Raw genomic sequence first — 57,671 nt, 5'->3', positions numbered from 1 at the left:
TCCGAGCAGGGTTACGCGGGCATGCGGATCGAGGCGGTGAAGGACGGCAGGGTCGTCGCCTCCACCAAGGCGGCGGGCGACGGCTCGTTCACGCTGCCCGCAGCCGCGGACGGAGCACAACTGCGCCTCCCCGCGAGCAACTTCAGAGAGCCCTACAACGGCGTCGACTGGCTCGGCCCGGCGCTCGTCACCCCGGCGGTCATCGGGGCGTACGTGTGGATGTGGGCCGGTTTCGCGATGGTGCTGATCGCGGCGGGGCTCGCGGGCGTGCCCCGGGAGCTGCTGGAGGCGGCGCGCGTGGACGGCGCGAACGAGTGGCAGGTGTTCCGCCGGGTCACCGTGCCGCTGCTGGCGCCCGTGCTGGCGGTGGTCACCGTCACGCTGATGATCAACGTGCTGAAGATCTTCGACCTGGTCTTCATCATCCCGCCCGGCTCCTCGCAGGACGACGCCGACGTCCTGGCCCTGGAGCTGTACCGCAAGGGCTTCTCGGAGGACCAGCCGGGCGTCGCGAGCGCGATCGCGGTGTTCCTGCTGCTGCTCGTCATCCCGGTGATGCTGTTCAACATCCGTCGGCTCAGGCGGGAGGTACGGCGATGACCACGCAGGTCGGACGGCTGGCCAAGGCGGCTCCGGTCACCGTCGTCAAGCCCAGGCGGTCCCTCGGGGCGCGGATCGCGGAGGGCGTCGGCGGGGGACTGCTGCGCGTCTTCCTCATCCTCGTCGGGCTGTTCTGGCTGGTGCCGACGATCGGTCTGCTGCTCGCCTCGCTGCGCAAGCCGGAGGACATGAACGCCTCCGGCTGGTGGACCGTCTTCAGCAAGCCCTCGCAGCTGACGTTCGACAGCTACCAGAAGCTGCTGGAGAACAGCGACATCACCAACTCCCTGCTGAACACGGTCCTGATCACCGTCCCGGCGACGATCCTGGTCGTCGTCATCGGATCCCTCGCGGGCTACGCCTTCGCCTGGATGGAGTTCCCGGGCCGCGACTGGTGGTTCCTGGGCGTGGTCGGCCTGCTGGTCGTGCCCGTACAGGTGGCGCTGATCCCGATCGCCGAACTGTTCGGGAAGATCGGCCTGTTCGGCACGGTGCTCGGCGTGATCCTCTTCCACACCGGCTTCGGTCTGCCCTTCGCGGTGTTCCTGCTGCGGAACTTCTTCGCGGAGATCCCCCGGGAGCTGCTGGAGGCGGCCCGTCTGGACGGCGCGGGCGAGCTGCGGCTGTTCGCCCGGGTCGTGATGCCGCTCGGCGGCCCGGCGATCGCGAGTCTCGGCATCTTCCAGTTCCTGTGGGTGTGGAACGACATGCTGGTCGCGCTGGTGTTCACCAAGTCGGGCACGCAGCCGATCACGGTCGCGCTGCAGACCCAGGTCCGCCAGTTCGGCAACAACATCGACGTTCTGGCACCCGGCGCGTTCATCTCGATGGTGATCCCGCTGGCGGTGTTCTTCGCCTTCCAGCGGCAGTTCGTGTCCGGTGTCATGGCGGGTGCCGTGAAGTAGGGCGATCCGTACGGCGGTTCGTGGGGTGGGCCGGCAGCACGGTCCACCCTTCGCGGTACACCGGGGGTTTCCCGCGGCGGTCCCCCACATGCCGCACGGCGCGTAACCAAACCACTCCATCGGACGTTTTCGGGCAGGTTGTCCGCGCCGATCCCCATGGATGCCCTTTGCCTAGGTTCAGTGTCATCGTCCCCGCGTACAAGGTTCAGGCGTACCTGGAGGAATGCCTCACATCCGTGCTGGAGCAGTCGTTCACCGACGTCGAGGTGATCGCCGTCGACGACAGCTCACCCGACGCCTGCGGGGCGATCATCGACGAGTTCGCCGCCCGTGACACCCGCGTCCGTCCCCTGCACCTGCCCCGCAACGTGGGCCCCGGGCCCGCCCGCAACGCGGGTGTGAAGGAGGCGAGGGGCGACTACCTGCTCTTCCTGGACGGCGACGACACCCTGACCCCGCACGCCCTGAGGGACATCGCCGACCGGCTGAAGGAGACGTCCGACCCGGACGTCCTGGTCTTCGACCACGCCCGCACGTACTGGACCGGGAAGACCGTCCGCAGCCAGCTCGCCGGCCTGCTCACCGAACAGGGCCCGGCGCCCTTCCGCCTGGACGACCGTCCCGGCGTGCTGTCGCTGCCGACGGTGGCGTGGAACAAGGCGTACCGCCGGGAGTTCGTCGAGCGGGAGGGCTTCACCTTCCCGCCCGGCTCCTACGAGGACACGCCGTGGACGTTCCCGGTGCTGCTGGCCGCCGAGACGATCGCCACCCTCGACCGGACCTGCGTCCACTGGCGCCGGCGCCGCCGGGGCGGCACCCTCGGCACCACCAGCCGCCGGCACTTCGACGTCTTCGACCAGTACGACCGGGTCTTCGCGCACCTCGACGCGCACCCGGAGCTCGCCCGCTGGCGGCCGGTGCTGTTCCACCGCATGGCCGACCACCTGGCCGCGATCCTCGCCCGGCGCGGCCGGCTGCCGGGCGCCTGCCGCGCCGAGTTCCTGCGCCTGGCCCGCGCCCACTACCGCCGCCACCGCGTCCCGGGCTCCCCGTTCCGGCTGCGCCACCTGCTGATCCGCTTCGGCAGCCACCGCACCCACCGCCTGCTGTCCCTGGCCTCCCGCCTCGCGCGCGTGGCCCGGCGCACGGCCGCCAGGTCGGGCCGCCGCCTGGCCGCCGCCGCCCTCCAGGCGCACTACCGCATCCAGCTCCGCCTGCCCCTGCGCGCCGACCGGGCCGTCTTCACCCGGGACGCGGGCGGCCGCTACGGCTGCAACCCGGCCGCCCTGGAGTCCGCGTTCCGCAACCTGGTCCCGCAGATCCGCACCGCCTGGATCGCCCGCCCCGAGCACCACCACACCGTCCCGGTGGCCACCCGCAGGCTGCGGCCCGGCTCGGCCGCGTACTGGACGGCACTGGCCCGCTCCAAGTACCTGGTCCACAACGCCGACTTCGACCCCCGCATGGTCAAGCGTCCGGGCCAGATCCTCATCCAGACCCGGCAGGGCACCCCGCTCAAGCGCATGGGCCTGGACCTCCAGGACCGTCCGGCCGCCGCCCGCGACACGGACTTCGCCCGGATGCTGCGCACCGCCGACACCTGGGACTACGTCGTCTCCGGCAACCGCCACTCCACCCTCGTCTGGGAGCGCGTGTTCCCGTCCGGCTTCACCACGCTGGAGTACGGGCAGCCCCGCAACGACGTCTTCGCCCGGGCCACCTCCGCGGACGTGGCCCGGCTGCGGCAGACGTTCGGCATCCCCGAGGGCTCGGTGGCGATCCTGTACGCGCCGACGTACCGCGACTACCGCCGCGGTTACCGCCCCGCTCTCGACCCCGAGCGCCTGCTGCGCCGGCTGGGGCCGCGGTTCGTGCTGCTGACCCGCGCGCACCCCGCCTGCGGCGCGCCGCCGGCGCGGACGGTGGAGGGGCGGGTCATCGACGTCACCGGTCACCCGAGCGTGGAGTCGGTGTGCCTGGCCTCGGACGCCCTGGTCACCGACTTCTCCTCGCTGATGTTCGACTACGCCAATCTGGACCGGCCGATCATCGTGTACGCGGACGACTGGGAGGCGTACGAGGCGGCGCGCGGCACCTACTTCGACGTCCGCGCCTTCCCTCCGGGCCCCGTCGCCCACGACGAGGACGACCTGATCGACATCTTCTCGACGGGCCACTGGTGCGGCTCACGCTCGGAGCAGCGGCGGGCCGCGTTCCGCAAGCGGTTCTGCCCGTACGACGACGGACGCGCCGCCGAGCGGATCGTGCGCCGGGTGGTGCTCGGCGAGAACGCCTGGCAGCCGGCGGTCGTACCGCTGTCGCACCGCCGCCCGGTCCCGTCCGCCGCCGCGGGGCTGCCGGCCCCGCCGCTCACCTCGGTCCGGGTGCCCGGCCCCGGTCTGCCGGTCGCCGAACGCCTCTGATTCCCCTGTCCCCGGAGTCCCCATGCCGCGCCGGCGCGTCCCCAGCCTCCCCCAAGTTCTCGGCTTCTCCCCCACTCTCGACCTCGCTCGAGCGGGGGGACCCCCACGCACAGGCGGGACCCCCACCACCTGGCGCCCCGCCGGACGGCCCGGGCGCTGACGCTCCCGCACACCGACGCACCGGCCCCGCCGCGGAAAACCGGAGCCCGAGAGAAAGAGCAGAATGCCCCGCTTCAGCATCATCGTCCCCGCCTCCGGTGTCGCCGGCCGTCTGTCCCAGGCGCTGGACTCGGTCCTCGCCCAGTCCTTCGGCGACTTCGAGCTGATCCCGGTCTGCGACGCGCCCGACTCACCCGCGGGGGTGGTCGCCGCCGCGTACGCCGAGCGTCACAGCAGGGTGGCCCCGCTCACCTCGCCGCCCTCCGGCGGCCCGGGCGTGGCCCGCACGGCCGGGACGGGGGCGGCCACGGGGACGTATCTGCTGTTCCTGGACGGCGACGACGTCCTGGTGCCCGGCGCGCTGGCGGCGATCGACGCGCGTCTGAGGACGACCGGCGACGTGGACGTCCTCTACTTCGCCCACGAGCGGGCGCACTGGTGGGACCCCGAGACCTCCGCACCGCCGCTCGGCCGGGCGCCGGACGGGGCGTTCGCCCCTGGGCGGGCGCCGGAGCTGACCGGGGTGGCCGTGCCCGTGTGGAGCGCCGCGTACCGGCGGGCCTTCGTCACCGGGCACCGGCTCGCCTTTCCCGCCGGCCACTTCACCGACATCGGCTGGGGCGGACTGGTCACCCTGGCCGCCGAGCGCCTGGCGGTGCTGCGCACGGTGTGCGTACGGCATCTGGTGCGCCGGCAGGGCAGCCGGCCGCACACCCCCGGCGAGCACCAGTTCGATCTGCTGGACCAGGTGGAGCGGGTGCTCGTGCGGGCCGCCGAACTCCGTCTGCCCCCCGACCGGGCGCGACCGCTGTTCGAGCAGCTGTTCTCCGCGGTACTGCGGACGGCCGCGCATCCGGAGCTGCTGCCCGCGCACCGCCGCCGGGCGTTCTTCAGGCGGGCGGGCCGTCTCCACCGACGCCACCGCCCGGCCGGGTTCCGGCCGCCGGCGGGGAGCCTCGGCGTACAGCACCGGCTGCTCGCGTCCGGCGCCTACGGCACGTTCCGGGCGCTGCGGGCCGCCAATCAGAGCGTGGCGAAGGCCACCGGGAAGGCACCCCTGCCGCAGCTGCCGCGCACCCGCGCCCGCTACACACTCCAGCTGCGCCGCCCGCTCGATGAGAACCTCGCCGTGTACTGCGCCTACTGGGGCCGCGGCTACGCCTGCAACCCGGCCGCGATCCACGCCGAGGCCCGCCGACTCGCCCCGCACATCCGCTCGGTGTTCCTGGTCGAGCCGGACGCGGTGGGCAGCGTGCCGAGGGACGTCGAGTACGCGGTGATCGGCAGCCGCGCCTACTGGGACGTGCTGGCCCGCGCCAAGTACCTGATCAACAACGCGAACTTCGCCGACGGCGTGGTCAAGCGCCCGGGCAGCGTGCACCTGCAGACCCAGCACGGCACCCCGCTGAAGAAGATGGGCGTCGACCAGTCGCCGTATCCGGTGGTCGCGGCGTCCACCGGCAGCTTCGCCAAGCTGCTCGCGCGCATGGACCGCTGGGACTACAACCTCTCCTCCAACCGGCACTCCACCGAGATGTGGGAGCGGGCCTTCCCGGGCGCGTACGAGACGCTGGAGTACGGCTATCCGCGCAACGACGTCTACTACACGGCGACCGCCGACGACGTCGCCCGCGTCCGCCGCGAACTCGGCGTCCCGGAGGGGAAGACGGCCGTCCTCTACGCGCCGACGCACCGCGACCACAGCACCGGCTTCGACGCGGCGCTCGACCTGGAGGCGTTCTGCGACGAGGTCGGCGACGACTTCGTGGTGCTGCTGCGCGCCCACTACTTCTACGACCGGGGCGCTGCCCGGGCCGCGGGCCGCGTCATCGACGTCACCCGGCACCGCTCCTCGGAGGACGTCTGCCTTGCCGCCGACGCGCTGATCACCGATTACTCGTCGATCATGTTCGACTACGCCAACCTGGACCGCCCGATCGTCGTGTACGCCGACGACTGGGACGTCTACCGGGAGATCAGGGGCGTCTACTTCGACCTGATGGAAGCGCCGCCGGGCCGGGTGGTGCGCACCCCGGAGGAGCTCGCGGCCGTCTTCCGCGACGGCTCGTTCGCGGACGAGGAGGCCAGGGCCGTGCGGGCCGCCTTCCGGCAGCGTTTCTGCCAGTTCGACGACGGGCGCGCCGCCGAACGCGTCGTGCGCCGGGTGCTGCTGGGCGAGCCGCCGGCGTCGATCCCGCCCGTGATCCCGCTCGCCGAGCGCATCCCGGCCCCGGCCCCTGCCCTGGTGAGGAGCTGACCGCCGTGCCCCGCCTCAGCATCATCGTGCCCGTCTTCAAGGTGCAGGGCTTCCTGCGCGAGTGCCTGGACTCGGTACTCGCGCAGTCGTACACCGACTTCGAGGTGATCGCCGTCGACGACCGCTCCCCCGACGGCTGCGGGGCGATCCTCGACGAGTACGCCGCCCGCGATCCGCGCGTGCGGGTGCTGCACCTGCCGGAGAACGTCGGCCTCGGCCGGGCCCGCAACGCCGGACTGCCGTACGCCTGCGGGGACTTCCTGCTCTTCCTCGACAGCGACGACACGCTCACCCAGGGCGCGCTGCGCGCGATCGCGGACCGGCTGGAGGAGACCCGGGACCCGGACGTGCTGGTCTTCGACTACGCCCGCACCTACTGGTGGGGCGGCACCCGCCGCAACGTGCTGGCCCGGATCCTCGCCGAGAGCGGCGAGGGCACCTTCACCGCGGCCGAACGGCCCGAGATCCTGGAACTGCTGATGGTGGTGTGGAACAAGGCGTACCGCCGGGACTACGTCACCGAGCACGGCTTCGCCTTCCCGCCGGGCTACTACGAGGACACTCCCTGGACGTTCCCCGCCCTGCTGAGCGCGCGGCGGATCGCGACCCTCGACCGGATCTGCGTCAGCTACCGGCAGCGCCGCCAGGGCAACATCCTGTCCACCACCAGCCGCAAGCACTTCGACGTCCACGACCAGTACGAGCGGGTCTTCGCATACGTCGACGCCCATCCGGAGCTGGCCTCCTGGCGGCCGTACCTGCACCGCAAGATGGGCGAGCACTGTCTGGACATCCTCACCAAACCGGACCGGCTGCCCGCCTGCGACAAGGGCGAGTTCTTCCGCCGTACCGCCGGCCTCTTCCGCACCCACGGCGCGGGGGAACCGGTCCCGGCCGAGCTGCGCGTGCTGGAGGGGAGTTACGCCGGCTACCTGCTCCGGCAGCGGGCCGCCGCCGTGGGCGACGCGCTCGGCCGGCGCCGCCGGCAGGCCCGCACGGTGGCGGCCCGGCGGGTCAAGCGCGGCTGGTCCTGGGCGTACGAGCGGCGGCCGCTGGATCCGGACCTGGCCGTCTACTCGGCCTTCTCGCACCGCGGCGTCCTCGGCGACCCGGCCGCGATCCACCGCGCGGCACGCGACCTCGCCCCGCACATCCGCGGCGTGTGGGTGGTGCGCCCGGACCAGGCGGAGCACCTGCCGCCGGACATCGAGTACGTCCTGCCGGGCTCCCTCGGGTATCTGCGGGTCACCGCGCGGGCCACGTACTTCGTCAACAACGTCAACTGGCCCGGCACCCTGGCCAAACGCCCGGGAAGCGTCCACATCCACACCCACCGGGGCACCCCGCTGAAGTACATGGGAGCCGACCTGCGGGACAAGCCGGGTGCCCGGCTGGGGCTCGACGTGCCGCAGATGCTGCGGCGCGCCGACCGCTGGGACTACAGCCTGGTCGCCAACCGCCACTCCGAACTGGTGTGGGACCGCGCCTACCCCTGCGGTTTCACCTCGGTGCGCAGCGGCAGCCCCCGCAACGACGTCCTCGTAAACGCCAAGCCCGGCGACGGGGCCGGGTTCCGGTTCCGGCACGGCATCCCCGAGGACCACACGGTGGTGCTGTACGCGCCGACCCGCCGCGACTACGTCCGCGGCGGTCACATCGACCGCTTCGACCTGGCCCGGTTCGCCGAGGACCTGGGCGGGGGCCACACCCTCGTCGTACGGCTGCACCCCTCGCTGGCGGACGGTCCGGCGCGCGGGACGGGCCTGACCGAGCTGCACCGGCTGGGCGTACTGGTCGACGCCACCGACGAGCCGCACGTCGAGGAGGTGATGCTCGCCTCGGACGCCCTGGTCACCGACTACTCGGCCCTGATGTTCGACTACGCCAACCTGGACCGTCCGATCGTCGTGCACGCCGACGACTGGGGGGCGTTCCGGGCGAGCCGGGGCGCCTACTTCGACCTCACGGAGGACGCTCCGGGGCATGTCTCGCGCTCGTACCGGGAGCTGGCGTGGCTGTTCGCCTCCGGGTGCTGGCGGGACGAGGACTCGACGCGGCTGCGGGCGGGGTTCCGGGCGCGGTTCTGCGCGTACGACGACGGGCGCGCGGCCGAGCGTGTGGTGCGCACGCTGATGCTGGGCGAGCCGGACGTCCAGGCGTCGGTGCCGGCACCGGCGGCGGGCGACCGCGAGGCGCTGACGACGTCGCCGTGAACGCCCGCGGCCTCGTACGCCGGGGAGAGTGCGTACGAGGCCGTGGGCCGGGCCGGGGTTACTCGATGACGAGCTCGACGGGGATGTTGCCGCGGGTGGCGTTGGAGTAGGGGCACACCTGGTGGGCCTGCTCGACCAGCTTGCGGCCGGTCTCCTGGTCCACGGTGTCCGGCAGCTCGACGCGCAGGGTGACCGCGAGCGCGAAGCCCTCGCCCTGCTTGCCGATGCCGACCTCGGCGGTCACGGCGGCGTCGCTGACGTCCACCTTGGCCGCCCGGCCGACGAGGCCGAGCGCGCTGCCGAAGCAGGCCGCGTAACCGGCGGCGAACAGCTGCTCCGGGTTGGTGCCCTCGCCGTTGCCGCCCAGCTCCACCGGCGGGGCCAGCTTGAGGTCGATCTTGCCGTCGGAGGAGACGGCGCGGCCCTCACGGCCGTGGGTGGCGGTGGCGACAGCGGTGTAGAGCGCGTCCATGGAAAACCATCCCTCTCGAAGTCACACGGCGGCCGGTCCTTCGCTGACCCGGGGCCGCCTTACACAGACAAGTAGAGCACACAATTCAGTTGCGCACAACTAAATGGCGGACAGGAGCTACCCTGTCTGCATGACGACCACCCGGACCCCCCGTACGGAGGCGACCTCCGCGGCCGAGGAGTACCTGCGCCTCGACCGCCAGATCTGCTTCTCGCTGCACGCCGCGTCGCGCGCCTTCAACGGCGTCTACCGCGTCGTCCTGAAGGACCTGGGGCTCACGTACCCGCAGTACCTGGTGATGCTGGTGCTGTGGGAGCACGGGGAGCTGCCGGTGAAGAAGCTCGGCGAGCATCTGCGACTGGACTCCGGGACGCTCTCCCCACTGCTGAAGCGGCTGGAGGCGGCGGGCCTGGTGCGGCGGGAGCGCAGCACGCGCGACGAGCGGTCCGTGCACATCCACCTCACGGACGAGGGCACGGCGCTCAGGGAACGCGCGCTGCTGGTGCCGCGCCGGATCGCCGCGGCGACGGGCTTCGACCTGACGGAGATCACCGAACTGCGCGACCGCCTCGACCAGCTGACCCGCACCCTGGACGCGGCGGCACTGGACGAGACCCCTGGCTGCGCCTAGGGGATCTCCTTTCGGCCTGGTCCGAACGAAGGACCGTAGTGCCCCGGCGGCACCTGGCGCCGTACGTAGAGTCGAAGTGTGAGGTGGGGCCGCACGTACTCCTCGCGGGTGACGAAGTCGCGCGTCACGACCGCGAGTTTGGCGCGGTCCGTGGCGTTCCAGGGGGTCCAGGAGGAATCCAGCGCGTACCGCTCGGTGACCACCCAGACGTACCTGACCCCCTCGAGCCGCCGCCGCAACTCCTCGGGACCGACCTCCCGTCCGTACAGCGTCCCGCTCTCGGCGGCCGGCACGCCCAGCGCCACGTCCCGCACTCCCCGGAACCCGGCCGGATAGGCGAGCGCCGACCGCCGCTCCAGCGAGGGCAGGAACAGCACGGGATCCCCGGACCGCACCCGCCGCGCCACGGCCGCGGACACGGCCCCGAGATCATCGGGCCGGTGCGCGGCCCGCCGATCGGCCCGGAGCAGGGGCAACTGCGCGAGGAACACACAACAGACGGCCACGATCCCGAGCAGGGACACACCACTGCCGTACAGCCGGCGGTCGATGTGCGCCCACCCACCGAGCCGCAGCCGCCGCACCAGCCCGGCCGCCCGCACCAGCCCGGCCGCCCGCTCCGCCCCGGCCGCCGCCAGCAACGGCACCCCGGCCAGCGAGTACAGCACATACCGGTCGTAGTACAACGGCCGGAACTGCGACACCGCCATCAGCACCGCCGGCGGAATCACCAGCAGCGGCCCCGCGACCCCCGCCAGGGAAACCCCCCGCGGCGACGGCGCCAGAGCCCCCAGCACCGCCAGCCCCAGGCACGGCACGAGCACCCGGCGCGACGGCCCGAAGAACTGCTCCACCAGCCCCCGTACGCTCCGCGCGTCCGGCACCGTCAGCCACGCCACCTGCTCCGCCTGCCCCCGGGACACCAGCACCAGCGGCACCAGCACCACCACGGCGGCCCCGGCCGCACTCCCCCACCGAAGCCACACCCGCCCCGGTACCCGCGCCAACGCCAGCGTGCAGGCGTGCGCCAGGAGCATCAGCGCCGCGAACTCGTGCAGTACACACGTGACGGCGACGACCACCCCGTACGGCCACCATCTCCCGTCCTCCACGGCCCGCACGAGCAGCAGGGTCGCCCCCGCCGCCCCGGCCGCGACCAGCGCGTAGGAACGCCCTTCCTGCGCGTAGTGCCCGACCATCGGCGTCACCGCGTAGAGCAGCCCCGCCCACAACCCCACGCGCGGCCGCCCGAGCCGCACTCCCAGCGAGGCGACCAGGCCCGCCGCCGCGGCCGCCCCGCACACCGAGGGCAGCCGCAGCAGCACCTCGCCGGGGTGGAGGTTCAGGACCGGGTGCATCAGCAGGTAGTACAGGCCGTGCACCGCGTCCACACTCCGCAACAGATGCCAGATCTGCGGGAGCGAGCGGCGCGCCACCTGGAACGTGGCCGCCTCGTCACGCCACATGCCGTCACGGTCCAGCCCCCACAGCCCGAGTGTGAACATGACCACGACGGGCACCAGGACGGCGATGCGCTCCTCGCGCCTCATCGGTGACCGACTCATGCCCGCATTCAACATGCGCGGGTTTCGTACGATTAAATAACTTTTGCCCTGAGTTGACGCTGTATCCACCACACGCGCCACGCAGACGGCCTACCATCCGGGCTTGATGAGTGCCTCGAAGACTGCCCTGGAACGCCCGGCGACCAGACCGGCACCCTTTTTCCCGCCGCCCTTCTGGAAGAGGGTGCGCCGGACGCATCGGTTGCTTCTGCTCGCCGTCGGCTGGCTCGCCACCCGTGCCCTGATGCTCTGGCTGCTCGCCCACGACCAGTACCCGCTGCTCGGCAGGGGCGGGGTCGCGAAGGAGGTCTGGAAGCTCTACTTCCACTGGTACGGCATCCTCCGGCACGGCGCCTTCCCCTCCGGCGACCACCTGTGGCAGTACCCACCGGGCGCAGGCGCGGTGCTCCTGTCGCCCGCGCTGCTGCCGGGGCTGACGTACTTTCAGGCGTTCGTGGCCGTCACGTTGTTCACCGACGCCTTGATCACGCTCGTCCTCGCGTACGCGGGCACCCGCCGGGGCCGCTCACTGCGCGGCGCGGCGCTGTGGATCGCCGGTCTGCCGCTGCTGCTGCACATCCCGCTCGTCCGGTACGACATCCAGGTCACCGCCTTCGCCGTCGTCTCGCTGCTCACGGTGGGGCGCTCCGCGCGCCTGGGCGGCGCGTTCGCGGCCCTCGGCGCCCTGGTGAAGGTGTGGCCGGCGCTGGCGCTCCTCGGCACGCCTCGAGGCCGCGGCACCCGCCAGGCGTGGACGACGGCGGCCGTCACCGTGGTGACGCTGCTCGCCGTGGTCGCGGTCCTGTTCCGCAACCCGTTCGACTTCCTGCGCCAGCAGGGCGGCCGGGGCGTGCAGATCGAGTCGCTGGGCGGCACGGTGCTGATGCTGGCGCGCCGGGCCGGCTGGTCGGGCACCACCCGCTACCAGTACGGCGCCGTGGAGTTCGTCGGCCCGCATGTGCGCGCGGTCGCCGACTGCTCGCTCGCGCTGACCGCGGTCGCCTTCGCGCTGCTGCTGCTGTGGCGGCTGCGCGCCCGTCGCTGGACGCCGGCGACCCCGTACGACGCGGCACTGACGGCCGTGCTGCTGTTCACGGTGACGAGCCGGGTGATCAGCCCCCAGTACATGATCTGGCTGGTCGGGCTCGCCGCCGTCTGCCTGACCACACGGCACACCACCCAACGCCCCGTGGCCTGGCTCATCCTGGCGGCGACCGCGATCAGCGCCGTGGTGTACCCCGCCTTCTACGGGGAAGTGATCAGCTCCACCTGGAAGGGCTGTCTGCTCATGCTGGCCCGCAACGGACTGCTGACCACCGCGGCGGTCATGTCGTTCGTCCGCCTGTGGCGCTCCGGGCGCGCGGTGCCGCAGCGAGAGAATGCGGACGCCCCCGCGGGGAAGGATCGGGTTCCCGCCCTCTCCCCCACAGGAGGTTGAGGGCCACTTAACAGATCATTACCGGCTGCCCGTATTCTCGGCTCGTGGAAGCGATGGGTCACCCTCACGATGCACAGGTCAGCGTCGTCGTCATCGGATACGACGACGCCGCCCATGTGACAGGCGCGGTCCGCTCGGCCCTCGCGCAGGGCGGGGTCGTCCGCGAAGTGATCGCGGTCGACGACTGCTCGTCGGACGGCAGCGCCGAGCTGCTGCACGCCCTGGCGGCCGAGGAGCCGCGCGTCAGGGTGATCAGCCGGACCACCAACAGCGGCGGCTGCGGCACCCCGCGCAACGACGGGATCGAGGCGGCGACCGCCCCGTACGTCATGTTCCTGGACAGCGACGACGTGCTGCCGCCGGGTGCGGTGGACGCGCTGCTCATGGCGGCCGTCGCGCACGGCACCCAGCTCGCCGCCGGCCTGTGTGTGCGCCGCGAGCTGCCCTCGGGCCGCGAGGTGGCCTGGCAGCCGGAGCTGTACGAGCGGGCCGCGGTGGTCTCCCACCCCGCCCGGCGCCCCGGCCTGGCCCACGACACGCTGTGCGTCAACAAGCTGTACCGCACCGACTTCCTGCGCGAGCACGGCATCCGCTTCCCCGACGGCCGCTTCCACTACGAGGACTTCGTCTTCAGCGCGCGCGTGCTGGCGGCCGGCCCGAGCATCGCCGTGATCCCCGACACCGTGTACATCTGGCACGTGCGCCGCTCCGCCCAGCGCCTGTCCATCTCCCTCGCCCGCGCCGACATCGAGAACTGGAAGGCGCGCATGGAGGCGACCCGGCAGTCGCACGAGATCCTGCTGGGCGCCGGCGAGAAACAGCTGGCGCGGGCGGCCCGCACCACCTTCCTGGACCGGGGCTTGCGCATGTACACGCGAGAGCTGCCGTTGCGCGACGAGGAGTACCGCAAGGAGTGGTGGCGGCTCACGCGCGCGTACCTCGAGGAGTTCGAGGCGGCCGACTTCGCTCAGGCTTCCGTGCCGGGGCGGGTCGTCGCGCAGGTGGTGCTCGCCTCCGAACAGCCGCGCGACCTGTCCCGGCTCAAGGAACTCGCGGCCCGTCCGGCGCGGCTGACCCCGCGGTACGCGAGGACGGCGGACGGCACGCCCGTCTGGTCGGACGACCTGCCGCAGGTCCGGCTCGAGCACCTGCTGCGATGCCCCATGGAGCACCTGCCGGTCACCGTCGACGCGGAACTGCGCCCCGGGGCGCGTGCCGGCCGGCTGCGGCTGCGCCTGCACGAGCTGTACGGGCGCGTGGAGGACGCGCGTCCGTCCCGGGTGGACGTGGAGTTCGTGCTCCGGGAGGACGAGAAGCGGGTCGGGCTGTCCACCACGGCCGAGCTCCGGAAGGACCCGGACTCCGCCGGCTGGACTGCCGAGACACCGGTGGACCTCGCGGCGCTCGGCGCCGGAACCTGGGACCTGAAGCTGACGCTCCGCTTCGATGACGGAACGAGCCGGGAGACCGCGCCGCACGCCGTCGCGGGCGCCGGTCTGCTGCGCCGCCAGGCGGTGCCGAGCCTGAGGCACGGCGTACTGCTGGTGCAGCCGTACGCGACGCACTCGGGGACGCTGGCGCTGAGGGTGGCGTCAGGAGCACGAGGTGTGACGTCGGTCGCGCGGCGCAGGCTCCGGCGCCTGCTTCACTTGAGGTGAAGGACGGCAGGAGAACCCCACCTGCTTCACTGAAGTGGCAGCAAGAACACGACAGGCCAACGAGCAAGGAGACGGCCGCATCATGACCTGGCTGATCACCGGCGGTGCCGGTTACATCGGGGCGCACGTCGTCCGTGCGATGACCGAGGCGGGCGAGAGCGCCGTGGTGTACGACGACCTGTCCACGGGCATCGCCGAGCGCGTGCCCACTCAGGTGCCGCTGGTGGAGGGCTCCACCCTGGACGGCGACCTGCTGCGCCGCACGCTGGCGGAGCACTCGGTGACGGGGGTCGTGCACCTGGCGGCGAAGAAGCAGGTGGGCGAGTCTGTGGAGCTGCCGCTGCACTACTACAGGGAGAACGTGGAAGGGCTGCGCGTCCTGCTGGAGGCGGTCACGGAGTCCCAGGTTCCGTCCTTTGTGTTCTCCTCGTCCGCCGCCGTGTACGGCATGCCGGATGTGGACCTGGTCACGGAGGAGACTCCGTGCGTCCCGATGTCGCCGTACGGCGAGACCAAGCTGGCCGGGGAGTGGCTGGTCCGGGCGACGGGAAGGGCGACCGGCCTGTCCACGGCGTCCCTGCGCTACTTCAACGTGGCGGGCGCGGCGAGCCCCGAGCTGGCGGACGTCGGCGTCTTCAACCTGATCCCGATGGTGTTCGAGAAGCTGACCGAGAACGCGGCACCGCGCATCTTCGGCGACGACTACGCCACGCCCGACGGCACCTGCATCCGCGACTACATCCATGTGGCCGACCTGGCGGAGGCCCACGTCGCGGCCGCCCGCGCGCTCCAGGCCTCCCCCGGCACGGACCTCACCCTCAACATCGGCCGCGGGGAGGGCGTGTCGGTCCGCGAGATGATCGACCGCATCAACGCGATCACCGGCTACGACATCCCGCCGACGGTCACCCCGCGCCGCCCCGGCGACCCGGCCCGCGTCGTCGCCTCGGCCGACCGTATCGCCCGGGAACTGGGCTGGACGGCGAAGCGCGACGTGGAGGACATGATCACCTCGGCGTGGGAGGGCTGGGTGCGCAGGCACCCGGAAGCGGCGCGGCGGTAGGACGCTCGGGCCTCGCAAGGCGGCGCGGCGGCAGGACGCTCAGGCCGTCGCGCTCCGCGAGAGTGCGGGGACTTCCGGGAACGTGGCGCCGGTCAGTTCCTCGGACACCGTCCACAGGCGGCGGGCCGCCTCCGGGTCACTGGCCGCGCGGGAGCGGCCGACCAGGGTAGGTGCGCCGCGCATCTCGCCCAGGCCGTCGGGGCCGACGTAGCTCGCACCGGGCAGGTCCTGGGTCGCGGCGTACAGGGTGGGCAGCGCGCCCGCCTTGTCGTCCTGGGCGAACAGGCGGTTGCCGACCTGCATCGCGATCCGGCGCAGGGCGCTCGCGTCGTGACCCTGGAGGCCGGTCGCGGCCCAGCCCGGGTGCGCGGCCAGCGCCCGCACCCGCGAGCCCGCCTCGGTCAGGCGGCGCTGCAGCTCCAGGGTGAACAGCAGGTTGGCCAGCTTGGACTGGGCGTAGGCCGCCATCGGGGAGTACGCGCCGGTCAGGTTCAGGTTCTCGAAGTGGATGCGCGCACCGGGAAACCGGTGCGCCCCCGAGGACACGGTGATCACACGATCCCTGACGTGCGGCAGCAGCAGGTTCGTCAGGGCGAAGTGGCCCAGGTGGTTGGTGCCGAGCTGGGTCTCGAAGCCGTCCTTGGTGGTGCCCTCGGGGACGTTCATGACACCGGCGTTGTTGACGAGCACGTCGATGTCGCCCTGCCACTCACCGGCGAACTCCCTTACGGACGCCAGGTCGGCCAGGTCGACACGGCGCACCTCCAGGCGGCCCTTCGCACCGCGCACGGTGGCGGCGGCCGCCTCGCCGCGCCGGGGATCGCGCACGGCGAGCACCACATGGGCGCCCGCCCGGGCGAGGGCGTCGACGGCGGCGAGGCCGATGCCGCTGTTGGCGCCGGTGACGACGACGGTGCGGCCGGTCTGGTCGGCTATGTCGCCGACGTTCCACTTGGCCTGCTTGGTCGGTCCGGTCTGCTTCTTGCTCTGTGTGCTCTGCGTCGTGGGCATGCAGCCAAAGTAGGCGCCGACAACAATGCTGTCAACGACAACAATGGTGACGCCGCCAACAAAGTAGTCGGCGACCACATCCTGGCTACACTGACCTGCATGCACACTCGACGCCGTTACCACCACGGAGACCTCCGCGCCGCGCTGCTCAGCCGCGCCGAGGAGACACTCCGGGAGAGGGGACCGGCCGCGCTGTCCCTCCGGGAACTCGCCCGCGACCTGGGTGTGAGCCACGCCGCACCGAGCCGTCACTTCAAGGACAAGCAGGCGCTGCTGGACGCGCTGGCGCTGGCCGGCTTCGACCGGCTCGCGCAGGCGATGACGGCGGCACTGGAGGAGACGGGCGAGTCGTTCGCCGAACGGCTGCGGGCGGGAGCCCGCGCGTACGTCGACTTCGCCACCGCCAACGCCGAGCTGCTCGACCTCATGTACGCGATCAAGCACACCCCCGAGGCGTCCGAGCAGCTGAACGCCGCGTCCCAGCGGTGGACCGACGCGATGGCGGCCCTGATCACCGAGGGCCAGCGCCGAGGAGAGGTGCGCGAGGGCTCTGTTGAGCGCGTGGGCGTCGGGGTCTTCTCCACCCTGCACGGCTACGCCTCACTCGCGGCGGGCGACCACCTGCCGCCGGAGGTGCGCGCCCAGGGCCTGGACGACCTGGTCGCGTACATCCTGCGGGGCTGCGCCCCGGAGCAGCGCACGCGGTAGCGGGCCCCGGGCCGCTCGATCCGGCCGCCACACGACCGACCCCCGTCCGCCCTGGCGGTGAACCGCGCAGTTCGGACGGGGGTCGGCAGGCCGGTGGTGATACCGGTCAGATGATGGTGTCGTAGATGTTCCACCCCGTGGCGATGCTGCTCCGCGAACCGTACGGCGACGTCGGGCTGCCGGTGCCCGGGTAGAGGTACGCGTTCCCGGAGGAGTCCCGGGCGACGAGGTCGGGCTTGCCGTCGCCGGTCACGTCACCGGGGCCGACCATGATGTAGCCGCCCCAGCCCGTGCCGACCTTCGTGCGCGGGCCGAAGGGCGACGTCGTGCTGCCCGTGCCGGGGTAGACGTACAGGTTCCCGGACGAGTCGCGGGCGAGCAGGTCCGGCTTGCCGTCACCCGTGAGGTCGCCGGAGTTGACCATGGTGTAGCCGCCCCAGCCGTAGCCCGCCTTGATACGAGGCCCGAAGGGCGAGGTGGTGCTGCCCGTGCCGGGATAGACGTACAGGTTCCCGGACGAGTCACGGGCGAGCAGGTCCGGCTTGCCGTCACCGGTCAGGTCTCCCATGCCGAGCATGGTGTAACCGCCCCAGCCGTAGCCCGCCTTCACCCGCGCCTTGAAGGGTGCCGACGGGTTGCCACTGCCCTGGTAGTACCAGAGGTTGCCGGAGCCGTCGCGGGCGACCATGTCACCCGTGCCGTCGGCGTGGAAGACCGACATCGGCGTCATGGCGTTGTAACCGCCCCAGCCGTAGCCGACCTTGTAGCGCGACAGGAACGGCGACGATGCCACGCCCGTGCCCTGGTACTGCCACAGGTTGCCCGACGAGTCACGGGCCAGGAGGTTCTGCCGCGTCGAGGCGGCCGGACCGGGCACCGCGGAGATCACCTTCACATCCGCCGAACTGAGGTACGCCAGACGGTGGTTGTAACGGATCGGGTAGTAGGTGGTGGTGCCGCTGATCACCGTTCGGTCGTGCGCGGCGCTGCCGTCGAACGTCGTCGAGCGGTAGTAGCCCGACGTCTCCTTCGCGTTGGCGACGTACGCCTGCCCGGACGGGATCGAGTACTTGGTGAGCGGCGTCACCGGCTGCGGGGTGAGGTCGCTCGGGTACGCGCTCGCCTCCGGGTAGGCGCGGCCGTAGACCGGAATGGAGTCGGCCCCGTCGCGGGCGGTGACCACCGTGACCGCGGAGGTGTCCGAGACGGGAACGGTGTACGCACCGTGCGGGTTGTAGAACCACGCCTTGGTGCCGCCGTACCAGATCGCCGTCCAGTCGCCCTGTTGGTCGGCCACCACGAAGTCCTGACCGGCGACCGCCTTGTCGCTCCAGTCGGATGCGGCGGTCGTCCCGGAGGAGAAGTACGGATTCGTGATCAGCGACGCGCTGTCCGACGGCGAGGTGCGCAGGTACACGAAGTCGGCGGGCTGCGCCGACTGACCGCTGACGGGCGGCTCGTACGACGAGTCGAACGGCGGCGCGATCCGCACCACTTCACCGGCGACGAGCGGCGAGCCGGCCGGGTTGCTGTTCGGCACGCCGAGCAGGGACATGTAGTGGTTCCAGTCCCAGTACGTGCCCGGGTCCCAGTGCATGCCGGAGACGTACGCGTCGAGCGGGCCCGTGATGTCGTCGTGGCCGATGATGTGCTCGCGGTCGAGCGGGATGCCGTACTTGCCCGCGAGGTACTTCACCAGCGCGGCGGACGACTCGTACTCCGACTCGGTGTACCAGCTCCCGCCCTGGAGCGCGAAGCCCTCGTGCTCGATGCCGATGGCGTGCTGGTTCATGTACCAGTTGCCCGCGTGCCAGGCGACGTCCTTGTTGGCCACCATCTGCGTGACCAGCCCGTCCGAGGAGCGGATCAGGTAGTGGGCGCTGGCACCGGCGGTCGGGTCCTGGAACTGGCTGAGTGCCGAGGCGTACTGGCCCTCGGTGTCGTGGATGACGATGTAGTTGATCGCGTCGCCGTCCGAGGGCCGGTCGGCGATGTCGTAGTTCCCGTACTGCGTCTTGTCGGTGGAACTGGTCTGCTGGTACGCGGCGGGTGCGAAGTTGCACGTCAGGCCGGTCGGGCACTCCGGGGCCGGGGTGTCGGCCGCCGTGGCCGCCGTCGCGGTGGTGTAGTTCGCGTCCGTCGCGGTGGCGAAGCCGGTGTGCGTGCTGCCGGTGGTCGAGTAGGCAGCGGTGCTCGCCCGCGGCTTCAGCCCGGGCTGCGCCTCGAGCGTCACCCGCTGGCCGTCGGCGGTCACACGGCTGATCCCCGAACGCATGTGGGCGTAGACGCGCTGCGCGAACTGTGCCGCGCCCCGGCTGTCCGGCGACTGGCTGTAACGTTCCACCGCCGCGTACCACTGCTCCGGGTCGGCCGGCAGCCCGCCGGTCGCCGCACGCTCGTACTCGGCCAGCAGCGCCGCACCTCCGCGCACGCTCTGCCTCATGTCCGTGCGCAGTGAAGTCGTCGACGTACCGATGAGCTTGGCCGCCCGGTCCAGCGTGTGCAGTGCGGGCGCGTCGGTCTGCACGGCGCCCACGTCGGCCAGCACGCGCTTCGACGGATGGAAGGGCTTCGGGTGGTCCTCGCCCCGCAGGTTCAGCTCCCGCATGCGGTCGCTCACCGACGGCTTGGGCACGTCCGTCGAGGCCACCTGCGTGAGGCCCATCACGTTGTAATTGCCGGTCATGCTCGGCCGGCCCGCGTGGGTGTCCCAGCGGCTCTGCTGGTACGCCACCGCCATCAGCACGCTCTGCGGCACGTGGAACTCCCGTGCCGCAGAGGCGAACTCGTCCTGCAGGGCGGTGGGAGCGACCGCCGTCGACGGCGAGCCACCCGGCTGGCTGGCCTGTGCCACGGCCGCGATTCCCACCGCGACCAACGCGAGCACGCCCCCGGCAGCCATTCCCACCCGCACCCTTGACCGGCGGTGTCTTCGCTGCTTGCGATTCAAAAGACCGTCACATCCTGTTCTGGCCATGCCTCGGCCTACCAGGGGGGCGGCACCCGGACGTTAGCAGGGAAGACGAGCGTGCACACACTTGGTATGCCGAACAACAGATCGCTTTTGCCGAACGCAGATCGTTTCACGGTTCGGGTGCGCGTCCGCTCGTCCTCTCCGCCGCCTCCTGGGCCGCGTTCACCGAGCGACTCGAGGGCTGTTGGGCGGACGACCACTGTCCGCGCGAGGCCCCGACGATAACAGCCGGACTCACAAGGCCCGCAGGGCCCCCGCGGTGGCCCGGGCCAGCCCCGCCAGATACCCCTTCGGCAGCTTCGCCCCCCGGACCACCACCGCGCGCCAGTACAGCGGGCCCGAGATCAGGTCCAGGGCAAGGTCCGTGTCGATCGCCGCGCCGATCTCGCCGCGGGCGACCGCCGCCGCGACGATGCCGCTCGCCACGCTGTCCTGCCCCTCGCGCAGCGCCTTCTGCATGGCCTCGGCGATGTCGGGGTTGCGGGCCGCCTCCGCCTGGAGGTCCGGGATGATCTGGCCGGCCACCGGGTGGCGCAGCGCTCGGGAGGTGACCTCGTAGAGGAGACGGAGGTCTCCTTCGAGGGACCCCGTGTCGGGGGCCGGCAGGCCCTGGACGGCGATCACCGAGACCAGGTCGAGGACCAGGTGCAGTTTCGAGCGCCAGCGGCGGTACACCGCCGTCTTGCCGACACCGGCCCGGCGCGCGATGCCCTCGATGGACATCCGGGCGTAGCCGACGGCCGCCAGCTCCTCGAAGACCGCCGCGCGAATGGCTTCCGTCACGTCCTCGCGGAGGACGGCCGCACCCGCGGGCGCCCTGCGGCGCCGTTTCACCTGGGGAGTGTCGGCGTTCGTCGTCATGCGGACCAGCATAGGGCGTGACGACGAAACGGTTGCGTTCCGACGTCGAATCGGCTTAGTCTCGCGTTGCGACGATACGGTCCCGTTCCGACGTAAAGGACAGTAGTCCGAAGTCCCAAGAGCAGTACAAGAGCCCTAGAGCCGAGCAAGACACCGGCAAGAAACGTGAGAAACACAGGGCGGCGGTACCAGAGGGGGACAGCGCGGCGGAACACTCGGTACCGGTTGCGCAACCGACCCCCCGAGCGAAAGCAGCGGATGTGAGCCAGGTCCTCCACACACCGCCTCCCACGGCCGCCGACCCGGCCGAGACCCCGGCGCAGCTCGCCGCCCGGTACGGCCTCGCGGTCAGCGGTGCCCGCCCCTCCCTGCCGGAGTACGTCCGCCAGCTGTGGGCGCGCCGGCACTTCATCACGGCCTTCGCCACCGCCAAGCTCACCGCCCAGTACAGCGAGGCGAAGCTCGGCCAGATCTGGCAGGTCGCCAACCCGCTCCTGAACGCGGCGGTGTACTACTTCATCTTCGGCATCCTCCTGGGCACCAGCAAAGGCGTGCCGGACTACATCCCGTTCCTGGTCACGGGTGTTTTCGTCTGGACGTTCACGCAGAGTTCGATCATGGCGGGCACCCGCGCGATCTGCGGCAACCTCGGCCTGGTGCGCGCACTGCACTTCCCGCGGGCCGCGCTGCCGATCTCCTTCGCGCTCCAGCAGCTCCAGCAGCTGCTGTTCTCGATGGCCGCCCTGGTCGTGATCCTCCTGTGCTTCGGGGTGCCGGTGGCCGCCTCCTGGGTCCTCGCGGTCCCGGTCCTGCTCCTGCAGTTCGTGTTCAACGCCGGCGTATCGATGATCGTGGCCCGGATGGGCGCCAAGACGCCGGACATCGCGCAGCTGATGCCGTTCCTCCTGCGCACCTGGATGTACGTCTCGGGCGTCATGTGGAGCATCGCCAAGACGCTGAAGCACAGCGGCATGCCCCACTGGGCGAAGCTGGTGCTGGAGTCGAACCCGGCGGCCGTCTACATCGACCTCGTGCGCTTCGCCCTGATCGACAGCTTCAAGGCGCACCAGCTCCCGCACCACGTGTGGGCTTACGCGACGGGCTGGGCCCTGCTCGCCGGCGTCGGTGGCTTCATCTACTTCTGGAAGGCTGAGGAGACGTACGGCCGTGGCTGATCTTGTGAACGACCGGCGGAACGACGGGCCGAACGACGAGCCGGTCCCCACCGTCATCTGCGACGGCGTCGACATCGTCTACCGCGTCAACGGCACCGGCGCGGGCCGTGGCTCCGCGACCGCCGCGCTCAACCGCATCCTGCGCCGCAAGCAGGCGGAGAAGGCGGCGGGCGTGCGCCGGGTGCACGCGGTGAAGAACGTGTCCTTCACCGCGTACAAGGGCGAAGCCATCGGCCTGATCGGAACCAACGGCTCCGGCAAGTCCACGCTGCTCAAGGCCATCGCCGGCCTGCTCCCCGTGGAGAACGGCAAGATCTACACCAACGGTCAGCCGTCCCTCCTCGGCGTCAACGCGGCCCTCATGAACGACCTGACCGGCGAGCGCAACGTCCACCTGGGCGGCCTTGCCATGGGCATGCCCCGGGAGCAGATCAAGGAGCGCTACCAGGACATCGTCGACTTCTCCGGCATCAACGAGAAGGGCGACTTCATCACACTCCCCATGCGGACGTACTCCTCCGGCATGGCCGCCCGTCTGCGCTTCTCCATCGCCGCCGCCAAGGACCACGACGTGCTGCTGATCGACGAGGCGCTCGCCACCGGCGACCGGTCCTTCCAGAAGCGGTCCGAGGAACGCATCCGCGAGCTGCGCGAGCAGGCGGGCACCGTCTTCCTGGTCAGCCACAACAACAAGTCCATCCGGGACACCTGTGACCGGGTGCTGTGGCTGGAGCGCGGCGTGCTGCGCATGGACGGTCCGACCGAGGAGGTCCTCGAGGAGTACGAGGCGTTCACGGGCGGCGCCGACAAGGCCAAGGGCGCGAGCGCGACCGGACAGGCGAGCGCCCAGAAGAAGGCACCCGCCGGAGCGAAGTAGCATTTTCCTTCACCGAGGCGCGGGACGAGAGCGGTTGTTCCCCTCTCGTACGTGTCTCTTACTATCTCGTATACGCCTTATTCATGTTGTTCATCAGCAGCAGTGCCGCCGTGGGCGACTGAAGAGCAGGGAGACCACGTGCAACCAGGGCTGAGCGTGATCGTTCACGGCCCCGAGACCCAAGGCCACCTGGGCGAGCTTCTCGACGCCCTCACGACCCAGCCTTTCGCCGAGGCCGAGGTGGTGATCGCGGCCGTCGGCGACTGGGCCCGGCAGGAGGCCGAGCGGCGCGCCGCCGACGACCCCCGAATGGTGGTGGTGCCGCTGCCCGAGGGCACGAGCGACGGCGCGGCCCGGGTCGCGGGCGCCGAGCGGGCCACCGGCCGCTGGCTGCACTTCGTGCACGCCAAGGACGGGCTGCCCGTGGGCGCCGTGCGCACGGTCGCCGACCGCACCGCGGAGCTCGGGGACTCGGCGGACGTCCTGGTCGTGGACCACCTCCGCTCGACCTGGCAGACCTCCGGGGCGCCCAGCGAGGACCACCGGTTCCTGGCCCGGGCGAGCCGCCGCGGCGTCCCGCTCGCCGACTTCCCGCAACTGCTGCGGCTCACCCCGGTGCTCGGCAATCGGGTGATACGCGCTGATTTCTGGCGAACCCAGGACATCGCGGCCATCGCGGACGACGACTTCCGTGACGACGAGGCGTACACCGCGCTCGCCGTGCTCCTGCACGCCGACCGGATCGCAGCCCTCGACCACGTCGCGTACGAGATCAGGGAACTGCGCGAGGAGAGCCTGCCGCCGGTGACCGCCGCCCAGCGGTACGCCGTGATAGAGCGGTACGAGCGGCTGCACCGCGTCCTGGCCGACCAGGGCGCGCCCGAGGGGCCGCGTGCGGTGCTGTACGACGTCATGGTCCGCGACCTGCTGCGCACCTTCGCGCGCAGCAGGATGCCGGAGCAGGTCGCGCGGGAGTTCTTCGCCCGCGCGTCCCGGGCCGCCGTGCGCTGGCGGCCGGAGCACCACCAGCGCCCCGGCGGTTTCGAGGGCATCCGCCGCTCGCTCCTGGAGGAGAACGCATACACCCGCTACCGCGCCTTCCAGGCCGCCAACCAGAAGCGGCGCGAGGTGAAGTCGGCGGTGACCACCGGCAAGCGGGAGGTGGGCGCGAAGCTGCGCGACCACCGCTACCGGCGCGCCCTGAGCGAGCCCGTCGACCCCAACCTGGCCGTCTTCTCGGCGTACTGGGACCGGGGCGTGGCCTGCAACCCGGCCGCGATCGCCGCGAAGCTCGCCGAGCTCGCCCCGCACATCCACCAGGTGTGGGTGGTCGCCCGCGCGAAGGCGGCGCTGCTTCCGCCGGGCACCGACCACATCATCGCGGGCACCCGCCGCTACTGGGACGTGATGGCACGTGCCAAGTACCTGGTGAACAACGTCAACTTCCCGAACTCGGTGGTCAAGCGCCCGGACGCGATCCACCTCCAGACCCACCACGGCACCCCGCTCAAGCGCATGGGCCTGGACCAGCTGGACTTCCCGGCCGCCTCCAAGGGGCTGGACTTCGACGCGCTGCTGGCCCGTATCGACAAGTGGGACTACAGCCTCTCGTCCAACAGCCACTCCACGCGGATGTGGGAGCGTGCGTACCCGTCGCGGTACACGAAGCTGGACTACGGCTACCCGCGCAACGACGTCTTCTACTCGGCGACGGCCGAGGACATCCGCGCGATCCGCGAGCGCCTGGGCATCGCCCCGGGCCGCCGGGCCATCCTGTACGCGCCCACCCACCGGGACTACGAGGCCGGCTGGACCCCGCGCCTCGACCTCGCCTCCCTCGCCGACCGGCTCGGCGAGGACACGGTCCTGCTGGTCCGCGGCCACTACTTCTACGGCGGAGCGGCCTCCCCGCTGACCGATCTGCGCCGCTCGGGACGGGTGATCGACGTGTCGTCGTACGACCCCGTCGAAGACCTGTGCCTGGCGGCGGACGCGCTGGTCACGGACTACTCGTCCATCATGTTCGACTACGCCAACCTCAACCGCCCGATCGTGATCTACGCCGACGACTGGGAGACGTACGCGAAGACCCGCGGCGTCTACTTCGACCTGATGGCGGAGGCGCCGGGCCAGGTGGCGCGCACCCAGGAGCAACTGGCGGCGGTGTTCGAGACGGAGGCGTGGCGGGACGAGGCCGCGCGGAAGTCGCTGACCGCCTTCCGGCGCCGGTTCTGCGAGTTCGACGACGGGCGGGCCGCGGAACGGGTGGTGCGCCGGGTGTTCCTCGGCCAGAGCGAGGAGTCGCTGCCGCCGGTGATCCCCGTGGACGAACGCACCCCGGCCCCGACCCCTGAGGAGGCGAACGCGTGACGCCGGCCGTGACCGACGAGACCCGAACCCCCGATGTGACGATCACGGTCATCGTCTTCAACGACGCGGAACGCCTTCCGCGTGCGGTGGCGTCGCTGCTGCGGCAGACGCACACCAACATCGAGGTGATCATCAGCGACGACCACTCGACGGACGACACGCCGTCGGTGGCGCGGCGGCTGGCCGCCCAGGACGAGCGGGTGCGCTATCTGCGCCTGCCGGAGAACAGCGGCGGGTGCAGCGCACCGCGCAACCGGGCGCTGGAGATCGCCCGGGGCCCGTATCTGATGTTCCTCGACAGCGACGACGAACTGCCCGAGAACGCGGTGGAGTTGCTGCTGGCGGCGCACCGCGAGCGGGAAGTCGACTTCGCGATGGGCGCTGTGGAGCGGGTCCGGGTCGACACCGGACGGCGCTCGACCTGGATGGCGCACCTCGTCGCCGAGCGGCGCACGGTGGAGGGCATCGACGCCGAGCCGGAACTGCTCTTCGAGCACCTGTCGACGAGCAAGATGTACCGGCGGGAGTTCCTCGACCGGCACCAGCTGCGCTTCCCCGAGGGGATCCACTACGAGGACCAGCTCTTCTCGGCGCAGGCGTACTGCCTGGCCCGGTCCTTCACGATCATCCCGGAGCCGGTGTACCGCTGGTACATAGCGCCGTACGTGGCGGCCGAGGCGGCGTCGATCTCCAACCAGCGGCACAAGCTGTCGAACGTCAGCGACCGCATCTACGTGCAGACGCTGATCGACGAGTTCCTGAAGGAGAGCGGGCACGAGGGGCTGCGCCGGCACAAGGACTACAAGTTCCTCAAGCACGACTTCCGGATGTACGCCGGTGACCTGCCCTACCGCGACGAGGAGTGGCTGGCCGGTTTCGCGGACATCGTGACCCCGTATCTGGAGGGGCTCGCCGACGACGCCTACGCCCGGCTGCCGCGTGTGGAACGGGTGGTGATCCAGCTCATCCGCGACCGGCGGCTGACGGAGGCGCAGGAGGCGGCGCGGGGGCTCGGCCACGGCGTGGCTCCCCGGACGACGTCCACGGACGACTCGGGGGCCGTGTACTGGGGCTCGCAGGTGCCGGCGTCGTCGTGGGCGCGCCGGGAACTGGACGTCTCGGACCTGGAGTTGGAGTACCGGCCGTTCCCGAGCGCGCTGTTCCGGCATGAGATCACGTCGGTGGAGCCGGGCCCGGGTGCGTCGGTGAACCTGTCGATCCGGACCTACGACCCGGGTCTGCGGCTCCCCGTGGGCCCGCAGCGGGCGAGCATCGTGGTCGCGCCGGGGCGGCGCCGCCTGGTGACGGCGTTCCGCCTGGACCCCGTGCGTCCCGGTGTCTTCGAGGGCCGGGTGCGCGTCGACCTCGCGGCGGCGCAGCTGCCGGTGCAGGGGTTCCAGGGCATCCGGCATCCCATGCTGCGCCTGGAGAACCAGGGCCTGTTCAACACGGGCGTGCTGCTGGCACCGCTGACGTTCCCGGCGCTGACGGCGACACAGGTGGGCACGCTCCCGCACGAGGTGACCGTGGAGCCGGAGGGCCGCGGGGCGGGACGCCTGCAGATGCGGTGGCGACCGGTGGGCGTCACGGCGAAGGTCGGTCCGGTGGTCCGGCGGGTCGCGGGTCCGCGGATGCGGCGGGCCGCACGGCTGGTGCGGAGCGCGTTGCGGTAAGGGTGCGGGGCGGCGGGGGCGAGCAGAGGTCTGCTCGCCCCCGCCGCCCTTTCCCGTCCCGTCCCCGGGGGCTGCGCCCCCAGCCCCCCGCTGTCGGCCTGACGGCCTCGTCCTCAAACCCCCCAGGCTCTTCGAGCAGTGGGGACCCCCAGACGGGCTGAATGATGCCGACCGGGGGAATATCAGCCCCTCCGGCGTTTGAGGAGCGGGGGTCCGGGGGTCGGCCCCCGGAAAAGGGGTCTGAGGCGCAGCCCCAGCGGGGTCGAAGGGGCGGAGCCCCTGGAGGTGGGACGGGTAGGGGCGGCGGGGGCGAGAAACCCCCTAGCGGACCACCTCGTACAGGACCTGCCCCCGGGGTCCGGAAGCCACCCGCCGCAAGGCGGCGTCACCCGCCGGCAGCCCCCCGTCCGAGCGGCGCTGGACAACCCACCGCACCCCGTACTTCCGCAGCACCCCCAGCCGCTCGGTCCGCGAGGACCCGGCCGCGAAGTACGTCCGTACCGCCGCGTCCCTCCGCGCCTCGTCCGGCAGGAAGAAGTCCGGATAGCCGGGCGCCACCGTGTACGCCCCGTACGCCGGGATCTGCCGCGCGGGGTTCGTCTTGGCCATCACCACGTCCCCGTACCGCACCCAGGGCGTGATCCAGTGGTACCCCACCCACGGATCCCGGTACTTCTCCGCGACCACCTCGGGCAGCGCGTTCCGCCCCGTCACGTACCCGACCGTCTGGATCTGCGTCCAGGCCCCCACGGCCAGCGCCGCGGCCAGCACCACGGCCGCCACGTTCCGCAGTGCGCCCCGCGCCGCCCCGGCCACCTCGACGGCCGCCGCGAGCTGCGCCGGGATCAGCACCGCCGGCAGCGCCCGGCCCCAGGAGTAGTGGCCCGTCAGGCCGCCCAGGCCGAACAGCAGCGCGCCCAGAACGAAGAACAGGACCAGGGGGTCCAGACGGTCCCGCCGCGCCCGTACCCCGAGCGCCACCACCCCGAGCAGCACCAGGCAGAACCGCGGGAACAGCTGCTCGTACAGCGGGCGGTGGATCTCCTCCAGGCCGCCCACCCCGAACAGTGCGAAGAAGTCGTAGTACGGCCAGAGCGCGAGGATCACGGCGCCCAGCGCCAGCCCGGCGCCGAGGCGCAGCCACGTCCTGAGTCCGGCCCGCCCCCCGACCACCGTCGCCAGCGCGCCCAGCGTCGCGACCACCCCGGTGAACTGGTGGCTGAGCAGGATCACCGCCCACAGCGCACCGAGGCCGAGGAACGCCACCCAGCCGCCCTCGCTCTTCAGCGTCCGCGCAAGTAGCGCCCAGAAGTGGAAGGCCAGCCCCAGGGCGAACACGCTCGGATACGCCACCGTCAGCGCCAGCGAGTTCAGCCCGATGAAGCCGCTCCAGTTGAACACCTGCGTGCCCCACAGGAACACCACGCACAGCAGGGCGAGCGGCGGCGCGAGGCGGTGCGGGCTCAGCGTGCGGACGTACCGCCACACGCCCGTCACCAGCAGCGTCAGGCTGATCAGCGCACCGATGCGCAGGACCACCCAGACGGACAGCCCGGTCACCCGGGCCACGACGCCGAGGAAGAGCATCCACGGCGAGTAGTACGGGCTCGGCGTGTTCTCGTCGACCAGTGGGTTGCCGGGGTCCAGCAGCCGGTGCCGCAGCCGTTCCACCGTCGCCGCGTGCATGCCGAGGTCGCCGACCCACGGCAGCCGCACGATGACGAGCAGCATCAGCACCACGAGCAGTGCCACCACCGCCCACAGCGCCGCGCCGACCGCGCCGTGGGGCGTCCTCACGGCCGCGAGCGGGCGCCAGGGCCGCCCGAGCCGCTTCCCGCCGGACCGGCCGCGAGCCTCCTCGGTCCCTCCGGTCCCCTCCGCTGCGATGCTCATCGCGCTCCGGCGCCCTGCTTGGTCCCGTGCTGGAACACCCACGTCCGGTACACCAGGAAGCGGAACGCCGACGCCAGCACGATCGACAGCGCCTTCGCCACGTTGGAGCCGATCGGCCCGTTCATGCCGAGGCCGTGGTAGCCGAGGTAGAACAGGACGCTCTCCATCACCACGCCGACCCCGCTGAAGACGAAGAACAGCACGATCTGCTGCCGGGTGCGCGAGGCCCGGTCGCGGTAGGCGAAGAAGCGGAAGCCGAGGTAGTTGGTGCCCATGGCGATGACGCTGGCGAGCACGGTCGCCGTCATCGGGGCCCATGCCAGACCGTGCAGCAGGGCGTTGAAGACGAGGATGTTGACCGCGACACCGCTGCCGCCGACGACCCCGAACTTGATCACCTCGACCGCCAGCCGCCGGACCCGGGAAAGCGCCGGGACGGGGGCGGGACGAACGGCCTCGGCTACCGGGCGAGCGACCTGTGGCCGCCGCTCGGTGAGGTTCACAGACACGGGTAGGGGTCCTCCAACTCGTCCGACGATCACGCCAAACCTGTTCCGAACGTCCCGTCTAACAGGGACGAGTAAAACGGAGGGTTGGAATCCCCTAGGCCTTGGCAAGAAAGCGTCAGACTACGTTAGCCGATGAGCGACCGCGGGCATGATCCGGGGATGGCACATGGGGGCGCCCCTCTCACCGAGGGGCGCCCCCATCGTCGTACCGGCCCTGACGAAAGACCCTAGCTGTGCGTCCTCAGCAGGGTCCGCATCGTGCGCATCGCCACCGAGAGGTTCGCGAGGTCGAACGAGTCCGAGTTCGCGATCTCGTCGAGCGTCGTACGCGCCCGCGACAGGATCGCCGCGTTCTTCTCCTCCCACGCCTTGAAGCGCTGCTCCGGCGTCGACGTGCCGTTGCCGGCCGCCAGGACCTCCGCCGTCAGAGCCGCGTGGGCCGCGTACAGGTCCTCGCGGATCGCGGCGCGGGCCATCGACTGCCACCGGTCGGCGCGCGGCAGTTCGATGATGCGGTCCATGAGCTGGGTGATCTTGAGCCGGTCGGCGAGGTCGTAGTAGACCTCGGCGACGTCCATCGGGTCCTTGCCCATGCGGTCGGCCACCGAGACGATGTCGAGTGCCGGGAAGGCGGAGGAGAACCCGGCCACGCGCGTGGCGAGTTCGTCCGGGACGCCCGCGCCCGTCAGCTCGTCGTAGATCTTCTGCCACCACTCCAGGTCCGCACCGCGCACGAGCTTCGGCAGTTCGCTCCAGACCTGCTCGACGCGCTCGGCGAAGAACGCGACGGTCTCGGTGAGCTGCAGCGGCTGCGGCCGGTTGTTGAGCAGCCAGCGCGTGCCACGCTCGACCAGCCGGCGGGAGTGCAGCCGGATGCGGGTCTGCACGGTGGCGTCGACCTGGTTGTCCAGGGCCTCCACCGCGTCCCACACGGGAGCGGAGCGGAAGATCGCGCGGGCCGCGGTCTGCGCCCGGACGATCTCCTCCAGCGAGGCGCCGGTCTCCTCGCGCAGACGGTGCAGGTAGGTCGTACCGCCCGTGTTGACCGTGTCGTTGACCAGGACGGTCGTCACGATCTCGCGGCGCAGCGCGTGGTTGTCGATCTGCTCGAAGAACCTCTCGCGCAGCGCGGTCGGGAAGTACGCGTGCAGCAGGCTGCGCAGGTACGGGTCGTCGGGCAGCGGCGTGTCCAGCAGCTCCCGGGCGACCGTGATCTTCGTGTACGCCAGCAGGACGGCCGTCTCCGGACCGGTCAGGCCCGCTCCGGCGGTGAGGCGCTCGCGGATCTGCCGGTCGGTGGGCAGGAACTCCAGCGCCCGGTCGAGGTGGCCCTCGCGCACCAGGTAGCGGATGAACCGCTGCTGCGCGTGCAGCATGTCCTTCGACTGGAACAGGGCGTTGGCGATCGCCACGTTCTGCGCGTAGTTGTTGCGCAGCACCAGGGCGCCGACCTCGTCGGTCATCTCGGCGAGCAGCTGGTTGCGCTGCTTGACGGTGAGGTCGCCGTTGGCCACGACCGAGTTGAGCAGGATCTTGATGTTCACCTCGTGGTCGGAGGTGTCCACGCCCGCGCTGTTGTCGATCGCGTCGGTGTTGATCTTGCCGCCGTGCTGGGCGAACTCGATCCGGCCGAGCTGGGTCAGGCCCAGGTTGCCGCCCTCGCCGACGACCTTGACGCGCAGGTCCTTGCCGTCCACGCGGATCGCGTCGTTGGCCTTGTCGCCGACGTCCGCGTTCGACTCCGTGGAGGCCTTGACGTAGGTGCCGATGCCGCCGTTCCACAGCAGGTCGACCGGTGCCTTGAGGATCGCCCGCATCAGGTCGGCCGGGGTCATCTTGGTGACCTTGCCCTCGATGCCCAGCGCCTCACGGATGTGCGCGTTGACCTGAATCGCCTTGGCCGTGCGCGGGAACACACCGCCGCCTGCCGACAGCAGCTCGGTGTTGTAGTCCGCCCAGGACGAGCGCGGCAGCTCGAACAGGCGGCGGCGCTCGGCGTAGGAGGTCGCCGCGTCCGGGTTCGGGTCGATGAAGATGTGCCGGTGGTCGAAGGCCGCGACCAGACGGATGTGCTCGCTCAGCAGCATGCCGTTGCCGAACACGTCTCCGGACATGTCGCCGATGCCGACGACTGTGAAGTCCTCGGACTGGGTGTCCAGGTCGAGCTCCCGGAAGTGCCGCTTCACGGACTCCCAGGCGCCCCGGGCGGTGATGCCCATCTTCTTGTGGTCGTAGCCCGCCGAGCCGCCGGAGGCGAAGGCGTCGCCGAGCCAGAAGTTGTACTTCTCGGCGACCTCGTTGGCGATGTCCGAGAACGTCGCGGTGCCCTTGTCGGCCGCGACCACCAGGTAGGTGTCGTCGCCGTCGTGGCGTACGACGTCCACCGGCGGCACGACCTCGCCGGCCACCATGTTGTCGGTGATGTCGAGCAGCGCCGAGATGAACGTGCGGTAGCTGCGGATGCCCTCCGCGAGCCAGGCGTCACGGTCCTTGGCCGGGTCCGGCAGCTGCTTGGCGACGAACCCGCCCTTGGCGCCGACCGGCACAATGACGGTGTTCTTCACCATCTGCGCCTTGACCAGGCCGAGGATCTCGGTGCGGAAGTCCTCGCGCCGGTCGGACCAGCGCAGACCACCGCGCGCGACCTTGCCGAAGCGCAGGTGCACGCCCTCGACGCGCGGCGAGTACACCCAGATCTCGTAGGCCGGACGCGGCGCCGGCAGGTCCGGGATGGCCTGCGGGTCGAACTTCATGGAGACGTAGTCGTGCGGCTTGCCGCCATGCGCCTCCTGGAAGAAGTTGGTGCGCAGCGTCGCCTTGATGACGGTGAGGAAGGAGCGCAGGATGCGGTCCTCGTCGAGCGAGGCGACCTGGTCGAGCGCGGCGTCCAGCTCCTCCAGCAGGGCGTCGGTCAGCTCGAGGCCGGCCCGCTGCCGCTCCGGCGACATCCGTGCCTCGAAGAGGGAGACCAGCAGCCGGGTGGTGTGGACGTTGTTGCGGAGGGTGTCCTCCATGTAGTCCTGGCTGAAGGTCGAACCGGCCTGGCGCAGGTACTTGGCGTAGGCGCGCAGCACCATGGCCTGCCGCCAGGTGAGGCCGGCGCTCAGGACGAGCGCGTTGAACCCGTCGTTCTCCGCCTGCCCGGTCCATACCGCGGCGAACGCGTCCTGGAAGCGCTCGCGGCCGTCGTCGCCCAGGTAGTCGCCGTTGCCGGCCACCTCCTTGGGCAGCCGGAGACCGAAGTCGTAGATCCACGCGGTCGTACGGTCCTGGCAGCGCAGCTCGTACGGCCGCTCGTCGATGACCTCGACGCCGATCCGCTGCAGCACCGGCAGCACGGCGGACAGGGAGACGGACCCGCCCTTGCGGTAGATCTTGAAGCGGCGCTCGCCGGGGCCGGTGCCCACGGGCTCGTACAGGCTGAGGGCGAAGTCCTTACCCCCCTCCTCGTCGGTGAGCTGTTCGAGGTGGACGAGGTCGGCGACCGCGGCGCGCGGGGTGTGGTCGGCCTTGTAGCCCTCGGGGAAGGCGTTCGTGTAGCGGCGCTGGAGCTCCGCGGCGCGCTCCTCGCCGAGCTCGGCGGTCAGCGCCTCGCTGAAGGCGTCGGTCCAGGAGCGGGCGGCCTCCACCAGCCGGGCCTCGATGCGCTCCTTGTCGGCGTCGGACAGCTCCGGCAGCTCGGTGCCCTGCGGGACCCGGACCACGAAGTGCAGCCGGGACAGGATCGACTCGGTGTTCCAGGCGGTGAAGTCGACGCTGGTGCCGCCCAGCTCCTCCTTCAGGATGTCGATGATGCGCAGCCGGACGCCCGTGGTGTAGCGGTCGCGCGGCAGGTAGACGAGGGCCGAGTAGTAGCGCCCGTACTCGTCCTGGCGCAGGTAGAGCCTGAGGCGGCGGCGCTCCTGGAGGTAGAGGACCGAGGTGACGATGGAGCGCAGCTCGTCGGCCGGGGTCTGGAACAGCTCGTCGCGCGGGTAGGTCTCCATGATCTGGAGCAGGTCCCGGCCGTCGTGGCTGTTGGGCGAGAAGCCGGCACCCGTGAGGACCTCGTCGACCTTGCGCCGGACGACCGGCACACGCAGCACGGACTCGGTGTAGGCGGCGGACGAGAACAGGCCGAGGAAGCGGCGCTCTCCGACGACGTTGCCGTTCTCGTCGAACTTCTTCACGCCGACGTAGTCGAGGTACGAAGGCCGGTGCACGGTGGCGCGGCTGTTGGCCTTGGTGAGGACCAGCAGCTTGTGCTCGCGGGCCTTGGCGCGGGCGTCGGCGGGCAGCCGCTCGAAGGACGGGCTGACCGGGTGCTGGTCCTCGCCCGCGTGGTGGGGGTCCGATCGCAGTATGCCGAGCCCGGTGCCGGGCACCGCGGCCAGCGTGTCGTCGTCACGCAGCTCGTACTCGCGGTAGCCGAGGAAGGTGAAGTGGTCGGCGGCCAGCCAGCGCAGCAGCTCGCCGGCCTCCTCGATCTGCGCCTGCGGAAGGTCCTGGGGGACCGGCTCCTTCTGGATCCCCTCGGCGATGCGCAGCGCGCAGTCGCGCATCTTCTCCCAGTCCTCGACGGCCTCGCGGACGTCGGACAGGACGCGCAGCAGGTCGGAGGTGATCTGCTTGAGGTCGGAGCGGTCCGTCTCGCGGTCGATCTCGACGTGGATCCAGGACTCGACGTGCGCGTCGTGCGGCAGCTCTGCCCCGGGGGCGTCGGGCAGCACCTCGAGGAGCTTGCCCGTCAGGTCGCGGCGGACGACGAACTGCGGGTGGATCACGACGTGGATGCCGCGGCCCTGGCGGGACAGCTCGTTCGTCACGGAGTCGACGAGGAACGGCATGTCGTCGGTGACGACCTCGACGACGGAGTGGCTGCAGGTCCAGCCGTTCTCCTCGACGGTGGGGGTGTGCACGCGCACGTTCGCCGTGCCCTGCGGGCGCGTCTCGGCCAGCCGGTAGTGCGAGAAGGCGGCGCCGAAGACGTCCACCGGGTCGCGGTCGGTCAGGTCTTCGGGGGCGGTGTGCAGGTAGTAGCGCTGGAGGAACGCGAGCACGGTCTCCCGGTCCGGGGTGCCCTCGTCCGTCGTCCCGGTCGGTAGGTGCCCCCCGACCGGGCTGTTCTCAGCTACCCGGGCGGCCCTCTCGAGCAGCTCGGCCTTGGCTTCGTCCAGCTTGGTCTGCATTGTCCTCTGGCTCCTGTCGCGCGCCGTTGCGTGACGTAGAAGGAAGTACGGTCTCTTCTCCGACGTAACGCCGCGACGCGGGGTGTCCGGTCTGCTTCGACGCTATGCCGCATGGAGAGAAGTGCGGGGGGTTATCGGCCATTTCCGGCGCCCGCGGCGACTGTGACGCTGTTCCCGGCGCGCTCGGCGCCTTCCGCGTCCCCGGCGCCCCGGTTGCCCCGGCGGGCGCCTGCGGCGCCCTGTCCGACCGGCCCCGCCTGTGAAGACCAGCGACCGCCGCCCGGTCACGGAGGTGGTCCGTGCTCACCGGGCGCAGGGCAGGGACGGCGACGTCCCCGCGAGCTATCGCGCTGATCACGCCACAAGGCTATCGCTCCCCGTGGGGGGCACGTCATGAGCCGTATGTGTACAAAACAGGGGGTCCAACTTTGACGTTCTGCACAGGGGCACCGAGGGCGATGCCGTGCAGGGCGCACGGTGCGAGCATGGCTGTACCGGCTGTGTGAGCCGTCAGGAGGCAGTGCCGGGCAGTGCGCGGCCCCTTGGCAAGCGCCTGCGGCCGAGGCACGTTGCCAGAAGCAACACGACGCAGCCGTCCGCACCACCGAGGGGAGCGCGGCCACCATGACGCAGAAGATCCTGATTGTCACCGGCGACGCGGCGGAATCACTGGAGGTCCTCTACCCGTACCAGCGCCTGCGGGAGGAGGGCTACGAGGTCCACATCGCGGCCCCGACCCGCAAGCAGCTCCGTTTCGTCGTCCATGACTTCGAACCCGGCTTCGACACCTACACCGAGAAACCCGGCTACAGCTGGCCCGCCGACCTCGCCTTCTCCGAGGTCGACCCCGGGGACTACGTCGCCGTCGTGATCCCGGGCGGACGCGCCCCGGAGTACCTCCGCAACGACCCCGAACTCCGCAAGATCCTCAAGTCGTTCTTCGACACGGACAAGCCGGTCGCCCAGATCTGCCACGGCCCTCTGCTCACCGCGGCGGTGGACGCCCTGCGCGGACGACGCGTCACCGCCTATCCGGCCCTGGAGCTGGACATGCAGGCGGCCGGTGCCGACTTCCAGGACGTCGAGGCGGTCGTCGACGGCACGCTCGTCTCGTCCCGGGCCTGGCCCGACCACTCCGGCTGGATGCGGGAGTTCCTGACCGTCCTGCGCGCCAAGGCGCCGGTGACCTGAGCCCGCCACCCGGGTGCGGTGCCCGCCGGGCGCCGCACCCTTCCGCCGACGGGCGGCCCGTGGTGGCACTTCCGGCCCAGCTCTCGGGCCTCCTCAGGCCGCCAGGCGCTCCGCCTCCTCGACCGCCTCCTGAAGCGTGTCGACCACCGGCACGCCGACCTCCTCGAGGCTGGCGCGGCTGTGGGAGCCCCCGGTGTACAGCACGGCCCGTGCCCCGACGTGGCGGGCGGCGACCGCGTCGTCGGCGGCGTCCCCGATCACCACCGTGCGCGCCGGATTCACGCCGTCGAGCGCCCGTATGTGGCGGACCATGTGCTCCGCCTTGCTGCCGCCGGACGGTCCGGTGCGCCCCTGCACCCGTACGAAGTGCGCCTCGATCCCGAGCGACCGGACCATCGGGACCAGTTCCTCGTGCCCGTACATGCTCAGCAGCGACTGGCTGCGGCCCGCCGACCGCCACCCCGCGAGCAGCTCCACCGCGCCCTCGGTGAGCCGGCAGCGGACTCGGTGCTCCGCGTAGTGGCGATGGAAGACCTCGTCCATCAGCTGCCACTCGGTGTCCGTCGGCAGCCGTCCCATCAGCCGCTCGTAGAACCTCGGGACCGGCACGCAGTACAGCGCCCGGTACTGCTCCAGCGTGATCGGCTCCAGCCCCAGCTCGGCGAACGCCGCGTTCGTCGCCCCGATGATCGCGTCGTTGTCGTGGAACAGCGTCCCGTTCCAGTCCCACACGATGTGCGCGCTTCCGTACGTCCCCATGCCATGAAACGTACCCGGCGGCGCTGACAATCACCGGTGCGCGCCCCGGCGGCCGGGAGAACGCCTGGGTCAGTCCGTGGAGCCGAGCAGGTTCGGGATCTCCTGCGTGGCGTACCAGAGCAGTTCGTGGTCCTCGGCGCCGTCCACGACGAACTGCGCGTCGTCGTCCCCGCGGTCGGCCGCCTCCAGCGCCTCCGCAGCCGCGGTCACGTCCGGCTCCGCGTCGGACGCGTCGACGTGCACGGCGGCCGCCTTGGCCAGCGGCACGGGGCCGGCGACGCGCACCTCGCCGAGCGCCGCCGGGTCGAGCCCGCGGTCGGGATCGGTGGTCGCCGCGCCGTCCGGGACGTCGACCGCGACCACGACCCGCCGCCGGGCCGTCCCCGGGTCGGCCGCCAGCAGGCGCAGGGAGGCGAGCGCGGCCCGGCCCAGCGCCGCGTACTCCAGTTCCTCGATGTCCTCGGAGAGGTACCACTCGCGCAGCGCGGGCGTGACGGCGTACGCGACGACCGGTTCGGCGCCCAGCTCGCCCGTCTTGTACGCCTCGGCGAGACCGGAGAGGGTCAGGGGGACGTAGACGCGCATGGCGAGCCGCTTTCGTAGTCGGTCAGGGGTCACCTCAGGATACGTGCGGGCGTCCCCCTTCGGGTCCCGCCCGCGCCCCTGGGGGGCGTCAACCGGGGCCGGCACGACTCACCCTGTGAACCCTTGCCGTCGCCGGGACTTCGCCCCGTCTCTCACTCTGATAGGTGAACTCTCCCGTCGGCCCGGCAGGCCCCCGGTTTCGTTGCGAGGCGGTCGCCCGCCCCGTACAAGATCCCCAAGAAGTTACCGACCGGTACTCACCGGCCTCGCGAAACGGGGATCCGCCATGCACAAGGTGATGACCAGGAACCAGGCGATGACCAGGACGAAGCCCGCCCCGGGCGCCCGCCCGCCGGTCCGCCACGACACGCGCCGTCCGGGCGGCGCGCCGCGGCGCGCGGAACCGGGCCAGGGCCCGTCGCGGACGAGGACGCTCCAGCGGCCGTCCACCACGCCGGCAGGGGCCACGTCGGCGGGGGCTACGTCGGCGGGGGCGGCGTCGGCAGGGGCCACGTCGGCGGGTGCGGCGTCGGCGAGTGCCGCATCGGGCAGTGCCGCGTCGGCGACCGCCGTATCGCCGCCCGGGCAGGCCGCCCAGGGGCCGCTCAGGCCCGTGCCGCACGTCCGCCCCACCGACGTCTTCGCCGACCGCCTGCTGTCCGTGCTGAGCGGTCAGCGGCCCGTGCACAGCATGCTCCGGCACACCGTCGGCCGGGCCTACGACGACCTGGCCCGGCTCGCCGAACGCGGCCCGCTCCGCACCCGTGGCACCCGCCCGGTCGTCCGCGACATCGGCTACTACGTCCCGCGCCCCGGCGCCATCGAGGCCTTCGCCCGTATCGGCGCGGGCGACCAGCTCCGCGCGATGGCGTTCCGCCTGGAATGCGGCCGCGACCACCGCTGGCGCTGCACGGCGGTGGAGCTGGGGGGACCGCGGACGCCGCACGGGGACGGCGTGTGACATACGAACAGGGAGGGGCCGGGCACCCTCGGGTGCCCGGCCCCCACGACGCCGCTACTGCTTGCGGCCCCGCTACTTCTTGCGGCGCCGCCCGCCCTTGGCCTGCTTGCGGCGCTCGGCACGGGTCAGGCCGTCCGCCTCCGAGCGGACCGGCTCACCGTCACTGGAGAAGTCGCCCTCGACGATGCCGCCCTCACCGTCCACGGTCGGCGCGGAGAAGTGCAGCCGCTCGTGGCGCTGCGGGGCCTCCAGGCCCTTGGCGCGGATCTCCGGGCGGGCCGCCTGGGCCGCCACGGCCTCCTCCTTCTCCAGGGAAGGCTGGGCGTCCTCGACGGGGACCTCCTCGACCTGCTGCTCGACCTGGACCTCCAGGTTGAACAGGTAGCCGACGGACTCCTCCTTGATGCCCTCCATCATGGCCTGGAACATGTCGAAGCCCTCGCGCTGGTACTCGACCAGCGGGTCCTTCTGCGCCATGGCGCGCAGGCCGATGCCCTCCTGGAGGTAGTCCATCTCATAGAGGTGCTCGCGCCACTTGCGGTCCAGGACCGACAGCACGACCCGGCGCTCCAGCTCACGCATGATCTCGGAGCCGAGCTGGGCCTCACGCTGCTCGTACTGCTCGTGGATGTCGTCCTTGATGGACTCGGCGATGAACTCGGCGGTCAGACCGGCACGGTCGCCGGCCGCCTCCTCCAGTTCCTCGATGGTGACCTTCACCGGGTAGAGCTGCTTGAAGGCACCCCACAGCCGGTCCAGGTCCCAGTCCTCCGGGAAGCCCTCCTCGGTCTCCGCGGCGACGTACGCGTCGATCGTGTCGTCCATGAAGTGCTGGATCTGCTCGTGCAGATCCTCGCCCTCCAGGACGCGGCGCCGCTCGCCGTAGATGACCTCGCGCTGCCGGTTGAGGACCTCGTCGTACTTGAGGACGTTCTTCCGGGTCTCGAAGTTCTGCTGCTCGACCTGGGACTGGGCGGACGCGATCGCGCGCGTGACCATCTTGTTCTCGATCGGCACGTCGTCCGGGACGTTCGCCATCGACATCACGCGCTCGACCATCTGGGCCTTGAACAGGCGCATCAGGTCGTCGCCCAGCGAGAGGTAGAACCGGGACTCGCCCGGGTCACCCTGACGGCCGGAACGACCGCGCAGCTGGTTGTCGATACGGCGGGACTCGTGGCGCTCGGTGCCGAGGACGTAGAGGCCGCCGAGGGCCTCGACCTCCTCCTTCTCGGCCTTGACCGCCTGCTCGGCCTTCTCCAGGGCGGCGGGCAGGGCCGCGGCCCACTCCTCGATGTGCTCCTCGGGGTCGAGCCCGCGCTGGCGCAGCTCGGCCTCGGCGAGGTCCTCGGGGTTGCCGCCGAGCTTGATGTCCGTACCGCGGCCGGCCATGTTCGTCGCGACCGTCACGGCGCCCTTGCGGCCGGCCTGGGCGACGATCGCCGCCTCGCGCTCGTGGTGCTTGGCGTTCAGCACCTCGTGCTGGATGCCGCGCTTGCTGAGCTGCTGCGAGAGGTACTCGGACTTCTCGACCGAGGTGGTGCCGACCAGGATCGGCTGGCCCTTCTCGTGCTTCTCGGCGATGTCGTCGACGACCGCCTCGAACTTGGCGACCTCGGTGCGGTAGATCAGGTCCGACTGGTCCTTGCGGATCATCGGCTTGTTGGTCGGGATCGGGACCACGCCGAGCTTGTAGATCTGGTGGAACTCGGCGGCCTCGGTCATCGCCGTACCGGTCATGCCGGAGAGCTTCTTGTAGAGGCGGAAGAAGTTCTGCAGGGTGATCGTGGCGAGCGTCTGGTTCTCGTCCTTGATGTCCACCCCTTCCTTCGCCTCGATCGCCTGGTGCATGCCCTCGTTGTAGCGGCGGCCGGCGAGGATACGGCCCGTGTGCTCGTCGACGATCATGACCTCGCCGTCGATGACGACGTAGTCCTTGTCGCGCTTGAAGAGCTCCTTGGCCTTGATCGCGTTGTTCAGGTAGCCCACCAGCGGGGTGTTCACCGACTCGTAGAGGTTGTCGATGCCCAGCCAGTCCTCGACCTTGGCGACGCCGGACTCGTGGATGGCGACCGTGCGCTTCTTCTCGTCGACGTCGTAGTCGCCGGTCTCCTCGATGCCCTTGAGCGGGTTGCCCGCCTCGCCCTTCTTCAGCCGCGTGACCAGCTTGGCGAAGTCGCCGTACCACTTGGTGGCCTGGTCGGCCGGGCCGGAGATGATCAGCGGCGTACGGGCCTCGTCGACCAGGATGGAGTCCACCTCGTCGACGATCGCGAAGTTGTGCCCGCGCTGGACCAGCTCGTCCTTCGACCACGCCATGTTGTCGCGGAGGTAGTCGAAGCCGAACTCGTTGTTCGTGCCGTAGGTGATGTCGCACGCGTACTGCTCGCGGCGCTCGGCCGGGGTCATGTTGGCGAGGATGCAGCCGACGGACAGGCCCAGGAACCTGTGGACGCGGCCCATCATCTCCGAGTCGCGCTCGGCCAGGTAGTCGTTGACCGTGACGATGTGGACGCCGTCTCCGGAGATGGCGTTCAGATATGCGGGGAGCGTGCCGACCAGGGTCTTGCCCTCACCGGTCTTCATCTCGGCCACATAGCCCATGTGCAGGGCGGCGCCGCCCATCATCTGCACGTCGTAGTGCCGCTGGCCGAGGACGCGCTTGGCGGCCTCGCGCACGGTGGCGAAGGCCTCGGGCAGCAGGTCGTCGAGGCTCTCGCCGTCGGCGTACCGCTGCTTGTACTCATCGGTGAGGGCCCGCAGCTCGGCGTCGGAGAGGTCGACGAAGTCCTCTTCGATGGAGTTGACCTGGTCCGCGATGCGGTGCAGCTTGCGCAGGATCTTGCCTTCGCCTGCACGCATGATCTTCGAGAGGACGGACACGGGGGTTTGTCTCCTTGCCGGTCGGGCCTGGGACGGTCGGTTAAATGACAGCTTGAGCAACGGCCATCGTAAGCGAGGACCCCGCCGCGCCGGGAGGTCTGCCACCGACAGCCACTAGGACAACGGACGGGCGTGGCGGAAGGTGCCGCGTCCGTGCCACGAAAAGTAACCGGGCAGTCACGAGGTGACGAGGCAGGCGCGGACGACGGCGTGGCGGGTGCGGACAGGGGCGCCGCGGACCGGCACCGGCGGCGACCGCGGCCCGGCATGACACGGAAAATCATGGCGACCGGGCGGGGGCCCTAGCAGAATCAAGCGATGGACCCCGTCACCCTGACCACCGAACGCCTCCTGCTGCGCACCGTGGGCCCGCAGGACACCGACGCGGTGTACGCGGCAGCCCAGGACCCCGACATCCAGCGCTGGACCACGATCCCGTCGCCGTATCTGCGCGAACACGCGGAGCTGTTCGTCGAGCAGATCGCGCCGGACGGCTGGAGGGACGCCTCCATGTTCACGTTCGGCGTCTTCCTTCCCTCCGGGGAGCTGGCGGGCATGCTCGGCCTGACGATGCGCTCGCTGGGCGTCGCCGAGGTCGGCTTCTGGGCGACGAAGGAGCACCGGGGCAACGGCTACATCACGGAGGCCACGCTCCGCGCTGCGCACTGGGCGTTCACCCACCTGTCGGTCGACCGCGTGGAGTGGCGCGCCGAGGTCGGCAACGCGGGCTCGCGGGCGGTCGCGGAGCGCGCGGGCTTCACCATCGAGGGGGTGCTGCGGTCCGCGATCAACAACAAGGGGGTGCGCCGGGACTGCTGGGTCGGCTCCCTGCTGCCCTCGGACCTGGGCCTGCCGTCGACGGCGGCGTATCTGCCGGCGCCCGCACCGGCACCGTAGGCGCGGGCTCTCGCAGCTCCTCCCGCGTTGTCAGTGCCGCCCCCTACGGTGTGACCATGCCGAGTCTTCCCCGCCCCACCATCGAACTGACCGCCGACGAAGCCCGCCGTATCGCCCTGCGGGCACAGGGCTTCCTCGGTGCTCCCGACCGCAGGGCCGGCGTGCGTGGCCTGCTGCGCCGGCTCGGCGCCGTCCAGCTCGACACCATCTCGGTCCTGGCCCGCTCGCACGAACTCATTCCGTACGCCCGCCTCGGAGCCATAGGCCGCAAGGCGGTCGACTCGGCGTACTGGACGCGTTCGTCCGACGGCCGGTCCTCGGCCGGCCCGCACGCGTTCGAGTACTGGTCGCACGCCGCCTGTGTCCTGCCCATCGAGGAGTGGCCCCACTTCGCCTTCCGCCGCCGCGCCTACCGCTCCCGCCCGCACTGGAGCCACACCCTGCCGGACGGTGCCTACGACCAGGTCATCAAGCAACTGCACACCGAGGGCCCCTTGACGGCCACGGATCTGGGCGGCGCGAAGAAGACCAGCGAGTGGTGGGACTGGTCCGGCACGAAGGTCGCGGTGGAGCGCGCGCTGATGTACGGGGAGGTGGTGTGCGTCGAGCGCCGCGGCTGGAAGCGGGTGTACGACCTGGCCGAGCGCGCCGTCCCCGAGGCCCTGCTGCACGACGAGCTGGACGACACCGAGTGCCTGCGCCGCCTCGTCTCCCTGGCCGGCCGCTCCCTGGGCGTCGGCACGCGGGCGGACATCGCGGACTACCACCGTCTCAAGGGCGAGCAGGTCGATTCCGTGATCGCGGACTCGGGCCTGGTCCCGGTGACGGTCGAGGGCTGGGGCAAGCCCGCCTGGGCGGATCCGGAGGCGCTGCGGACCCCGCCGCGCGGACGCCACCGTACGACACTGCTGTCGCCGTTCGACTCGCTGATCTGGGAGCGGGCGCGCACGGAGCGGATCTTCGGCTTCACCCACCGCCTGGAGGCGTACGTCCCCAAGCAGAAGCGGGTGTACGGCTACTTCGCGATGCCGGTCCTCGCCGGCGGCCGGCTGGTCGGCCGGGTGGACCCCGCGCGCGAGGGCCGCACGCTGGTCGCCCGGCAGGTCACGCTGGACGGTGCGAAGGCGGTCCCGTCGGTGGCCCAGGCGCTGCTGGAGGCGGCGAGCTGGGTGGACTGCACCGACGTCCGCGTGGAGCGGGTGGACGCCCCGGAACTGCGCGAGCCGCTCGTCCGGGAGCTGACCCGTGCCCTGGGCTGATCCCTGGGTTGTCCGGCCCCGCTAGCGGATCTCGAGGATCTTCTCCCGCATCGCGTAGACCACGGCCTCCATCCTGGAGTGCAGCTGCAGCTTCTCCAGGATGTTGCGCACGTGGTTCTTCACGGTGTTCTCGGAGATGAACAGCTCCTTGGCGATGTCCCGGTTGTTCATTCCGGTGGCGACGAGCTTGAGGACCTCCAGCTCCCGGTCGGTGAGCCTCGGCGCCGGGACCAGCCGGCGCTCGTCGGTCTTCTGGATCATCGACTTGAACTCGGTGAGGAGCTTCGACGCCATGGAGGGGCTGATCTGCGACTGCCCGTCGGCGACCGCGCGAATGGCGGTGGCCACCTCGTCGGTGGAGATCTCCTTGAGAAGGTAACCCGTGGCGCCCGCCTTGATCGCTTCGTAGAGATCGGCCTCTTCGTCGCTGATCGTCAGCATGATGATCTTGGCGCTGGGCGCCACCTCCTTGATGGAGGTGCATGCCTCGATGCCACCCCGCTTGGGCATCCGCACGTCCATCAGCACGATGTCCGGCAGCAGATCGGCCGCCTTGTCGACCGCTTCCGCGCCGTCCCCCGCCTCGCCGACCACCTGGATGTCCTCCTCGGCCGCCAGCACGATCTCCAGGCCGCGGCGGAAGAGAGCGTGGTCGTCCACGACGAGAACGCGGATCGGCTCCTTGCGTGCAGGGCCCGTCTCCGGGACCGTGCCGGCGACGCCGTCGTCGGCGTTCTCGTCCTGCGTCGGTCCGAAGCTGTCCGCCATGTTCCTCCCCCTGAAGGCTGTGGCCTGTGGTCCTGTGCCATCGCCAACCCAAGGCAACGACCCACCGGTTGAGCCGTTTTGGCCATGATTCCATGCCCGGGCGACAGTCAGGTGACAGAGCGCGGCGCGAAGTGGTGGCACACCGGTGCCCCTGGGGGCGCATGGGCTCACCAGGGGCACCGGGTTCAGCCATGACCCGGCGGGCTCAGCCGCGGAGCGTTCCGCCGGCGTCGGCCGCCTGCGCCTCGGCCACCATCTGGTCGGTGCTGAGGTGGATGACGCCGTAGTCGTAGGCGTGCCGCCGGTAGACGACGCTGGGTTGCTTGGTCTCGGAGTCGACGAACAGATAGAAGTCGTGCCCGACCAACTCCATTTCGTAGAGTGCCTGGTCGAGTGACATCGGAGACGCGACGTGGGTCTTCTCGCGGACGACGAGGGGGCCTTCGCCCTTCACCTCGAGCGATCCGATCTTCTTGGTCGGCACGCCGTCCGATTCTTCTTCCGGTACGAGGCCGCCGTTGCCGTTGAGCGTCGCGGCACCCGGGACGTGGTCGGGCACCTCGGCTGCCGTGAGCCTGCGGACCCCTCGGCGGGTGTGCCGCTTGTCGTGCTGCTTGCGCAGCCGGGCCTCCAGTTTCTCCGCCGCCAGGTCGAGTGCCGCGTACGGATCGCTTGCCGCTGCCTCCGCCCGGATCACCGGACCACGGGAGCGGAGGGTGATCTCCACTCGTTCACAGCGGTCGGCCTGCCGCGGGTTGGGCTCCTTGGACACCTCGACATCGAGGCTGATCACCTTGGCATCCAGCTTCTGGATCTTGTCCAGCTTCAGCTTCTCGGCCACGTGCTTCCGGAACCGCTCGGGCACTTCGGTCTTGCGGCCCTTGACGACGATGTCCACGCAGAACTCCGTTCCCGGATCGCTCCGCATTCCCGGCGGAGCATCTCCCTTGTGCACCAGGATCCGGCGAGCGCCGGAACCTCGGACTCGGTGACGTCCACCTCCTCCTCCCCCGGGGGCGAGGTCTCCACCCCACCGCTACGGGTGATTGCAGAAAACCCGCAGCACGGCATTCGGACAAGGGAGGGACGGGCTGCGCCTTTCCCTCTCAACCGAACATATCTCGCCCGGACGGATGTCGTCACCCTCTACTGCGGCGTACCTCCGTTCAGGTGAATTGACCTGCTCATTACCTGCAACGAAGCAAGTTCTCGGTCAGTTCCGGTTTGTTTCGAAAGACTCCGGCGAAGCGGCGACCACGGCCGCGCAGATCCCGTCCCGAAGGCCGTTTCCAGCGGCCGTTCCCCACGGCCCCGGCGGTCGGTGTGCCGGTGCCGTCGTCTCCTTCGCTCTTCGTTCCCCCCTTGCTTCCCCTGCCACGCGCGCATACACCTCCGTGTCCGCACTGTCGGCCTCCGCGAGAGCCGCTCGTACCGCGCGTGCCGCCTCCGTCAGCGAAGCGCCCGTCGTCATCAGGTCGTCGACGAGGACGATCCGCCCGCCGACCAGCAGCCGGGCGCTGCCGGCGGCCACCTCCAGAGCGCCCGCGAGATTGGTCAGCCGTTGCCGGGAGCCGAGCCCCGCCTGGTCGGCCACGGCCCGCCGCTGCCGCAGCACGGCCGCCACCCTGGCCGCCGTCCCGGCCCGGCGCAGCTGTCCCGCCGCCGCGAGGGCGATCCGCCGCGTCGGATCATGCCCTCGCGCCCGCACGGCGCGCCGCGCGGAGGGGACGGGCACGAGCAGCACGGGCGCCGGACCGCCACCGGCGCGGGAGGCCACCGAGCCGCAGCAGGCCCGCACCGCCCCCGCCAGCGCCGTCCCCAGCGGTCCCGCGAGGGTGAGAGCGCCCCGTTCCTTGTGGGACAGGAGCATGGCGCGGACCGCGCCCTCGTACGGCGCCGCCGCGTGCACCGGGGGCAGGCCCGCCGGCTCCGGCACCGGTCGCACCCGGCGTGGCGCGGTGCCGTGGAGGGCCGCACGGCACTCCGGGCAGAGCGCCGTGCGCGGCCTGCCACAGCCTCCGCACTCGGCCGGCAGTACCAGGTCGGTGAGGTCCTGCCACCACCCCCGCATGGCGACTACTGTGCCAACGCCCGCACCGGCCTGCCACCCCTGTGGAAAACTCCCTGTGGACAACCGGGCGGCGGCCGTCGAACCACCGGTTAAGAGCCCTGCTCGGGGCGCGCGGCGTCACCCGGGGTATACCGGCGCCGTCCCCTCCTTGACCACCTTCTGCCACTGAGCCCCCGACGACAGGCGGACGATCCCGTCCTCCGAGTACGCCACCAGCGGCAGCCGCTCGTCCTCGGACGCCGCTATCTGCTTTACGCCCGTCAGCGAGGCGGGCGGGTAGCCCGCCGGCGTCGAGCCGTCGACCTGCACGTACCGGATCTGCTGCACCCCGCCGGCCTCGCTGCCGACCACCACGAGCCGGCTGTCACCGGCCCACGACATGGCCGTGACCTCCTCCAGCTGCGGAGTCACCGAGTGCAGTTCCAGGATGGACACGGCAGGCTGTCCGCCCCTCCCGCCGTCCCGCTCGATGCGCCCGATCTGCAGGGACGTCTTGCGGTCCTTCTCCACGATCAGCGCGATCCGCACACCGTCGGCCGCCACCCGCACCGCGTCGATCCGCCCGTCGAGGCCCGGTGTGCGCACCTCCACCGGCGTGCCCGCGCCCTGCTGCAGCATCAGCAGCCGAGGCCGCTTCGGGTCACGGTCGGCCACCCACAGGCCGCCTCCACCGTCCCAGCTGGGAGTCGTCAGCCGGTCGTCCTTCGACGCACCGCCACTGGTCAGCACCGCGTTCCCCAGCGGGGCGCCCGATGTCAGCGAGCCCACGTACAGGTACTGCCCGTCGGCCGAGACGCCGGCAGCGGTGTCCTCGTCCCGCGAGACGGCGGCCGCGCGCAGCGGCTTCTCTCCCTCACCCAACGGGCCCGGCACCGGCTCGGGCTGCTTGGAGCCGCTGCCGCTGGGCAGGCGGACCAGCCGCTGCCTGCCGTCGATGAAGTACTCGTACTCGGGTCGCCGGCCCGTGCCGTGCGAGGCGATGACCTCGGCCCGGTCCTCGTTGAGCGCGCACAGCTTCGTGCCCTTCGACCCGCGCAGCTCCACCTGGCTCACGCCCGTGGGCGTCAGGTCCTGCAGTGTGAACAGCAGCTGCGCCGCCATCCTGTCGCACTGCGTCGCCCCGACCCGGTCGGCCTTGTCGTTGAGCGGCACCGTCAGCTTGTTCTGGTCGTCGGGCGACAGGGAGGTGACGTCCTTCCGCAGTGCCGTGCCCGAGGGGAAGCTCGAGGTCGCCACGGGGTCCAGCCAGCGTGTGGGGCCCTTCAGCAGCGCGCGGACCGTCGAGGTCACCGGGTCCACCTTGCTGCGCACGTACACCGGGTCCGCGACGGTACTCAGCTGTCCGCCCTCCCCCGCGGGCACGTTCGCGGCGTAGTAGTACTTGTTGACCGACACGTAGTTGCGCTGGAAGTCGGACCTGCCCATCACCACGCCCTGCGGCAGCGCGTCGATGCGCCACTGTTCGGTCTTCTTCACCAGCGTCAGGTGCACGGTGGCGCCGTACGTCCCCGAGTCCGGCGTGTAGGCGTGCTGCTCGTCCACCATCGCGAGCTTGGTGCCGGTCAGCGCGTACGCGTAGTCGTCGCCCGCCTCCCGGCTCCGGGTGTGCTCGGGCACCGTGTTCGGCCCGTCGGAGAGCACCGTGGTGGACGCGTCGGGGTTCCATCCCCGCGAAGCGGCGGCCGTCAGGTACTTGCGTGCCGTCTCGTACTGCGGGTCGTCGCTGGTCAGCGCCTCGAGGAAGCCTTGCACGATCTCCGCGGGCCCGGCGTTCTCACGCGGGGGCATCGCGAAGACGCGGACCTGCGCGTCCTGCCGGGGCGTCGACTCGACCCCCCGCAGATCCCCGCTGTCCGGCATCGAGGCGCACCCGGCCAGCAGTACGGCACCACAGCCGGCGAACACCCCCTTGAGCAGCGCACGCCGTCGGCCGCCCCCCTCAGCGCCCACGAAACGCCTCCCCTTGCTCACGCTCGTCGGGTCCGCCGCCACCCCTCGGCGGCTCCTGTGCTCTGTCGTCCGGGCGTCGCGCGCTCTCGGCGGGCCGCGGCACCACGCGCGCCCCGTTGCCGGGCATCGCCGTCGGGTCCGCGGTCGGCGCCACGGTCAGCCGCGGCGCGATCGGGTCACGTCCGGCCGCCTTCTCGCCGGTCGACTGCGCCGGCACCGTGGCGCGCTTGCCGGAGTCTCCCTGCGGCAGTCCGGCGTCGCTGAGCCCGCGGTTGCGCCGTGAGTCCAGCGGCTCCAGGGGTATCGGGGAGCCCCGCAGCGGCTCGTCCGCGGTCCGCGGCAGCGTCAGCCGGAACTGCGAACCCCCTCCCGGCTCGCCCCACGCCTGCAGCCAGCCGCCGTGCAGCCGCGCGTCCTCCAGGGCGATGGACAGCCCCAGACCCGTACCGCCGGTGGTACGCGCGCGTGCCGGGTCCGCCCGCCAGAAGCGGCTGAACACCCGGGTCGCCTCTCCGGGCTTGAGCCCCACACCGTAGTCGCGCACCGCGATCGCTACCGCGCCGCCCGCCGCGGCGAGCTTGACGATGACGTCCTTGCCCTCGCCGTGCTCGACCGCGTTCACGACCAGGTTGCGCAGCACTCGCTCGACACGCCGGGCGTCCGCCTCGGCCACGACGGGCTGCTGGTCGCCGACGACCCGGATCTGCGTGCCCTTGCGCTCGGCGAGCGGCTCGGCCCCGCTCACCACCCGGCGCACGACGTCCCGCAGATCGATCGGCTCGGCCTCCAGCGCCGCCGCACCCGCGTCGAACCGGCTGATCTCGAGCAGGTCCGCGAGCAGCGACTCGAACCGGTCCAGCTGGTCGGCGAGCAGTTCCGCCGACCGCGCGGTCACCGGGTCGAAGTCGACGCGCGCCTCATGGATGACGTCGGCCGCCATCCGCACGGTCGTCAGCGGCGTCCTCAGCTCGTGCGACACGTCCGAGACGAACCGCCGCTGCATCCGCGACAGGTCCTCCAGCTGCTGGATCTTCAGCTGCAGGTTCTGCGCCATCTTGTTGAAGGCCTCACCCAGGCGCGCGATGTCGTCCTCGCCGGTGACCTTCATCCGCTCCTGCAGGCGCCCGGCGGACAGCCGTTCGGCGATGCCCGCGGCCATCCGTACGGGAGTGACGACCTGGCGCACCACGAGCCAGGCGATGGCGCCGAGCAGTACGACGACGAAGAGCCCCGCGGTGGCGAGCGTCCCCTTGACCAGGCTGAGGGACTTCTCCTCCTGGGTGAGCGGGAAGAGGTAGTACAGCTGGTACGGGTCGCCGTTCGGGTCGTTGATCTGCTTGCCGATGATCAGCGCGGGCTGGGTGGCCCGGTCGCTGTCGGTGTAGACGATGCGGGTGTAGCTCTGGGCCACGCCCATGCCGGCGTCGACGCGCTTGCGGAGATCCTCCGGCACGCTCTGGCTCGGATCCACCCCGCCCGACGCGCGCGGACCGAGGCCGCGGTTGTCGTTGTCCGCGGCGGTGGTGCTGAGCGTCACCACGTCGAAGGCACCCTGACCACCACTGGACAGGGACTCGACGAGATCGCTCATCCACCCGCTGACGTTCTGCACCGGGTTGTTGCCCGTGCCGGAGTTGTCGTTGCCGTCGCTCGCGCTGGCCGCGCTGTCGGCCCTCTGCCCGGCGACGGTGAACCCGCCGACGGCCTGGCTCTGCGACGCCTTCACCTTGGCGTCCAACAGACCGTTGCGGACCTGCCCGATGACGACGAAGCCCAGCAGCAGCACCACGCCGAGCGACATCAGCAAGGTCGTGACGACGATCCGAAGCTGGATGTTGCGCCGCCACAGCCGCATCATCGGCAGCAGCGGGCGGCGCACCCAGCGCATGACGAGCCGGAGGACCGGGCTGCCGTGGACTCCGCCCTGAAGCAGCCCGCCCTCGAAGAACCGTTCCCACCCCGAGCGCGTCGTCCGCCGACCGACAGGCCGCCCCGGATGGGCTCCGGGCCGGCCGGGCGCCGGAGCGGCACTGTCCTGGGCCATGGTCAGCTCGGCCCGGCCTTGTAGCCGACGCCACGGACGGTCACCACGATCTCCGGCTTCTCCGGGTCCTTCTCGACCTTCGAGCGCAGCCGCTGGACGTGCACGTTCACCAGGCGGGTGTCCGCCGCGTGGCGGTAGCCCCACACCTGCTCCAGCAGGACCTCGCGGGTGAACACCTGCCACGGCTTGCGCGCCAGCGCCACCAGCAGGTCGAACTCCAGCGGGGTCAGCGCGATCGACTGCCCGTCGCGCTTCACCGAGTGACCCGCCACGTCGATGACGAGGTCACCGATGGCGAGCTGCTCCGGCGCAGGCTCCTCCGACCTGCGAAGCCGCGCCCGGATCCGCGCCACCAGCTCCTTCGGCTTGAAGGGCTTCACGATGTAGTCGTCCGCGCCGGACTCGAGGCCCACCACCACGTCCACGGTGTCGCTCTTGGCGGTGAGCATCACGATCGGCACACCGGACTCCGCCCTGATCAGACGGCACACCTCGATGCCGTCCCGACCCGGCAGCATCAGGTCGAGCAGCACCAGGTCGGGCTTGGTCTCACGGAAGGCGGCCAGCGCCTTGTCACCGTCGGCTACGAAAGACGGCTCAAAACCTTCACCACGCAGCACGATGCCGAGCATCTCGGCCAGTGCGGTGTCGTCGTCGACGACAAGGACTCGTCCCTTCATGGACCACATCATCCCATTAACTAAATCGTTACCTGGCGTGACCTGTCACACAGCGCAGCGAGTGAATCGGCCGTCACAGGCGACGCGACGCCCTCCTCGGTGACGATCGCCGTCACCAGCTCCGGAGGCGTCACGTCGAACGCCGGGTTGTACGCCTGGGTCCCGAGGGGTGCCACAGGTATCCCGCCTCCCGCTTCCGCTCCAGCCACCTGCACCTGAGGTGCGGTGAACTCCGTCACCTCGTGCCCGGGCCGCTGCTCCACCTCGATGGACGCCCCGTCCGGTGTCTCCGGATCCACCGTCGTCACCGGCGCCACCACGATGAACGGCACGTGGTGGTACCGGGCCAGCACAGCGAGCGGGTAGCTCCCCACCTTGTTCGCGACCGAGCCGTCGGCCGCGATCCGGTCCGCCCCGATGAGCACCGCGTCCACCTCGCCCGCGGCGAACAGCGAGCCCGCCGCATTGTCCGTGAGCAAGGTGTACGCCATCCCGTTGCGGGCCGCCTCGTACGCCGTCAGTCGAGCACCTTGCAGCAACGGACGCGTCTCGTCCACCCACAGCCTGCGCAGCCGCCCCGTCCGGTGTGCGGCCAGCGCCACCGCGAAGGCCGTGCCCTCCCCACCGGACACCAGCGCACCCGTGTTGCAGTGCGTGAGCAGGCGGTGCCCACCGCCCGGGAGCAGCTCGTCCAGCAGCTCCAGGCCGTGCCGCGCCATCCGCGCGCTGGCCTCGGCGTCCTCACGGTGCAGCGTCCGCGCCGCGGCGAGCGCCGCCTCGGCGGCCTGCCGCAGGTCACCGCCGTCGGCGAGCGCGGCCCGGTACGCGGCCTGGGCCCTGCGCACACCGACGGCGAGGTTCACCGCGGTGGGCCGGGCGCCCGCGAGCGCGGCGGCGGCCTCCTCCACGTCGAAACCACGCGCGGCGGCGAGCGCGACACCGTACGCCCCGGCGATCCCGAGCAGCGGTGCCCCGCGCACGGCGAGCGTACGGATCGCGTCCACGAGCGCGGGCGCGTCCGTGCACACGAGCTCCACCTCCTCGGCCGGCAGCCTTCTCTGGTCGAGAAGCGCCAGAACCGGGCCTTCGGGCGGCTCGTCCCAGCGGATCGCCGGTATCGCAGCCGCCCCGTTTTCCTCGCCGGATCGCGCGTACTGATCAGCCATGCGGTCAGTCTGCCCCGTACACCGCCGACTATTGAAGGCATGCTGCACGCACCACCCCCGGTTCCCCGGCGGACACAGCGTGGCACGATGGCTGCCAACCCGCCGCCGCGACCGCGGACGGGCACCGTGAAGGAGCGACGATGAACGACACTCCGGGCTGGGCCTCGCCCGGATCTTCCCCCTCCGACGGGCGGCAGCCGGACGCCTCCGGCGCGCGGACCCCGGAGCAGCCCTCGGACCAGAGCGGTACCGATCAGCCGCAGCCGTCGGGCAAGTGGTCCAAGGCGCAGCCCCCGCCCGGACAGTGGACCGCTCCTCAGCCTCAAGGCCCCGGCCAGGCCCCGCCACCGCCTCCGCCCGGCCCGGGCTGGGGCGCCCGCCCTCCCGCCGCTCCCGGCGGCCACGCAGGGCCCGGCGGCGGCTGGGGCGCCCCCCAACAGGGGTTCGGCGGCTACGGAGGCTGGGGCGGTGCCTGGGGTCCGCCGCCCGCGGCCAAGCCCGGTGTCATCCCGCTGCGCCCGCTCGGCGTCGGCGAGATCCTCGACGGCGCGGTCTCCGCCATGCGCACCTACTGGCGCACGGTCCTCGGCATCTCGCTGACCGTCGCGGTCGTCACGGAGACCGTCGTCATCCTGCTCCAGGGCCTCGTCCTGAACAACACCACCGACACGAACACCCTCAACGACCCGAGCGCCTCCACGACCGAGGTGAGCCGCGCCCTGGGCGACGCGCTGCTGGGATCCGCCGTGGTCCTGCTGCTGGTGCTGCTCGGCACCATCATCGCCACGGCCCTGCTCACGACCGTCACTAGCAGGGCGGTGCTCGGCAGGCCGGTGACCGCCGCCGAGGCCTGGCGCGACGCCCGCCCGCAGCTCGCCCGGCTCGGCGGACTCACGATCCTGCTGCCGCTCATGGGCATGGCGATCGTCGCCGTGGGCACGCTGCCCGGCATCCTCATCGTCTGGTCCGGGTCCACCGCGGCGGGCGTGTCGCTGGCGGTCCTCGGCGGCCTCGGCGCCGGTGTGGTCGCTCTGTGGATCCTGATCCGTTTCTCGCTCGCCTCCCCCGCGCTGATGCTGGAGAAGCAGAGCATCCGCAAGGCGATGAGCCGCTCCGTGAAGCTGGTGCGCGGCTCGTGGTGGCGGGTCTTCGGCATCCAGTTGCTCGCGCAGCTCATCGCGGGCATCGTGGCGTCGATCGTCGTCATCCCCTTCGCCTTGCTCGCCGGGGTGTTCAGCGGCGACGGCCTCGGCAGCCTCATGGGCGGCTCCACCGGCAGCCCCGGCTGGACGTTCCTCATCATCAGCGGGATCGGCTCGGTGATCGGACGCATGATCACGTTCCCGATCACCGCGGGCGTCACCGTGCTGCTCTACATCGACCAGCGCATCCGCCGCGAGGCCCTCGACCTCGAGCTGGCCCGCGCCGCCGGCCTGCAGGGCTACACCTCCGACGTCCCCGGCACCACCGCGGGGAGCTGACGGGGTGAGACTGACGGGGGGAGCACTGAGAGCCGCATCGGTGCTGTGGCGCTCGGGCGACGGACCACCGGTGACGATCCCGCGCGACCCCGCGCGTGAGGCGGCCCGGCGCGAGCTGTCCAAACGGATGTACCACGAGAACGACCCGGGCCTGCTGCAGCGCGCCCTGAACGCCTTCTGGGACTGGCTGGACCGGCTCTTCGCCGAGGCCTCCACCGCGACGCCCGGGGGCCCCGTCGGCCTCCTCGTCATCGTGGTGGCGGTCCTGGCGCTCGTCGCGGCCCTGTGGTGGCGCCTGGGCACGCCGCGCCGCATGCCCACCTCGTCCGCCACGCTCTTCGACGACCGCCCCCGCAGCGCCGCCGAACACCGCGCGTCCGCCGAGGCGCACGCCGCCCAGGGCCACTGGAACCAGGCCGTCCAGGAACGCATGCGCGCCGTCGTCCGCTCCCTGGAGGAACGCGCCCTCCTCGACACCCGCCCAGGGCGCACCGCCGACGAGGCGGCATCCGAGGCCGGCCGCGCCCTCCCCGACCACGCGGACCGGCTGCGCGCCGCCGCCCGCGACTTCGACGACGTCACATACGGCGGCCGGGCCGCGGGCGAAGGAACGTACCGCCGGCTCGCCGCCCTCGACGACGACCTGGAACGCGCCAAGCCCCACCTCACCAGCAACGCCCCCAGCGCGGCCCACAACGCCCGCCAGGGAGCCACCGGATGACCGCCGAGGCCGCAGTCGCATCCACGTCGGCCTCGCCCACCGCGCGCCAGGTGTGGACCCGGGCACGCGGTGTGCTCCTCGCCGTCGTCATCCTGCTGGCCGGTGCCCTCGTGATCGCCCTGATCCGATCCGGAGACCGGCACGGCCGCCTCGACCCGCGCTCCGCCGACCCCTCCGGCAGCCACGCCGTCGCCCGGCTCCTCGCCGACCGGGGCGTGTCCACGCGCGTGGTCACCACCCTCGACGAGGCGCGCGCCGCAGTCGGCACCGACACCACGCTCCTGGTCGCCGCGCCCGAGCAGTTGACGCACCGTCAACAGAGCCTGCTGCACCAGGCGACACAGAACTCCGGCGGCCGTACCATCCTCGTCGCTCCGGAGACGTCCACCGGCACGCTGGCTCCCGGCGTCTCCGCCGACCCCGCCGTCAGCTTCGAATCGACACTGGCGCCGGCCTGCGACCTGCCCGACGCCCGGCGAGCGGGCGCCGCCGACACGGGCGGGGTCCGCTACCGCACGAGCGACGCCCGCGCGGAGCGCTGCTACCCCAGCGAGGGCCTGCCCACCCTGGTGCGCATCCCGGCCGGATCCGGGGCCGGCGACACCGTCGTCCTCGGCGCGCCCGACATCCTCTGCAACAACCGTCTCGGCGAACAGGGCAACGCCTCGCTCGCCCTGCAACTGCTCGGTTCCCGCTCCCACTTGGTCTGGTACCTCCCCTCGCTCTCCGATGCCTCGGCCACCGACTCGGGCGGCCAGAGCTTCCTCGACCTGCTCCCCTCGGGCTGGCTGTGGGGCACGCTCCAGCTCTTCATCGCCGCAGCCCTGGCCGCCCTGTGGCGGGCACGCCGATTCGGCCCGCTCGTCCCCGAAAAACTCCCCGTCGCGATCCGCGCCTCCGAAACCGTCGAAGGCCGCGCCCGCCTCTACCGGAAAGCAGACGCCCGCGACCGCGCGGCCGCCGCTCTGCGCTCCACCACCCGCACCCGTCTCGCCCCCCTCGTAGGCATCCCCCTGGCCCAGGCGCACGCGCCCGAGGCCCTGCTCCCCGCGCTGTCCGCCCATCTGCACGGCGACGGACAGTCCCTGCACTCCCTCCTCTTCGGCCCGCCGCCCGGCGACGACGCGGCCCTGATCGCCCTCGCCGACCAACTCGACGCCCTCGAAAGAGAGGTACGCCGTCCATGATGGACCCGACCACTGACAACGCCGGGATCGCCGGGGATCCGGGCGCGGCCCGCGCCTCCCTGGAGGCTCTGCGCGCCGAGATCGCCAAGGCCGTGGTCGGCCAGGACCCCGCCGTGACCGGCCTCGTCGTCGCCCTGCTGTGCCGTGGACACGTCCTGCTGGAAGGGGTCCCCGGCGTCGCCAAGACACTGCTGGTCCGCGCGCTCGCCTCAGCCCTCGAACTCGACACCAAGCGCGTGCAGTTCACACCGGACCTGATGCCGAGCGACGTCACGGGCTCTCTCGTCTACGACGCCCGCACCGCCGAGTTCTCCTTCCAGCCAGGTCCGGTCTTCACCAACCTCCTCCTCGCGGACGAGATCAACCGCACCCCGCCCAAGACCCAGTCGTCCCTCCTCGAAGCCATGGAGGAGCGCCAGGTCACGGTCGACGGCACCCCGCGCCCGCTCCCCGAGCCGTTCCTGGTCGCCGCGACGCAGAACCCGGTCGAGTACGAGGGGACGTACCCCCTTCCCGAGGCCCAACTGGACCGCTTCCTGCTCAAGCTGACGATCCCTCTGCCTTCCCGCCAGGACGAGATCGACGTCCTCACCCGTCACGCCGCGGGCTTCAACCCGCGCGACCTGCGCGCCGCCGGCGTACGCCCCGTGGCGAACGCCGAGGACCTCGAGGCCGCACGTGCGGCCGTCGCCAAGACAACCGTCTCTCCCGAGATCACCGCCTACGTCGTGGACATCTGCCGGGCCACCCGCGAATCCCCGTCCCTCACGCTCGGCGTGTCACCGCGCGGTGCCACGGCCCTGCTCGCCACGGCACGGGCATGGGCCTGGCTGACGGGCCGTGACTACGTCATCCCGGACGACGTGAAGGCACTCGCCCTTCCGACACTCCGTCATCGGGTCCAGCTCCGGCCCGAGGCGGAGATGGAGGGAGTGACCACCGACTCGGTCATCAACGCGATCCTCGCCCACGTCCCCGTTCCCCGCTGATGGCACTCACCGGACGCGCCGCGCTCCTCGCGGCACTCGGCACCCTCCCGGTCGGCATCTGGGACCCTGGCTGGACAGGCATCCTCGCCGTCAACGGCTCCCTCGCACTGGCGTGCGCCTGCGACTTCGCGCTGGCCGCACCGGTACGCCGGCTGGGCCTGGCCCGCTCCGGCGATGCCTCCGTACGCCTGGGCGAAACGGCCGACGTGACGCTCACGGTCACCAACCCGTCAGGACGGCCGCTGCGCGCCCACGTACGCGACGCCTGGCCGCCCAGCAGCTGGCAGGCCGGAACCGAAGTGGCCGCCTCCCGCCACACCCTGACGGTCCCTCCGGGCGAGCGCCGCCGTGTGACGACCCGTCTGAGGCCCACGCGCCGAGGCGACCGCCAAGCCGACCGCGTCACGATCCGTTCGTACGGGCCACTCGGCCTCTTCTCCCGTCAAGGCACTCACAAAGTCCCCTGGACGGTCCGGGTTCTGCCTCCCTTCACCAGCCGCAAGCACCTTCCCGCCAAACTGGCCCGCCTGCGGGAACTCGACGGCCGCACCAGCGTGCTGACGCGCGGCGAGGGCACAGAGTTCGACAGCCTGCGCGAATACGTCCCCGGGGACGACACCCGCTCCATCGACTGGCGCGCCACGGCACGGCAGAACTCGGTCGCGGTGCGCACATGGCGGCCCGAACGCGACCGTCACATCCTGCTGGTCCTGGACACGGGCCGTACGTCCGCCGGTCGGGTCGGCGACGCACCACGCCTGGACGCCTCCATGGACGCGGCGCTGCTGCTGGGCGCGCTGGCTGCCCGTGCAGGAGACCGCGTGGATCTGCTCGCCTACGACCGCCGGGTACGCGCTAGCGTCCAGGGCCGTGCCGCCGGCGATGTCCTGCCGTCGCTGGTCAACGCCATGGCGACGCTGGAGCCGGAACTCGTGGAAACGGACGCACGTGGTCTTACGGCCACGGCACTACGGACGGCACCCCGGCGTTCGTTGATCGTCCTGCTGACCACACTGGACACGGCCCCCATCGAGGAGGGACTCCTTCCGGTACTGCCCCAGCTCACTCAACGCCATACGGTGCTGCTGGCGTCGGTGGCCGATCCGCACATCGCCCGCATGGCGACGGCGCGGGGTAGCACGGAGGCGGTGTACGAGGCCGCTGCGGCGGCCCAGGCCCATTCGGAACGGACACGCATGGCCGAGCAGCTGCGACGTCACGGGGTGACGGTCGTCGACGCGACGCCGGAGGATCTGGCGCCGGCGTTGGCGGACGCGTATTTGGCGCTGAAGGCGGCGGGGCGGCTCTGAAACCAAGAAGGGGCGTGAGGCCGCGGTCTTCCACGCCCCCTCCGCACCCCGCTCTTTGGTGTTCGGCCTTTAACGCAGAAAACCCCCGTGCTGAATAGCACGGGGGTTTTCTCAAAAATTGTTCGGCGGTGTCCTACTCTCCCACAGGGTCCCCCCTGCAGTACCA

At 71.4% G+C, this 57,671-nt stretch carries 41 protein-coding genes (1 of these 41 running past the window's edge); 23 read left to right on the top strand and 18 right to left on the bottom strand.

The features are described 5' to 3' along the window. The 5 genes from ACIRC0_RS22185 to ACIRC0_RS22165 form a co-directional block, all read left to right on the top strand. Positions 1–600, top strand: partial view of a carbohydrate ABC transporter permease gene (locus tag ACIRC0_RS22185; protein ID WP_403618043.1) — the 3' portion only. 744 nt of this gene lie to the left of the window's left edge; only the last 600 of its 1,344 coding nucleotides appear in the window; the start codon falls outside the window, past its left edge; it ends in the stop codon at positions 598–600. Then, entirely contained in the window at positions 597–1,505 is a 909-nt protein-coding gene (locus ACIRC0_RS22180) for a carbohydrate ABC transporter permease (RefSeq protein WP_403618040.1), read from the top strand. The genes ACIRC0_RS22185 and ACIRC0_RS22180 overlap by 4 nt, the downstream gene beginning before the upstream one ends. A gap of 167 nt (positions 1,506–1,672) precedes the next feature. Then, the gene (locus ACIRC0_RS22175) at positions 1,673–3,928 is read left to right on the top strand and encodes a CDP-glycerol glycerophosphotransferase family protein (RefSeq protein ID WP_403618037.1); all 2,256 of its coding nucleotides are present in this window, start codon (positions 1,673–1,675) and stop codon (positions 3,926–3,928) included. A gap of 223 nt (positions 3,929–4,151) precedes the next feature. Then, on the top strand, positions 4,152–6,344 hold the full coding sequence (locus ACIRC0_RS22170; RefSeq protein ID WP_403618034.1) for a bifunctional glycosyltransferase family 2 protein/CDP-glycerol:glycerophosphate glycerophosphotransferase: 2,193 nt from the start codon (positions 4,152–4,154) through the stop codon (positions 6,342–6,344). Positions 6,345–6,349: 5 nt separating this feature from the next. Beyond that, positions 6,350–8,557: a CDP-glycerol glycerophosphotransferase family protein gene (locus tag ACIRC0_RS22165; protein WP_403618031.1), complete on the top strand. Its 2,208-nt coding sequence runs from the start codon at positions 6,350–6,352 to the stop codon at positions 8,555–8,557. Between the two features lie 58 nt (positions 8,558–8,615). Here ACIRC0_RS22165 and ACIRC0_RS22160 read toward each other — a convergent pair whose 3' ends face one another. Beyond that, positions 8,616–9,029: an organic hydroperoxide resistance protein gene (locus tag ACIRC0_RS22160; protein WP_366024849.1), complete on the bottom strand. Its 414-nt coding sequence runs from the start codon at positions 9,027–9,029 to the stop codon at positions 8,616–8,618. Positions 9,030–9,159: 130 nt separating this feature from the next. Here ACIRC0_RS22160 and ACIRC0_RS22155 point away from each other — a divergent pair, with 130 nt between their 5' ends. Beyond that, the gene (locus ACIRC0_RS22155) at positions 9,160–9,660 is read left to right on the top strand and encodes a MarR family winged helix-turn-helix transcriptional regulator (RefSeq protein WP_388994289.1); all 501 of its coding nucleotides are present in this window, start codon (positions 9,160–9,162) and stop codon (positions 9,658–9,660) included. On the opposite strand, the gene ACIRC0_RS22150 is transcribed toward ACIRC0_RS22155, so the two are convergent. Next, a complete protein-coding gene (locus tag ACIRC0_RS22150) occupies positions 9,657–11,225 on the bottom strand; it encodes a glycosyltransferase family 39 protein (protein ID WP_403618027.1) in 1,569 nt (522 codons plus the stop codon). The two genes, ACIRC0_RS22155 and ACIRC0_RS22150, sit on opposite strands and share 4 nt — an antisense overlap. A 244-nt stretch (positions 11,226–11,469) precedes the next feature. On the opposite strand from ACIRC0_RS22150, the gene ACIRC0_RS22145 reads away from it, so the two are divergent. The 3 genes from ACIRC0_RS22145 (at position 11,470) to galE (ending at position 15,384) form a co-directional block, all read left to right on the top strand. Beyond that, positions 11,470–12,663 (top strand): glycosyltransferase 87 family protein, encoded by a 1,194-nt coding sequence (locus tag ACIRC0_RS22145; protein WP_403619048.1) that lies wholly within the window; start codon positions 11,470–11,472, stop codon positions 12,661–12,663. Between the two features lie 53 nt (positions 12,664–12,716). Continuing rightward, positions 12,717–14,321 (top strand): glycosyltransferase family 2 protein, encoded by a 1,605-nt coding sequence (locus ACIRC0_RS22140; RefSeq protein ID WP_403619046.1) that lies wholly within the window; start codon positions 12,717–12,719, stop codon positions 14,319–14,321. 82 nt (positions 14,322–14,403) lie between these two features. After that, a complete protein-coding gene (gene galE / locus ACIRC0_RS22135) occupies positions 14,404–15,384 on the top strand; it encodes a UDP-glucose 4-epimerase GalE (RefSeq protein WP_403618024.1) in 981 nt (326 codons plus the stop codon). Between the two features lie 39 nt (positions 15,385–15,423). Here the strand turns inward: galE and ACIRC0_RS22130 are convergent, their stop codons facing one another. Beyond that, on the bottom strand, positions 15,424–16,395 hold the full coding sequence (locus ACIRC0_RS22130) for an oxidoreductase (RefSeq protein WP_403618021.1): 972 nt from the start codon (positions 16,393–16,395) through the stop codon (positions 15,424–15,426). A 99-nt stretch (positions 16,396–16,494) separates the two neighbouring features. On the opposite strand from ACIRC0_RS22130, the gene ACIRC0_RS22125 reads away from it, so the two are divergent. After that, positions 16,495–17,103 carry a TetR/AcrR family transcriptional regulator gene (locus ACIRC0_RS22125; RefSeq protein ID WP_403618018.1) on the top strand — a complete coding sequence of 203 codons (609 nt, stop codon included), beginning with the start codon at positions 16,495–16,497 and terminating at the stop codon, positions 17,101–17,103. Positions 17,104–17,209: 106 nt separating this feature from the next. Here the strand turns inward: ACIRC0_RS22125 and ACIRC0_RS22120 are convergent, their stop codons facing one another. Then, positions 17,210–20,005 (bottom strand): N-acetylmuramoyl-L-alanine amidase, encoded by a 2,796-nt coding sequence (locus ACIRC0_RS22120; RefSeq protein ID WP_403618015.1) that lies wholly within the window; start codon positions 20,003–20,005, stop codon positions 17,210–17,212. A 306-nt stretch (positions 20,006–20,311) separates the two neighbouring features. Beyond that, complete coding sequence (locus ACIRC0_RS22115; protein WP_403618012.1) at positions 20,312–20,938, bottom strand: TetR/AcrR family transcriptional regulator; 627 nt, start codon at positions 20,936–20,938, stop codon at positions 20,312–20,314. Positions 20,939–21,198: 260 nt separating this feature from the next. Here ACIRC0_RS22115 and ACIRC0_RS22110 point away from each other — a divergent pair, with 260 nt between their 5' ends. The 4 genes from ACIRC0_RS22110 (at position 21,199) to ACIRC0_RS22095 (ending at position 27,033) form a co-directional block, all read left to right on the top strand. Beyond that, a complete protein-coding gene (locus ACIRC0_RS22110; protein WP_403618009.1) occupies positions 21,199–22,113 on the top strand; it encodes an ABC transporter permease in 915 nt (304 codons plus the stop codon). Continuing rightward, the gene (locus tag ACIRC0_RS22105) at positions 22,106–22,990 is read left to right on the top strand and encodes an ABC transporter ATP-binding protein (protein ID WP_403618006.1); all 885 of its coding nucleotides are present in this window, start codon (positions 22,106–22,108) and stop codon (positions 22,988–22,990) included. The genes ACIRC0_RS22110 and ACIRC0_RS22105 overlap by 8 nt, the downstream gene beginning before the upstream one ends. A 138-nt stretch (positions 22,991–23,128) precedes the next feature. Continuing rightward, the gene (locus ACIRC0_RS22100) at positions 23,129–25,360 is read left to right on the top strand and encodes a CDP-glycerol glycerophosphotransferase family protein (RefSeq protein WP_403618003.1); all 2,232 of its coding nucleotides are present in this window, start codon (positions 23,129–23,131) and stop codon (positions 25,358–25,360) included. Then, positions 25,357–27,033, top strand: coding sequence for a glycosyltransferase family 2 protein (locus ACIRC0_RS22095; RefSeq protein WP_403618000.1), 1,677 nt, complete (start codon positions 25,357–25,359; stop codon positions 27,031–27,033). Before ACIRC0_RS22100 ends, ACIRC0_RS22095 begins: the two co-directional genes overlap by 4 nt. Before the next feature lie 321 nt (positions 27,034–27,354). Here the strand turns inward: ACIRC0_RS22095 and ACIRC0_RS22090 are convergent, their stop codons facing one another. From ACIRC0_RS22090 to ACIRC0_RS22080, 3 genes are all read right to left on the bottom strand, one after another. After that, positions 27,355–28,926 carry a hypothetical protein gene (locus ACIRC0_RS22090; RefSeq protein ID WP_403617997.1) on the bottom strand — a complete coding sequence of 524 codons (1,572 nt, stop codon included), beginning with the start codon at positions 28,924–28,926 and terminating at the stop codon, positions 27,355–27,357. Then, a complete protein-coding gene (locus ACIRC0_RS22085; protein WP_403617994.1) occupies positions 28,923–29,435 on the bottom strand; it encodes a GtrA family protein in 513 nt (170 codons plus the stop codon). The genes ACIRC0_RS22090 and ACIRC0_RS22085 overlap by 4 nt, the downstream gene beginning before the upstream one ends. A 227-nt stretch (positions 29,436–29,662) precedes the next feature. Next, the gene (locus ACIRC0_RS22080) at positions 29,663–34,603 is read right to left on the bottom strand and encodes an NAD-glutamate dehydrogenase (protein WP_403617991.1); all 4,941 of its coding nucleotides are present in this window, start codon (positions 34,601–34,603) and stop codon (positions 29,663–29,665) included. A 624-nt stretch (positions 34,604–35,227) separates the two neighbouring features. Between ACIRC0_RS22080 and ACIRC0_RS22075 the strand changes: the two genes are divergently transcribed. Further along, positions 35,228–35,794 (top strand): DJ-1/PfpI family protein, encoded by a 567-nt coding sequence (locus ACIRC0_RS22075; protein ID WP_200417727.1) that lies wholly within the window; start codon positions 35,228–35,230, stop codon positions 35,792–35,794. A 93-nt stretch (positions 35,795–35,887) separates the two neighbouring features. Here the strand turns inward: ACIRC0_RS22075 and ACIRC0_RS22070 are convergent, their stop codons facing one another. Further along, positions 35,888–36,553, bottom strand: a complete 666-nt coding sequence (locus ACIRC0_RS22070) for an HAD family hydrolase (RefSeq protein WP_403617987.1) — start codon at positions 36,551–36,553, stop codon at positions 35,888–35,890. Between the two features lie 69 nt (positions 36,554–36,622). After that, entirely contained in the window at positions 36,623–37,138 is a 516-nt protein-coding gene (locus ACIRC0_RS22065; RefSeq protein ID WP_403619043.1) for a DUF6912 family protein, read from the bottom strand. A gap of 286 nt (positions 37,139–37,424) precedes the next feature. Between ACIRC0_RS22065 and ACIRC0_RS22060 the strand changes: the two genes are divergently transcribed. Beyond that, complete coding sequence (locus ACIRC0_RS22060) at positions 37,425–38,099, top strand: Rv3235 family protein (RefSeq protein ID WP_403617985.1); 675 nt, start codon at positions 37,425–37,427, stop codon at positions 38,097–38,099. 72 nt (positions 38,100–38,171) lie between these two features. Here ACIRC0_RS22060 and secA read toward each other — a convergent pair whose 3' ends face one another. After that, positions 38,172–40,982 (bottom strand): preprotein translocase subunit SecA, encoded by a 2,811-nt coding sequence (gene secA / locus ACIRC0_RS22055; RefSeq protein ID WP_403617982.1) that lies wholly within the window; start codon positions 40,980–40,982, stop codon positions 38,172–38,174. Between the two features lie 318 nt (positions 40,983–41,300). On the opposite strand from secA, the gene ACIRC0_RS22050 reads away from it, so the two are divergent. After that, positions 41,301–41,879, top strand: coding sequence for a GNAT family N-acetyltransferase (locus ACIRC0_RS22050; protein WP_403617979.1), 579 nt, complete (start codon positions 41,301–41,303; stop codon positions 41,877–41,879). Between the two features lie 56 nt (positions 41,880–41,935). Continuing rightward, on the top strand, positions 41,936–43,138 hold the full coding sequence (locus tag ACIRC0_RS22045) for a winged helix-turn-helix domain-containing protein (RefSeq protein WP_403617977.1): 1,203 nt from the start codon (positions 41,936–41,938) through the stop codon (positions 43,136–43,138). Between the two features lie 21 nt (positions 43,139–43,159). Here the strand turns inward: ACIRC0_RS22045 and ACIRC0_RS22040 are convergent, their stop codons facing one another. The 7 genes from ACIRC0_RS22040 to mtnA all read right to left on the bottom strand — a co-directional run bounded on the left by ACIRC0_RS22040 (position 43,160) and on the right by mtnA (position 51,817). Continuing rightward, positions 43,160–43,906 carry a response regulator transcription factor gene (locus ACIRC0_RS22040; protein ID WP_263230247.1) on the bottom strand — a complete coding sequence of 249 codons (747 nt, stop codon included), beginning with the start codon at positions 43,904–43,906 and terminating at the stop codon, positions 43,160–43,162. A gap of 205 nt (positions 43,907–44,111) precedes the next feature. Further along, positions 44,112–44,804 carry a ribosome hibernation-promoting factor, HPF/YfiA family gene (hpf, locus tag ACIRC0_RS22035; protein WP_403617974.1) on the bottom strand — a complete coding sequence of 231 codons (693 nt, stop codon included), beginning with the start codon at positions 44,802–44,804 and terminating at the stop codon, positions 44,112–44,114. A 315-nt stretch (positions 44,805–45,119) separates the two neighbouring features. After that, a complete protein-coding gene (locus tag ACIRC0_RS22030; RefSeq protein ID WP_403617971.1) occupies positions 45,120–45,977 on the bottom strand; it encodes a ComF family protein in 858 nt (285 codons plus the stop codon). Positions 45,978–46,094: 117 nt separating this feature from the next. Then, the gene (locus ACIRC0_RS22025; protein ID WP_403617968.1) at positions 46,095–47,927 is read right to left on the bottom strand and encodes an LpqB family beta-propeller domain-containing protein; all 1,833 of its coding nucleotides are present in this window, start codon (positions 47,925–47,927) and stop codon (positions 46,095–46,097) included. Continuing rightward, a complete protein-coding gene (gene mtrB / locus ACIRC0_RS22020) occupies positions 47,917–49,971 on the bottom strand; it encodes an MtrAB system histidine kinase MtrB (protein ID WP_403617965.1) in 2,055 nt (684 codons plus the stop codon). The genes ACIRC0_RS22025 and mtrB overlap by 11 nt, the downstream gene beginning before the upstream one ends. A gap of 2 nt (positions 49,972–49,973) precedes the next feature. Next, positions 49,974–50,663: a two-component system response regulator MtrA gene (gene mtrA / locus ACIRC0_RS22015; RefSeq protein WP_200417736.1), complete on the bottom strand. Its 690-nt coding sequence runs from the start codon at positions 50,661–50,663 to the stop codon at positions 49,974–49,976. 8 nt (positions 50,664–50,671) lie between these two features. Next, the gene (gene mtnA, locus ACIRC0_RS22010) at positions 50,672–51,817 is read right to left on the bottom strand and encodes an S-methyl-5-thioribose-1-phosphate isomerase (protein WP_403617961.1); all 1,146 of its coding nucleotides are present in this window, start codon (positions 51,815–51,817) and stop codon (positions 50,672–50,674) included. Between the two features lie 140 nt (positions 51,818–51,957). On the opposite strand from mtnA, the gene ACIRC0_RS22005 reads away from it, so the two are divergent. The 5 genes from ACIRC0_RS22005 to ACIRC0_RS21985 are packed head-to-tail and all read left to right on the top strand — an operon-like array spanning position 51,958 to position 57,505. Continuing rightward, positions 51,958–53,298 (top strand): glycerophosphoryl diester phosphodiesterase membrane domain-containing protein, encoded by a 1,341-nt coding sequence (locus tag ACIRC0_RS22005; RefSeq protein WP_403617958.1) that lies wholly within the window; start codon positions 51,958–51,960, stop codon positions 53,296–53,298. A 4-nt stretch (positions 53,299–53,302) separates the two neighbouring features. Then, positions 53,303–54,019, top strand: a complete 717-nt coding sequence (locus ACIRC0_RS22000; RefSeq protein ID WP_403617956.1) for a DUF4129 domain-containing protein — start codon at positions 53,303–53,305, stop codon at positions 54,017–54,019. Beyond that, positions 54,016–55,206 carry a DUF4350 domain-containing protein gene (locus tag ACIRC0_RS21995; RefSeq protein WP_403617953.1) on the top strand — a complete coding sequence of 397 codons (1,191 nt, stop codon included), beginning with the start codon at positions 54,016–54,018 and terminating at the stop codon, positions 55,204–55,206. Before ACIRC0_RS22000 ends, ACIRC0_RS21995 begins: the two co-directional genes overlap by 4 nt. Then, a complete protein-coding gene (locus ACIRC0_RS21990; protein ID WP_403619040.1) occupies positions 55,206–56,195 on the top strand; it encodes an AAA family ATPase in 990 nt (329 codons plus the stop codon). Before ACIRC0_RS21995 ends, ACIRC0_RS21990 begins: the two co-directional genes overlap by 1 nt. Beyond that, positions 56,195–57,505: a DUF58 domain-containing protein gene (locus tag ACIRC0_RS21985; protein WP_403617950.1), complete on the top strand. Its 1,311-nt coding sequence runs from the start codon at positions 56,195–56,197 to the stop codon at positions 57,503–57,505. The genes ACIRC0_RS21990 and ACIRC0_RS21985 overlap by 1 nt, the downstream gene beginning before the upstream one ends. Positions 57,506–57,671 lie beyond the last annotated feature (166 nt).

The organism is Streptomyces sp. NPDC093984, assembly GCF_044764595.1.
Classification (GTDB): domain Bacteria; phylum Actinomycetota; class Actinomycetes; order Streptomycetales; family Streptomycetaceae; genus Streptomyces; species Streptomyces cynarae.
This window is presented reverse-complemented; position numbering and strand designations above follow the sequence as displayed.

Coding starts and splice junctions, on each gene's coding strand:
- ACIRC0_RS22180 (WP_403618040.1), top strand. CDS start 597: ATGACCACGCAGGTCGGACGGCTGGCCAAGGCGGCTCCGGTCACCGTC.
- ACIRC0_RS22170 (WP_403618034.1), top strand. CDS start 4,152: ATGCCCCGCTTCAGCATCATCGTCCCCGCCTCCGGTGTCGCCGGCCGT.
- ACIRC0_RS22160 (WP_366024849.1), bottom strand. CDS start 9,029: ATGGACGCGCTCTACACCGCTGTCGCCACCGCCACCCACGGCCGTGAG.
- ACIRC0_RS22155 (WP_388994289.1), top strand. CDS start 9,160: ATGACGACCACCCGGACCCCCCGTACGGAGGCGACCTCCGCGGCCGAG.
- ACIRC0_RS22150 (WP_403618027.1), bottom strand. CDS start 11,225: ATGAGTCGGTCACCGATGAGGCGCGAGGAGCGCATCGCCGTCCTGGTG.
- ACIRC0_RS22145 (WP_403619048.1), top strand. CDS start 11,470: ATGCTCTGGCTGCTCGCCCACGACCAGTACCCGCTGCTCGGCAGGGGC.
- ACIRC0_RS22140 (WP_403619046.1), top strand. CDS start 12,717: ATGGGTCACCCTCACGATGCACAGGTCAGCGTCGTCGTCATCGGATAC.
- galE (WP_403618024.1), top strand. CDS start 14,404: ATGACCTGGCTGATCACCGGCGGTGCCGGTTACATCGGGGCGCACGTC.
- ACIRC0_RS22130 (WP_403618021.1), bottom strand. CDS start 16,395: ATGCCCACGACGCAGAGCACACAGAGCAAGAAGCAGACCGGACCGACC.
- ACIRC0_RS22125 (WP_403618018.1), top strand. CDS start 16,495: ATGCACACTCGACGCCGTTACCACCACGGAGACCTCCGCGCCGCGCTG.
- ACIRC0_RS22120 (WP_403618015.1), bottom strand. CDS start 20,005: ATGGCTGCCGGGGGCGTGCTCGCGTTGGTCGCGGTGGGAATCGCGGCC.
- ACIRC0_RS22115 (WP_403618012.1), bottom strand. CDS start 20,938: ATGACGACGAACGCCGACACTCCCCAGGTGAAACGGCGCCGCAGGGCG.
- ACIRC0_RS22090 (WP_403617997.1), bottom strand. CDS start 28,926: ATGAGCATCGCAGCGGAGGGGACCGGAGGGACCGAGGAGGCTCGCGGC.
- ACIRC0_RS22080 (WP_403617991.1), bottom strand. CDS start 34,603: ATGCAGACCAAGCTGGACGAAGCCAAGGCCGAGCTGCTCGAGAGGGCC.
- ACIRC0_RS22075 (WP_200417727.1), top strand. CDS start 35,228: ATGACGCAGAAGATCCTGATTGTCACCGGCGACGCGGCGGAATCACTG.
- ACIRC0_RS22070 (WP_403617987.1), bottom strand. CDS start 36,553: ATGGGGACGTACGGAAGCGCGCACATCGTGTGGGACTGGAACGGGACG.
- ACIRC0_RS22065 (WP_403619043.1), bottom strand. CDS start 37,138: ATGCGCGTCTACGTCCCCCTGACCCTCTCCGGTCTCGCCGAGGCGTAC.
- ACIRC0_RS22060 (WP_403617985.1), top strand. CDS start 37,425: ATGCACAAGGTGATGACCAGGAACCAGGCGATGACCAGGACGAAGCCC.
- ACIRC0_RS22050 (WP_403617979.1), top strand. CDS start 41,301: ATGGACCCCGTCACCCTGACCACCGAACGCCTCCTGCTGCGCACCGTG.
- ACIRC0_RS22045 (WP_403617977.1), top strand. CDS start 41,936: ATGCCGAGTCTTCCCCGCCCCACCATCGAACTGACCGCCGACGAAGCC.
- ACIRC0_RS22040 (WP_263230247.1), bottom strand. CDS start 43,906: ATGGCGGACAGCTTCGGACCGACGCAGGACGAGAACGCCGACGACGGC.
- ACIRC0_RS22030 (WP_403617971.1), bottom strand. CDS start 45,977: ATGCGGGGGTGGTGGCAGGACCTCACCGACCTGGTACTGCCGGCCGAG.
- mtrB (WP_403617965.1), bottom strand. CDS start 49,971: ATGGCCCAGGACAGTGCCGCTCCGGCGCCCGGCCGGCCCGGAGCCCAT.
- mtrA (WP_200417736.1), bottom strand. CDS start 50,663: ATGATGTGGTCCATGAAGGGACGAGTCCTTGTCGTCGACGACGACACC.
- mtnA (WP_403617961.1), bottom strand. CDS start 51,817: ATGGCTGATCAGTACGCGCGATCCGGCGAGGAAAACGGGGCGGCTGCG.
- ACIRC0_RS22005 (WP_403617958.1), top strand. CDS start 51,958: ATGAACGACACTCCGGGCTGGGCCTCGCCCGGATCTTCCCCCTCCGAC.
- ACIRC0_RS21995 (WP_403617953.1), top strand. CDS start 54,016: ATGACCGCCGAGGCCGCAGTCGCATCCACGTCGGCCTCGCCCACCGCG.
- ACIRC0_RS21990 (WP_403619040.1), top strand. CDS start 55,206: ATGGACCCGACCACTGACAACGCCGGGATCGCCGGGGATCCGGGCGCG.
- ACIRC0_RS21985 (WP_403617950.1), top strand. CDS start 56,195: ATGGCACTCACCGGACGCGCCGCGCTCCTCGCGGCACTCGGCACCCTC.